The 55,921-nt window shown below is 71.4% G+C and carries 50 protein-coding genes, 10 tRNA genes and 1 other RNA gene (2 of these 61 running past the window's edge); 31 read left to right on the top strand and 30 right to left on the bottom strand.

The window, feature by feature from the left end; genetic code table 11:
* From AC3IYJ_RS19135 to AC3IYJ_RS19125, 3 genes are all read right to left on the bottom strand, one after another.
* On the bottom strand, positions 1–184 hold the beginning of the coding sequence (locus tag AC3IYJ_RS19135; protein ID WP_489402493.1) for a RimK family alpha-L-glutamate ligase. 725 nt of this gene lie to the left of the window's left edge; 184 of the gene's 909 nt are visible here — the first part of the coding sequence; its start codon is at positions 182–184; its stop codon lies off the left edge, out of view.
* Positions 181–369, bottom strand: a complete 189-nt coding sequence (locus AC3IYJ_RS19130) for a lysine biosynthesis protein LysW (RefSeq protein ID WP_330297291.1) — start codon at positions 367–369, stop codon at positions 181–183. Before AC3IYJ_RS19130 ends, AC3IYJ_RS19135 begins: the two co-directional genes overlap by 4 nt.
* A gap of 219 nt (positions 370–588) precedes the next feature.
* Positions 589–747 (bottom strand): hypothetical protein, encoded by a 159-nt coding sequence (locus AC3IYJ_RS19125; RefSeq protein WP_489402492.1) that lies wholly within the window; start codon positions 745–747, stop codon positions 589–591.
* A 156-nt stretch (positions 748–903) separates the two neighbouring features.
* Between AC3IYJ_RS19125 and AC3IYJ_RS19120 the strand changes: the two genes are divergently transcribed.
* The gene (locus AC3IYJ_RS19120; RefSeq protein WP_489402491.1) at positions 904–1,926 is read left to right on the top strand and encodes a helix-turn-helix transcriptional regulator; all 1,023 of its coding nucleotides are present in this window, start codon (positions 904–906) and stop codon (positions 1,924–1,926) included.
* Between the two features lie 92 nt (positions 1,927–2,018).
* Here the strand turns inward: AC3IYJ_RS19120 and AC3IYJ_RS19115 are convergent, their stop codons facing one another.
* The 5 genes from AC3IYJ_RS19115 to AC3IYJ_RS19095 form a co-directional block, all read right to left on the bottom strand.
* A complete protein-coding gene (locus AC3IYJ_RS19115; RefSeq protein ID WP_489402490.1) occupies positions 2,019–2,552 on the bottom strand; it encodes a hypothetical protein in 534 nt (177 codons plus the stop codon).
* 23 nt (positions 2,553–2,575) lie between these two features.
* Positions 2,576–4,108 (bottom strand): alkaline phosphatase, encoded by a 1,533-nt coding sequence (locus AC3IYJ_RS19110; RefSeq protein WP_489402489.1) that lies wholly within the window; start codon positions 4,106–4,108, stop codon positions 2,576–2,578.
* 119 nt (positions 4,109–4,227) lie between these two features.
* A complete protein-coding gene (locus tag AC3IYJ_RS19105) occupies positions 4,228–4,884 on the bottom strand; it encodes a disulfide bond formation protein B (RefSeq protein ID WP_489402488.1) in 657 nt (218 codons plus the stop codon).
* 31 nt (positions 4,885–4,915) lie between these two features.
* On the bottom strand, positions 4,916–5,077 hold the full coding sequence (locus AC3IYJ_RS19100; RefSeq protein ID WP_489402487.1) for a hypothetical protein: 162 nt from the start codon (positions 5,075–5,077) through the stop codon (positions 4,916–4,918).
* Between the two features lie 141 nt (positions 5,078–5,218).
* Entirely contained in the window at positions 5,219–6,139 is a 921-nt protein-coding gene (locus AC3IYJ_RS19095) for a LysR family transcriptional regulator (protein ID WP_489402486.1), read from the bottom strand.
* 71 nt (positions 6,140–6,210) lie between these two features.
* On the opposite strand from AC3IYJ_RS19095, the gene AC3IYJ_RS19090 reads away from it, so the two are divergent.
* Complete coding sequence (locus AC3IYJ_RS19090) at positions 6,211–7,716, top strand: cytochrome ubiquinol oxidase subunit I (RefSeq protein WP_489402485.1); 1,506 nt, start codon at positions 6,211–6,213, stop codon at positions 7,714–7,716.
* A 54-nt stretch (positions 7,717–7,770) separates the two neighbouring features.
* Positions 7,771–8,784: a cytochrome d ubiquinol oxidase subunit II gene (gene cydB, locus AC3IYJ_RS19085; protein ID WP_489402484.1), complete on the top strand. Its 1,014-nt coding sequence runs from the start codon at positions 7,771–7,773 to the stop codon at positions 8,782–8,784.
* On the opposite strand, the gene AC3IYJ_RS19080 is transcribed toward cydB, so the two are convergent.
* Positions 8,747–9,862 carry a TDT family transporter gene (locus AC3IYJ_RS19080; RefSeq protein ID WP_489402483.1) on the bottom strand — a complete coding sequence of 372 codons (1,116 nt, stop codon included), beginning with the start codon at positions 9,860–9,862 and terminating at the stop codon, positions 8,747–8,749. The genes cydB and AC3IYJ_RS19080 overlap by 38 nt on opposite strands.
* Before the next feature lie 107 nt (positions 9,863–9,969).
* Positions 9,970–10,057: transfer RNA gene (locus AC3IYJ_RS19075), tRNA-Ser, on the bottom strand.
* A gap of 128 nt (positions 10,058–10,185) precedes the next feature.
* On the opposite strand from AC3IYJ_RS19075, the gene ffs reads away from it, so the two are divergent.
* From ffs to AC3IYJ_RS19045, 6 genes are all read left to right on the top strand, one after another.
* Positions 10,186–10,284: signal recognition particle sRNA small type (gene ffs, locus AC3IYJ_RS19070), an RNA gene on the top strand.
* 157 nt (positions 10,285–10,441) lie between these two features.
* On the top strand, positions 10,442–12,625 hold the full coding sequence (locus tag AC3IYJ_RS19065) for a DNA polymerase III subunit gamma and tau (protein ID WP_489402482.1): 2,184 nt from the start codon (positions 10,442–10,444) through the stop codon (positions 12,623–12,625).
* A 58-nt stretch (positions 12,626–12,683) separates the two neighbouring features.
* On the top strand, positions 12,684–13,937 hold the full coding sequence (gene purD / locus AC3IYJ_RS19060; protein WP_489402481.1) for a phosphoribosylamine--glycine ligase: 1,254 nt from the start codon (positions 12,684–12,686) through the stop codon (positions 13,935–13,937).
* A 309-nt stretch (positions 13,938–14,246) separates the two neighbouring features.
* Positions 14,247–15,848 (top strand): M48 family metalloprotease, encoded by a 1,602-nt coding sequence (locus tag AC3IYJ_RS19055; RefSeq protein ID WP_489402480.1) that lies wholly within the window; start codon positions 14,247–14,249, stop codon positions 15,846–15,848.
* 185 nt (positions 15,849–16,033) lie between these two features.
* Positions 16,034–17,512, top strand: a complete 1,479-nt coding sequence (locus AC3IYJ_RS19050) for a N,N-dimethylformamidase beta subunit family domain-containing protein (RefSeq protein ID WP_489402479.1) — start codon at positions 16,034–16,036, stop codon at positions 17,510–17,512.
* A 77-nt stretch (positions 17,513–17,589) separates the two neighbouring features.
* Positions 17,590–18,492 carry a phosphoribosylaminoimidazolesuccinocarboxamide synthase gene (locus AC3IYJ_RS19045; RefSeq protein WP_489402478.1) on the top strand — a complete coding sequence of 301 codons (903 nt, stop codon included), beginning with the start codon at positions 17,590–17,592 and terminating at the stop codon, positions 18,490–18,492.
* Positions 18,493–18,599: 107 nt separating this feature from the next.
* Here the strand turns inward: AC3IYJ_RS19045 and AC3IYJ_RS19040 are convergent.
* The 6 genes from AC3IYJ_RS19040 to AC3IYJ_RS19015 all read right to left on the bottom strand — a co-directional run bounded on the left by AC3IYJ_RS19040 (position 18,600) and on the right by AC3IYJ_RS19015 (position 21,310).
* Positions 18,600–18,672, bottom strand: a tRNA-Gly gene (locus AC3IYJ_RS19040).
* A 24-nt stretch (positions 18,673–18,696) separates the two neighbouring features.
* Positions 18,697–19,308: a response regulator gene (locus AC3IYJ_RS19035; RefSeq protein WP_371616685.1), complete on the bottom strand. Its 612-nt coding sequence runs from the start codon at positions 19,306–19,308 to the stop codon at positions 18,697–18,699.
* Positions 19,305–20,549 (bottom strand): sensor histidine kinase, encoded by a 1,245-nt coding sequence (locus AC3IYJ_RS19030; RefSeq protein WP_489402477.1) that lies wholly within the window; start codon positions 20,547–20,549, stop codon positions 19,305–19,307. Before AC3IYJ_RS19030 ends, AC3IYJ_RS19035 begins: the two co-directional genes overlap by 4 nt.
* Positions 20,550–20,682: 133 nt before the next feature.
* A tRNA-Gly gene (locus tag AC3IYJ_RS19025) sits at positions 20,683–20,755 on the bottom strand.
* A gap of 78 nt (positions 20,756–20,833) precedes the next feature.
* A tRNA-Gly gene (locus AC3IYJ_RS19020) sits at positions 20,834–20,905 on the bottom strand.
* A gap of 87 nt (positions 20,906–20,992) precedes the next feature.
* Positions 20,993–21,310, bottom strand: a complete 318-nt coding sequence (locus AC3IYJ_RS19015) for a histone-like nucleoid-structuring protein Lsr2 (RefSeq protein ID WP_489402858.1) — start codon at positions 21,308–21,310, stop codon at positions 20,993–20,995.
* Between the two features lie 355 nt (positions 21,311–21,665).
* Between AC3IYJ_RS19015 and purS the strand changes: the two genes are divergently transcribed.
* The 5 genes from purS to AC3IYJ_RS18990 all read left to right on the top strand — a co-directional run bounded on the left by purS (position 21,666) and on the right by AC3IYJ_RS18990 (position 26,334).
* Positions 21,666–21,917, top strand: a complete 252-nt coding sequence (gene purS / locus AC3IYJ_RS19010) for a phosphoribosylformylglycinamidine synthase subunit PurS (protein ID WP_008740952.1) — start codon at positions 21,666–21,668, stop codon at positions 21,915–21,917.
* A gap of 2 nt (positions 21,918–21,919) precedes the next feature.
* Positions 21,920–22,600 carry a phosphoribosylformylglycinamidine synthase subunit PurQ gene (purQ, locus tag AC3IYJ_RS19005; protein WP_489402476.1) on the top strand — a complete coding sequence of 227 codons (681 nt, stop codon included), beginning with the start codon at positions 21,920–21,922 and terminating at the stop codon, positions 22,598–22,600.
* Positions 22,597–24,846: a phosphoribosylformylglycinamidine synthase subunit PurL gene (gene purL, locus AC3IYJ_RS19000; RefSeq protein WP_489402475.1), complete on the top strand. Its 2,250-nt coding sequence runs from the start codon at positions 22,597–22,599 to the stop codon at positions 24,844–24,846. Before purQ ends, purL begins: the two co-directional genes overlap by 4 nt.
* Before the next feature lie 151 nt (positions 24,847–24,997).
* Positions 24,998–25,789 (top strand): maleylpyruvate isomerase family mycothiol-dependent enzyme, encoded by a 792-nt coding sequence (locus AC3IYJ_RS18995; RefSeq protein WP_489402474.1) that lies wholly within the window; start codon positions 24,998–25,000, stop codon positions 25,787–25,789.
* A gap of 38 nt (positions 25,790–25,827) precedes the next feature.
* Entirely contained in the window at positions 25,828–26,334 is a 507-nt protein-coding gene (locus AC3IYJ_RS18990) for an META domain-containing protein (protein WP_489402473.1), read from the top strand.
* Positions 26,335–26,400: 66 nt separating this feature from the next.
* Here AC3IYJ_RS18990 and AC3IYJ_RS18985 read toward each other — a convergent pair whose 3' ends face one another.
* A complete protein-coding gene (locus tag AC3IYJ_RS18985; protein WP_489402472.1) occupies positions 26,401–27,825 on the bottom strand; it encodes a sulfatase-like hydrolase/transferase in 1,425 nt (474 codons plus the stop codon).
* A gap of 114 nt (positions 27,826–27,939) precedes the next feature.
* Positions 27,940–28,035, bottom strand: coding sequence for a putative leader peptide (locus AC3IYJ_RS18980; protein ID WP_449482882.1), 96 nt, complete (start codon positions 28,033–28,035; stop codon positions 27,940–27,942).
* Between the two features lie 146 nt (positions 28,036–28,181).
* On the opposite strand from AC3IYJ_RS18980, the gene purF reads away from it, so the two are divergent.
* Positions 28,182–29,699: an amidophosphoribosyltransferase gene (gene purF, locus AC3IYJ_RS18975; RefSeq protein WP_489402471.1), complete on the top strand. Its 1,518-nt coding sequence runs from the start codon at positions 28,182–28,184 to the stop codon at positions 29,697–29,699.
* 144 nt (positions 29,700–29,843) lie between these two features.
* Positions 29,844–30,914, top strand: a complete 1,071-nt coding sequence (gene purM, locus AC3IYJ_RS18970) for a phosphoribosylformylglycinamidine cyclo-ligase (protein WP_489402470.1) — start codon at positions 29,844–29,846, stop codon at positions 30,912–30,914.
* 109 nt (positions 30,915–31,023) lie between these two features.
* Here the strand turns inward: purM and AC3IYJ_RS18965 are convergent, their stop codons facing one another.
* Both AC3IYJ_RS18965 and AC3IYJ_RS18960 read right to left on the bottom strand, forming a co-directional pair.
* Positions 31,024–31,296 carry a DUF3073 domain-containing protein gene (locus tag AC3IYJ_RS18965; RefSeq protein WP_112449218.1) on the bottom strand — a complete coding sequence of 91 codons (273 nt, stop codon included), beginning with the start codon at positions 31,294–31,296 and terminating at the stop codon, positions 31,024–31,026.
* 334 nt (positions 31,297–31,630) lie between these two features.
* Complete coding sequence (locus AC3IYJ_RS18960; RefSeq protein ID WP_489402469.1) at positions 31,631–32,764, bottom strand: Leu/Phe/Val dehydrogenase; 1,134 nt, start codon at positions 32,762–32,764, stop codon at positions 31,631–31,633.
* 174 nt (positions 32,765–32,938) lie between these two features.
* On the opposite strand from AC3IYJ_RS18960, the gene AC3IYJ_RS18955 reads away from it, so the two are divergent.
* A complete protein-coding gene (locus AC3IYJ_RS18955) occupies positions 32,939–33,793 on the top strand; it encodes a DUF8083 family protein (RefSeq protein ID WP_489402468.1) in 855 nt (284 codons plus the stop codon).
* A 608-nt stretch (positions 33,794–34,401) separates the two neighbouring features.
* Positions 34,402–34,608 carry a developmental transcriptional regulator BldC gene (gene bldC, locus AC3IYJ_RS18950; protein WP_003949541.1) on the top strand — a complete coding sequence of 69 codons (207 nt, stop codon included), beginning with the start codon at positions 34,402–34,404 and terminating at the stop codon, positions 34,606–34,608.
* A 613-nt stretch (positions 34,609–35,221) separates the two neighbouring features.
* On the opposite strand, the gene AC3IYJ_RS18945 is transcribed toward bldC, so the two are convergent.
* Together AC3IYJ_RS18945 and hrpA are read right to left on the bottom strand one after the other, a co-directional pair.
* Positions 35,222–35,295: transfer RNA gene (locus tag AC3IYJ_RS18945), tRNA-Asp, on the bottom strand.
* A 69-nt stretch (positions 35,296–35,364) separates the two neighbouring features.
* Positions 35,365–39,300 carry an ATP-dependent RNA helicase HrpA gene (hrpA, locus tag AC3IYJ_RS18940; RefSeq protein WP_489402467.1) on the bottom strand — a complete coding sequence of 1,312 codons (3,936 nt, stop codon included), beginning with the start codon at positions 39,298–39,300 and terminating at the stop codon, positions 35,365–35,367.
* 148 nt (positions 39,301–39,448) lie between these two features.
* On the opposite strand from hrpA, the gene AC3IYJ_RS18935 reads away from it, so the two are divergent.
* From AC3IYJ_RS18935 to AC3IYJ_RS18925, 3 genes are all read left to right on the top strand, one after another.
* Entirely contained in the window at positions 39,449–39,883 is a 435-nt protein-coding gene (locus AC3IYJ_RS18935; RefSeq protein WP_489402466.1) for a hypothetical protein, read from the top strand.
* A gap of 64 nt (positions 39,884–39,947) precedes the next feature.
* Positions 39,948–40,673, top strand: coding sequence for a DsbA family protein (locus AC3IYJ_RS18930; protein ID WP_489402465.1), 726 nt, complete (start codon positions 39,948–39,950; stop codon positions 40,671–40,673).
* Positions 40,670–41,512, top strand: a complete 843-nt coding sequence (locus AC3IYJ_RS18925) for a cytochrome c biogenesis CcdA family protein (protein ID WP_489402464.1) — start codon at positions 40,670–40,672, stop codon at positions 41,510–41,512. Before AC3IYJ_RS18930 ends, AC3IYJ_RS18925 begins: the two co-directional genes overlap by 4 nt.
* Before the next feature lie 43 nt (positions 41,513–41,555).
* Here AC3IYJ_RS18925 and AC3IYJ_RS18920 read toward each other — a convergent pair.
* From AC3IYJ_RS18920 to AC3IYJ_RS18905, 4 genes are all read right to left on the bottom strand, one after another.
* Positions 41,556–41,632 (bottom strand) — tRNA-Phe (locus AC3IYJ_RS18920).
* Between the two features lie 22 nt (positions 41,633–41,654).
* A tRNA-Asp gene (locus AC3IYJ_RS18915) sits at positions 41,655–41,728 on the bottom strand.
* 39 nt (positions 41,729–41,767) lie between these two features.
* Positions 41,768–41,840: transfer RNA gene (locus AC3IYJ_RS18910), tRNA-Glu, on the bottom strand.
* Between the two features lie 120 nt (positions 41,841–41,960).
* On the bottom strand, positions 41,961–42,311 hold the full coding sequence (locus tag AC3IYJ_RS18905) for a metallopeptidase family protein (RefSeq protein ID WP_489402463.1): 351 nt from the start codon (positions 42,309–42,311) through the stop codon (positions 41,961–41,963).
* A 106-nt stretch (positions 42,312–42,417) separates the two neighbouring features.
* Here AC3IYJ_RS18905 and AC3IYJ_RS18900 point away from each other — a divergent pair, with 106 nt between their 5' ends.
* The 10 genes from AC3IYJ_RS18900 to AC3IYJ_RS18855 all read left to right on the top strand — a co-directional run bounded on the left by AC3IYJ_RS18900 (position 42,418) and on the right by AC3IYJ_RS18855 (position 51,333).
* Complete coding sequence (locus AC3IYJ_RS18900) at positions 42,418–42,936, top strand: FluC/FEX family fluoride channel (RefSeq protein ID WP_489402462.1); 519 nt, start codon at positions 42,418–42,420, stop codon at positions 42,934–42,936.
* Between the two features lie 32 nt (positions 42,937–42,968).
* Positions 42,969–43,325: a fluoride efflux transporter FluC gene (locus AC3IYJ_RS18895; RefSeq protein WP_489402857.1), complete on the top strand. Its 357-nt coding sequence runs from the start codon at positions 42,969–42,971 to the stop codon at positions 43,323–43,325.
* A gap of 109 nt (positions 43,326–43,434) precedes the next feature.
* Positions 43,435–44,025 carry a hypothetical protein gene (locus AC3IYJ_RS18890; protein WP_489402461.1) on the top strand — a complete coding sequence of 197 codons (591 nt, stop codon included), beginning with the start codon at positions 43,435–43,437 and terminating at the stop codon, positions 44,023–44,025.
* 293 nt (positions 44,026–44,318) lie between these two features.
* Positions 44,319–46,703 (top strand): DEAD/DEAH box helicase, encoded by a 2,385-nt coding sequence (locus tag AC3IYJ_RS18885; protein WP_489402460.1) that lies wholly within the window; start codon positions 44,319–44,321, stop codon positions 46,701–46,703.
* Between the two features lie 178 nt (positions 46,704–46,881).
* Positions 46,882–46,954 (top strand) — tRNA-Lys (locus tag AC3IYJ_RS18880).
* Positions 46,955–47,268: 314 nt separating this feature from the next.
* Positions 47,269–47,841, top strand: coding sequence for a dihydrofolate reductase family protein (locus tag AC3IYJ_RS18875; protein WP_489402459.1), 573 nt, complete (start codon positions 47,269–47,271; stop codon positions 47,839–47,841).
* A gap of 67 nt (positions 47,842–47,908) precedes the next feature.
* Positions 47,909–48,451 carry a DapH/DapD/GlmU-related protein gene (locus AC3IYJ_RS18870; protein WP_489402458.1) on the top strand — a complete coding sequence of 181 codons (543 nt, stop codon included), beginning with the start codon at positions 47,909–47,911 and terminating at the stop codon, positions 48,449–48,451.
* Between the two features lie 107 nt (positions 48,452–48,558).
* A tRNA-Met gene (locus AC3IYJ_RS18865) sits at positions 48,559–48,632 on the top strand.
* Positions 48,633–48,843: 211 nt separating this feature from the next.
* Positions 48,844–50,025, top strand: a complete 1,182-nt coding sequence (locus tag AC3IYJ_RS18860) for a PP2C family protein-serine/threonine phosphatase (protein WP_489402457.1) — start codon at positions 48,844–48,846, stop codon at positions 50,023–50,025.
* Between the two features lie 282 nt (positions 50,026–50,307).
* Positions 50,308–51,333, top strand: a complete 1,026-nt coding sequence (locus tag AC3IYJ_RS18855) for a M23 family metallopeptidase (protein ID WP_489402456.1) — start codon at positions 50,308–50,310, stop codon at positions 51,331–51,333.
* On the opposite strand, the gene AC3IYJ_RS18850 is transcribed toward AC3IYJ_RS18855, so the two are convergent.
* The 4 genes from AC3IYJ_RS18850 to AC3IYJ_RS18835 form a co-directional block, all read right to left on the bottom strand.
* Entirely contained in the window at positions 51,284–52,645 is a 1,362-nt protein-coding gene (locus AC3IYJ_RS18850; RefSeq protein ID WP_489402455.1) for a PrsW family intramembrane metalloprotease, read from the bottom strand. The two genes, AC3IYJ_RS18855 and AC3IYJ_RS18850, sit on opposite strands and share 50 nt — an antisense overlap.
* Positions 52,646–52,733: 88 nt before the next feature.
* Positions 52,734–53,564 carry a tRNA (guanosine(46)-N7)-methyltransferase TrmB gene (gene trmB / locus AC3IYJ_RS18845; protein ID WP_489402856.1) on the bottom strand — a complete coding sequence of 277 codons (831 nt, stop codon included), beginning with the start codon at positions 53,562–53,564 and terminating at the stop codon, positions 52,734–52,736.
* Between the two features lie 107 nt (positions 53,565–53,671).
* A complete protein-coding gene (gene lhgO, locus AC3IYJ_RS18840) occupies positions 53,672–54,871 on the bottom strand; it encodes an L-2-hydroxyglutarate oxidase (RefSeq protein WP_489402454.1) in 1,200 nt (399 codons plus the stop codon).
* A 78-nt stretch (positions 54,872–54,949) separates the two neighbouring features.
* Positions 54,950–55,921, bottom strand: partial view of an NsdA family TPR-like regulatory protein gene (locus AC3IYJ_RS18835; protein ID WP_489402453.1) — the 3' portion only. It continues 639 nt past the right edge of the window; only the last 972 of its 1,611 coding nucleotides appear in the window; its start codon lies beyond the right edge, outside the window; it ends in the stop codon at positions 54,950–54,952.

The raw sequence follows: 55,921 nt of genomic DNA, 5'->3' as shown, positions 1-55,921 counted from the left end.
GGTGGGAGAGGTTCCTGATCAGAGCCAGGGCGGGCGGGCCCGAGTGGCCCGCCACCACCTCGGCCAGATCCTCCATCAGCAGCGGTTGTGCCTTCAGTCCCTCGGCGCGCAGCGCGGTGAGAAGGAGCTTCTCGTCCGGGCGCAGCATGGTGACCGAGAGCAGGACCTGATCGGGGGAGGTCACTCGCCCCAGTCCTCTTCCACCTCGGGGGCGAGGTCCAGGCGGACCGTCGCATCGGTCTTCTCGACTACCTCGTGCTCCTGGCCGCAGGCCGTGCACTCGGTGATCTCACCCTTCTCCCAGTCGGCCTGCACCTCGAATTCGGTGTCGCACACGAGGCATTTCGGAGCCGCGATCGCGGTGGTCATTCTTTTCGGTCTCCTTCGGTAAATCGGCATGCCGGAACTCGGGATGACGAGTGCGGCAGGATGGCGGCCCGTCGGCGGGGACACCACCATTTCGAGCCGTTCCCCTTCCCCGGATCACGGGGGAAGGGAAGCTAAAGGGGCTGTGACGTGCCGTCGAGCGGGTGGGGCGACCTGGTCGCCGCGGCCTCACGCGCCGCTCATCACCGGCGGGGTACGGGCTCAGGCCCAGCCCGGGTCGGCCGGTACGGGCGCCGGCGCCGCGCCGATGTGCGTCGCGTCCTGGGCGGTCACACCCTGGGATCCGACGACTCCGGCGGCTGCCGCGGAGAGCGCCAGTACGGCTGCTCCGGCGGCCAGCGCGCCGGTGATGACGCGCATGGATGGGACGTCCTTCATTTCCTTTTCCCCCTGCACAGTTACTTGGTGGTTCTCGTCCTGTTGGCCACAAGAAAGAGAATGCCGGTGTGCGCAGGCCGACGGAAGGGACGTCGGGGGTCATGATCGTGCATTGCGTGAAGCAGAAGGGGACCCGGCATGTGCCGTCTGACGGAGGGCGATGAGCCCTCCCCTGATGAGGGGGACCCCGAGAGGTCCCGCTCGTCGGGGGAGATCTGCGACCGGGGCGTCGAGTACTACCGGGCCGCGGTGCAGCAGGGCCGCGCGGCCAGGGCCGGCGCTCCCGGCTGCCTGCTCGAACTGGGCCTGCTGGCACCCGCGATGGACGACCCGGACTTCCTGATACCGGTACCGCCCGCCGTGGCCACGGCCACGCTGGCGCACCCCGTGGAACTGCGCATCCTCGAACAGCAGCGGGAGTTGGCCGCCAAACGCGCCCTGCTCTCCCGCATGGAGGGCGTCTACCGGGGCGTGCGCTCGGACGGCAGCGAGGCGGTCCAGCGCCTCACCAGGGCCCCGGTGATCGCCGCCGCCGTGGAGAACGCCGTCCAGGCGGCCGAGACCGAGCTGCTCACCGCCCACCCGGGCGGCGGACGCCCCGAGGAAGTACTCGCCCAGTCCCTCAAGAACACCCTGGAGGCCTGCCGTCGCGGAGTCCGCCAGCGCACCCTCTACCAGCACACCGTCCGCACCCACGGCCCCACGCTCGACTACATCAAGGCCGTCACCGATGTCGGCGTCGAGGTGCGCACCGTCAACGAGGTCTTCGACCGCCTGATCATCTGCGACCGCTCCGTGGCCTTCATCCCCGACAAGGAGCAGGAGCACCGCGACCACGCGCTCAAGGTCACCGACCCCGGCATCGTGTACTTCCTCGTCTCGGTCTTCGAGCACGCCTGGGACCGCGCCGAACCCATCGTCTACGAACCCGACCAGCAGCGGCCCAAGGTCCTCACCGACGAGACCCGGCTCCACGTCCTGCGCCTGATGGTCGACGGGTACACCGACGCCGCCATCGCGAGCCGGCTCGGCATGAGTACCCGTACGGTCGCCACCCACCTGAAGCGGATGTCCGACCTCCTCGGCAGCAACAGCCGCGCCCAGCTCGCGTACCTGACGGCCCAGAGCGGGCTCCTGGACGGGCCGCGGCCCCCGGGGTGAGGGTGGTGGCAACGCGGAGGGTGGCGGCAACGCGAAGGGTCCCACCGCGAGCGGTGGGACCCTTCTTCGACGCACAGCCGTGAGAGGTGCGGCTACTCGCTGACCAGGACCGGGATGGAGAGCACGACGCTCGCCGCGGTGCCGGTCAGGGCGCCCGGGGTCACCGTGAAGGCGATGCCGTCCGGACCCGCCGCGCGCGGACCGTCGTGGTGCTCGGCACCCTTCGCGTCCTCGCCCTCCTCCTGGTACTCGAACTTCCCGGTCCCCACGAGGCGGCCCGCCCCGTCGTAGTACGCGGCGGCGACCTCCAGGGCCAGGGTGTCGCTGACGTCCGAGGTGATGGCCAGGTGCCCGGTGACGGTCTGCTTGCCGGTGAGCTCGAGGCCCGTCAGCTTCACGCGGTCGTTGAACGGGCCCTGTTCCAGGCGGACCTCGCCCGGCGCGGCCGGCTGCGCGAGCGAAGCGGCCGGCGAGGGCGCGCTGCGCGGCGCCGGCATGGCCACCGGGGACACGGAGACGGCGGGTGCGCCGGCGCCGGTGTCCGTGCTGCCGGAGCAGCCCGTCGCGAGGGCGAGTACTGCGGCGGCGGCCAGCGCGGCGGCCGCGCTGCGGGCGAGGTGAATCATCGGTTGCTCCTGGTGGGGCCGGATCAGTGGGCGGAGCGGCCGAACAGCGAGCGGTACATCTTTCCGTACAGCTCGGTGTTGTTCTGGCTCGCGGCGAAGGCGTTGCCACCCGGACCGTAGGCGTAGATCGGGACGTCGGCGCCGGTGTGGTTGCCGGACAGGTAGGTCAGCCAGAGGCTGGCGTCCGCGCTGCCGTCCTTGATGCCCGGGGCGTCGTCGGGGGTGCGGAAGGTGGCCGGGGCGAAGTTCTTCGCGTCGCCGGAGCCCGCACCGTTGAGGATGCCGCTGGAGCGGACCGGGTCCTTCGCGCCGGAGGTCGGGCGCGAGGGGGTGCTGTTGTTCGCCGGGTTGCCCGAGTCGGTGTTCGCGGGCGGCGCGACGGCCTCGGAGTTGGTGTAGGTGCCGTGCTCGATGATGTTGAAGCCGGCGCACTCGTGGTCGGCCGTGACGATCACCAGGGTGTGGCCGTCCTTCTTCGCGAAGTCCGTGGCCGCCTTGACCGCGTCGTCGAACGCCTTGACCTCACCGAGCGTCTGCGCGGCGTCGTTGGCGTGCGAGCGCTTGTCGATCTGGGCGCCCTCGATCTGGAGGAAGAAGCCCTTGTTCTTCTTGCGGTCCTGCTGCTTGCGGTCGGTCAGCAGCGAGATCGACTTCTTGGTCATGTCCGCCAGCGTCGGCTCCTGCTTCTGCACGGCGTCCGCGGGCAGACCGGCCTTGGCCTGCTCGACGGTCAGGTTGCCGCGGTTGAAGAGGCCGATGACCTTCTTGCCGTTGGCCTTGTCCAGGTCCGCCTTGGTGGCGACCTTCTGGCTGGCGGCGGTCTGGGCGGGCAGGGCGGCGTCGCCGAAGCTGCCGAGCACCTGGTAGCCCTGGGCCTGGAGGGCCTTCTGGTCGTCCGGCTCGAAGCGGGCCAGGCCGCCGCCGAACAGCACGTCGGCGGTGCCGTTGCGGGCGATCTGCTCGGCGATCGGGGTGATCAGCGTCTTGTCCGCGGGGGCGGCCTCGTACGTACCGTCCTCCTTCTTGGGGAGGCAGGCGGCGTCGGAGTAGACCGGGCCCTGGCAGCCGCGCAGCAGCGCGTGGCTGACCTGCGCCGCCGGGGTGGCGTCGGTGATCTCGGCGGTGGAGACGTTGCCCGTGGCGAAACCGGCCGCGTGGGCCTGCTCCATCAGCGTGGCGACCTTCTTCTCGTACGAGTCGACACCGATGGCCGCGTTGTACGTCTTGACGCCCGAGGCCCACGCGGTGGCGGAGCTGGCGGAGTCGGTGACCAGCGAGGGCTTCGCGCTGCCCTTCTCGACGGCGTACGTGGCGACGGCGCCGTAGTTCGGCAGCTTCTCCATGTTCAGCTTGCCGGCAGCACCGTAGAACCGCTCGCGGGCGGCCGTGACGTGGGTGCGGCCCATGCCGTCACCGAGCAGGTAGATGACGTTGCGGATCTCGCCACGCCCCTGGTCGCCGTACTGGGGCGCAGAGTTGGCGGTGACGGCGGTACCGGCGGCCACGGCACAGGTGATGGCCAGGACGGTCAGTGTCTTCACAGATCTGCGGCGCATGTGTGGGAGATCCCCCTCGGGTGGTGCGACTCGGGCATACCGAACGTAGGAGCGAGGCATGAACACGACCCCCCTAACCAGTGGAGCGGAGTCGAACACCCAACGTCTCAGATGCCGAACTAGGTGAAGAACTGGTATTCGGTGGGGTCGCCGGGCATCTGCCAGGCGAATCCCTGGAGGAAGAAGCAGGCGATCAGGTTGCTGGCGGCGAAGGCGAAGAGCACGGCCAGGGTGACGGCACCCGCACGGCGCAGGGCGGGCGAGGCGAGGCCGGCGTCCAGGGGTTCGGACCAGGGGGTCAGGAACAGGGCGGCCGCGGCGGCCAGCGCGGCGGCGAGGAAGGTGATCAGGGCCCAGGTGTAGAGGTGCAGGCCGAAGAGGGCGCCGGCGTAGCCGGGGTCCGGGGGCACGATGTGCATCAGGACCTGGGCGGCGGAGACGGTGCTGCCGATCAGGGCGGCCCCGATGGCCCAGCCCCAGCCCGAGGCCCATTCCCCGGTGGTCACCGCCCCCTTGCGGGACCGGGCGATGATCCAGGCCGGGCCCAACGCGCTGAGCAGGAAGAACATCCGCTGGAGCAGGCACATGGGGCAGGGGTACTCCCACAGCCCGAACTGGAAGAAGTAGGCGCCGGCCAGGGTGCCGCAGAGGCCGATGACGTAGGCGTGGGCGAACCACAGCCCCAGTCGGTTCGAGAGCCGGGCCGAGCCGGCGGTGGTGGGTCGGGCGGGGATCTGAGTGCTGGCGGTGCTGGCGGTGCTGGCGGTGGTGCTCATGGTGAGGTCTCCTCCTCCGGAACGGGGTGGTTCAGAGGGCGATGTGGAAGGTGTGGGTGATGACGTGGGGGAGGAAGGCGACCGTGGTGACGATCAGGGTTCCCGTCCACAGCAGCATCCGGGACGGGCCCGGCCGCTCGCGGAGCACCGTCATGACGCACAAGAAGATGAGGAGGAAGAGGAGGGTGTACATGGTGTCCCAGCTTCATCGGGGGGATCTTTTCTCGACTCCACCCTGCGCCCAGGAGTTCCGCGCCGGTAGCGGCAACGGATCGATGCATCCATAGAACGGTTCTATGGCGCTGGTCCGAGAGGCCGGCCCGGCGGCCCGGCCCTACGACCCCCCGGCCGCCGGGCGGCGGGCGATGGCGTACAGGTCCCGGGCCGGTCCGGCGGGCCGCTGCCCCGCGGGCCACACCGCGCGCAGGGAACGCGTCATGTCGAGGCCGGTCACCGTGGTGGTCCGCAGGCTGCCCGAGGCGAGCTCGGCGGAGACGGCCAGCGAGCTGAGGACGGCCGGACCGACACCGGCGGCCGCGGCGTTCTTGATGGCCGTGGTGGAGGAGAGCTCCATCAGCGCTTCGGGCTGCCAGCCGGGGACGCGGGCGGCGACGGCCCGTTCGAAGGAGGTACGGGTCCCGGAGCCGGGCTCGCGCTGGATCAGCGGGGTCGCGGCCAGCTCCGCCAGGCTGATGTCGGTGCGCCGCGCCCAGGGGTGGCGGGGTCCGAAGACCACGACGAGGCGGTCCCTGGCCACGAGGCGGCTCTCCAGCCCCTTGGGCGCCCGGGGGCTCTCGATGAAGCCGATCCCGGCCCGCCCCTCCAGCACGGCCCGGGCCACCGCGGCCGAGTTCCCCGGCTCCAGGGTGAGGGTGGTTCCCGGGGTGGAAGTGCGCAGGGCCACGAGCCACTTCGGGAAGAGGTACTCCGCGACGGTCTGGCTGGCGGCCACGTGCAGACGGGAGTCGCGCTGCTCGCGCAGGGTGTCGATGCCCGCGCCGAGCTGCCGGGCAGCCTCGACCACCGGGCCGGCCCACTCGGCGATCAGCGCGCCTGCCGGAGTCGGCCTGGAACCCAGCGTGGAACGCTCCAGGACCGGCAGGCCCACCAGCTTCTCCAGGTACCGGATGCGGGAGCTGGCCGACGGCTGGCTGATGCCGTGCGCCTCGGCGGCCCGGCCCAGGCTGCCCAGCTCGATGACGCTGAGCAGCAGGTCCAGGGCCGGCAGATCGGGGACGCGAGGGGGAAGCGGCATAGAGCCAGTCTATGGACCCATCGATCCGTTGCCGCTACCGCGCGGGCGCGGCCCGGCCGGAGTGTGGACGCATGAACTTGGCACTCGCGCCGGAGACCATGGCCCGCTGGCAGTTCGGCATCACCACCGTCTACCACTTCCTCTTCGTCCCCCTGACGATCTCCCTCGCCGCGATCACCGCCGGCCTGGAGACGGCCTGGGTCCGCACCGGCAAGGAGAAGTACCTCCACGCGACGAAGTTCTGGGGAAAGCTCTTCCTGATCAACATCGCGCTGGGCGTGGTCACCGGCATCGTCCAGGAGTTCCAGTTCGGCATGAACTGGTCGGACTACTCGCGCTTCGTGGGCGACGTCTTCGGGGCGCCGCTGGCCTTCGAGGCGCTGATCGCGTTCTTCCTGGAGTCCACCTTCATCGGACTGTGGATCTTCGGGTGGGACAAGCTGCCGAAGAAGGTCCACTGCGCCTGCATATGGCTGGTGTCCCTCGGGACGGTGCTGTCCTCGTACTTCATCCTGGCAGCCAACTCCTGGATGCAGCACCCGGTCGGGTACGCCGTCGACCAGGCCGGAGGCAAGGCGCGGCTCACCGACATCTGGGCCGTGCTGACCCAGCACACCACCCTCGTCCAGGCCGGGCACACCCTCTCCGCCTCCTTCCTGACCGGCGGGGCGTTCGTCGTCGGCATCGCCTCCTTCCACCTGTGGCGAGGCCGCCGCGAACCGGGCCGGCGGACGGCCGTGATGCGTGCCTCGCTGCGCGTCGGCCTCTGCGTCGCCGCGGTCGCCGGGCTCGCCACCGCCGTCAGCGGCGACAGCCTCGGACAGGTCATGTTCGAGCAGCAGCCGATGAAGATGGCCGCCGCGGAGGCGCTCTGGGACACCAGCGCGCCCGCGCCGTTCTCGGTCTTCGCGGTCGGTGACGTGAGCGAGGGCCGCAACGACGTCGCCATCGAGGTCCCCGGGCTCCTGTCCTTCCTGGCGCACCACGACTTCACGGGATCGGTGCCCGGCATCAACGACACGGCCCGCCAGGAGGCCGCGCTCCACGGAGGGGCGCCCGAGGACTACGTACCGAGCATCTTCATGACCTTCTGGGCCTTTCGCCTCATGATCGGCTTCGGGATGGCCTCCTTCGCCGGCGCCGTCGCCGGGCTGTGGCTGACCCGGACGAGGCTGTGGCTCGACCCCCGCCTGCGGACCGGCGAGGAGGAGACCCCGCGACTGATGGCGACCGCCCGGTGCGAGCTCGGCCCCTTCCTCACCCGCTGGTTCTGGCGGGCCGGCGTCCTCACCCTCGGCTTCCCGCTGATCGCGAACTCCTTCGGCTGGATCTTCACCGAGATGGGCCGCCAGCCCTGGGCGGTCTACGGCCTCCTCAAGACCGCCGACGCGGTCTCGCCCGGCGTCTCCACGGCCTCGGCCGCGGTCTCCCTCGGCGTCTTCACCGTGCTCTACGCGGCCCTCGCGGTCGTCGAGGTCCGGCTGATGATCCGCTGGGCCGCGGCCGGACCGCAGCTCGAGGACGGCGCGCCGGACTCCCCGGAGCCCGCCGACCGCCCCGTGGCCTTCGCCTACTGACCTCCGCCTGCTGACCTGCGCGCGCACCCGACTACGTACGAGGGACGACTCCCCATGCAACTCCACGACGTCTGGTTCGTGCTGATCGCCTTCCTGTGGACGGGCTACTTCTTCCTCGAAGGCTTCGACTTCGGCATCGGCGTCCTGACTCGGCTCCTCGCCCGCGACGCCGAGGAGCGCGGGGTGCTGCTCGCGACCATCGGCCCGGTCTGGGACGGCAACGAGGTCTGGATGCTCACCGCCGTCGGCGCGACCTTCGCCGCCTTCCCCGACTGGTACGCCACCCTGTGCAGCGGCTTCTACCCGCTGGTGCTCGCCCTCCTGGTCTGCCTGATCGTGCGCGGCGTGGCCCTCGAATACCGGGCCAAGCGGGCCGACGAGCGCTGGCGCCGCACCTGCGACCGGTGCGTCTTCTGGACCTCGCTGGGATGCGCGTACCTGTGGGGCCTCGTCTTCGCGAACATGGTGCGGGGGGTGCCGATCGGCACGGACGGCAACTACACGGGCACGGCCCTGGACCTCCTGCACCCGTACGCCCTGCTGGGCGCCTGCGTGACGCTGTGCCTGTTCACCCTCCACGGCGCGCTCTTCGCCGCGCTCAAGACCACCGGGGCCCTCCGGCGCCGCGCCCGCGCGCTGGCCTGCCGGCTGACCACCCCCACCGTCGTGGCCATGCTGCTCTTCGTCTTCTGGACCCAGATCCACCGCCCGGCGATCCCCGCCTTCGTCGTGCTGACGGTGGCCGTCGCGGCCCTGTTCCTCGTGGCGGAGACGACCGAGAAGGCCCGGGAGGGCTGGGCGTTCGCGCTCTCGGGGCTGGCCGTGGCGGCCCTGGTCGCCGGGCTCTTCCTCGACCTGTTCCCCGACGTCATGCCCTCCTCGACCGACCCCGCCCGGAGCCTGACCGTCCGGGGCGCGGCCTCCTCCCCGTACACGCTCACGATCCTGACCTGGGTCGCGGCCTTCGGGGCTCCCGTCGTCATCGCCTACCAGGCGTGGACGTACTGGGTGTTCCGCCGCCGGATCGGCGTCACCCGGCCGCCGGAGCGGGCCGGAACGCACCCGTGAACAGCCCGCGCAGGGTCAGGCTGCCGGCGACCAGCCAGGCGGCCAGCAGGAACGCGTACAGGGCGAGCGCGAGCCAGCGGTAGAGGTCCAGGCCCGTGTGCCGGGCCAGGCCCTCCGCTCCGGTGACGCAGGTGCCCACGGGGAAGGTCAGGGCCCACCAGGTCATCGAGAAGCGCATACCCCGCGTCAGGGCGTGGACGAGCACCGCGCCCGCGAAGGCGAACCAGAGCAGCGCGAACCCCATCACCGGGACCCCGTAGATCACCGCGAGCGTCCGGAAGCCGTCGGTGTACGGGGCCTGGACCACCCCGGGCGCCGCGTCGGCGAACTTGTTCACCGCGGTCGTGGACTGGCCCAGCGGGCCGAGTACGAGGAACAGCGTCGGCGTCAGCGCGAGCGGCAGCCGGGGGCCGCTGACCAGCCGTGAGAAGACCACGGGAAGCAGCACGAACGTCGCCAGCAGGCTCAGCCCGAACATTCCGTAGCAGCCGAGCAGCAGCGCCGACTGCCACTGGCCGGCGGGCAGGTGGGGGATCAGCAGGGGACCGAGGGCCGCCGAGACCATGGGCGCGACGATCGGAAGCAGCCAGACGGGTGACGCGCTGCCGGGTTTGATCTGGTGCCGCTCCACCATCAGGTACGGGATCGCGACGGCGGCGAGCAGTCCGACGGCCGTTCCCGCGAGGAACAGCACCGTGTCCACGACGACGGCCGGCCCGGCACCGATCAAGTCCCGGCCCACCAGCATCGCGCCCCCGCCGACCGCGAGCAGCGCCATCGAGAGGCAGCCGTAGAACGGAGCCACGGTCGGGTCGAGCAGATGGGCCCTGGCCTGGTCGTGGTGGAACGCCCAGTGCACGGCGCGGGCGCAGAGCAGTACCACCAGCATGACCGCGGACAGGACCCACACCACCAGACAGCCGGTGCGCAGTCCGGACACCTCCACCGGCAGGGCCACCCCGGCATTGGCGACGATGGCCGTCCCCATCACGGCGGCGTACCAGTTGGGGCCCAGGTGGCGGACGAGGGGCTCCCGGGTGGACGAGGTGCCGTCGGGGGCGGAGACGGGGGCTGCCATGCCCACACGGTGTCCCGCTCCTGCGACCGCCGCCACCGGAGACGGGGAACGCAAAGAGCCCCACCGCAAGCGGTGGGGCTCTTCAACGTATTGCCCGGTGAGAGCAATGGCGGAGGATACGAGATTCGAACTCGTGAGGGGTTGCCCCCAACACGCTTTCCAAGCGTGCGCCCTAGGCCACTAGGCGAATCCTCCGCGGCAAACAATACAAGACGTTGAGGGGTGCTCGCGAACGTGATCGTTCCGGAGGGCTCCGGGAGGATCCCGGCGGAGGTGTGGGAGGAGCCGGCTCGATTCCTGGGCCGTCCATCCGCTAGGGTGGGGTCAGCCCCTCACGTGGCGCTATCTCACCCAACTCCCCCAGGGCCGGAAGGCAGCAAGGGTAAGTGGGCTCTGGTGGGTGCGTGGGGGGCGCTTTGCGTTCCCGGGCCGGTGCGGGACCAGGTGCGGGACCAGCTGCGGGGCCGCGTGCGCGAGCCCGCGCGGAGCCGCCGGCGGAGTCCCGGTGGAGCCCGTGGTGACAGGCCGGGCGGGGTCGGCGGGCCGTTGTTGTCGGTGGGCCCGGATAACCTCGTAGACGTGTCGTCCCTTGCGCTGTACCGCCGCTACCGCCCCGAGTCGTTCGCCGAGGTCATCGGGCAGGAGCATGTCACTGACCCGCTGATGCAGGCCCTGCGCAACAACCGGGTCAATCACGCGTACCTGTTCAGCGGTCCGCGAGGCTGTGGCAAGACCACCAGCGCGCGCATCCTGGCGCGGTGCCTCAACTGTGAGCAGGGCCCCACGCCGACCCCCTGCGGGGAGTGCCAGTCCTGCAAGGACCTCGCGCGCAACGGCCCGGGTTCCATCGACGTCATCGAGATCGACGCGGCTTCGCACGGTGGTGTGGACGATGCCCGTGACCTGCGAGAGAAGGCCTTCTTCGGGCCCGCCTCCAGCCGGTACAAGATCTACATCATCGACGAGGCGCACATGGTCACCTCGGCGGGCTTCAACGCCCTGCTGAAGGTGGTCGAGGAGCCGCCGGAACACCTCAAGTTCATCTTCGCCACGACCGAGCCCGAGAAGGTCATCGGGACCATCCGGTCCCGGACGCACCACTACCCCTTCCGGCTCGTGCCCCCCGGCACCCTGCGCGACTACCTCGGCGAGGTCTGCGGCCGCGAGGGCGCCCACATCGAGGACGGGGTGCTGCCGCTCGTCGTGCGGGCCGGCGCCGGCTCCGTCCGTGACTCCATGTCCGTCATGGACCAGCTGCTGGCCGGCGCCGCCGAGCAGGGTGTGACGTACGCCATGGCCACCTCGCTCCTCGGATACACGGACGCCTCCCTGCTGGACTCCGTCGTGGACGCCTTCGCCGCCGGCGACGGGGCCGCCGCCTTCGAGATCGTCGACCGGGTGGTGGAGGGCGGCAACGACCCGCGCCGGTTCGTCGCCGACCTGCTGGAGCGGCTGCGCGACCTGGTGATCCTGGCCGCCGTGCCCGACGCCGGGGAGAAGGGGCTCATCGACGCCCCGGCCGATGTCGTCGAGCGGATGCAGGCCCAGGCCTCCGTGTTCGGGGCCGCCGAGCTGTCCCGCGCCGCCGATCTGGTCAACACCGGGCTCACGGAAATGCGCGGCGCCACCTCGCCGCGGCTCCAGCTGGAGCTGATCTGCGCCCGGGTGCTGCTGCCCGCCGCCTTCGACGACGAGCGGTCCTTCCAAGCCCGCCTCGACCGGCTGGAGCGGAGCGGAGTGGCCCCGGCCGCCGCCTCCTTCGCCCCCGCGCCCGCCATGGGCTACGTACCCGGGCCCGAGGCGCACGCCATGGCCCCGGCCGTCCCCGCACCCGTACGGGCCCCCGCGGCCCCCGCACCCGTCCAGGCGGCCCCCGCCCAGGCGCCGGTCCAGGCCCCGGCCCCGGTGGCTCCCCCGGAGCCCGCGCCGCCCGCCGCCGCGCCCGGTGCATGGCCCGGGGCCGCGCAGCCCGGCGGCGGAGCGCCCGGCGCCTGGCCGGCCGCCGCTGCCCCGGCCGCTGCCCCGGCCGCCGCCGCGCCCGCTCAGCCCGTCGCCGGTGCCTGGCCCAGCGCCTCGGCTCCCGGAGCCGCGGCCCCCGCACCCGTGCCCGCCCCGGTCGCCGCCCAGGCCGCCGCGCCCGTACCGGCCGCCGCCCAGGTGTCGCCCGGCATGGCCGCCGGCGCCGGGCAGATCCACGCGATGTGGCCGGCCGTCCTGGACGCCGTCAAGAACCGCCGTCGCTTCACCTGGATCCTGCTCAGCCAGAACGCCCAGGTCGCGGGCTTCGACGGCACCACGCTCCAGCTCGGCTTCCCCAACGCCGGGGCCCGCGACAACTTCGCGAGCAGCGGCAGCGAGGACGTGCTCAAGGCGGTCCTCTCCGAGCAGTTCCAGGTCAACTGGAAGATCGAGGCCGTGCTCGGCGGGGGCAACCAGCCCATCGCGCCCGTCTCCGCGTCCTCCTACGGGGCTCCGCCCGCGCCCGCCTACAACCCGCCGGCCCCGGCCCAGCAGGCCCAGGCGCCGCAGCAGTACCAGCAGGCACCCCAGCAGCCGTCGCAGCAGTCCCAGCCGCAGCAGCCGTACCAGCAGCAGCCCCCGCAGCAGCAGGCTCCCGTCCACCAGGCGCCCCCGCCGGTCGCCCCGGAGGACGACGTGCCGGAGGACGACGATCCGGACCTCGTCGACTCCGCGCTGACCGGGCACGAGCTGATCGTGCGCGAGCTCGGGGCCACCGTTGTAGAGGAATATACGAACGAGTAGCCGTCTCATTGGGTGGCCGCACGAAAGGGAATCCGGAGCGCGGGCTACCCTTCATGCCGTGAAGGTCCTCGTCATCGGCGGCGGCGCCCGCGAACATGCCCTGTGCCGCTCTCTGTCCCTCGATCCCGACGTCAACGCGCTGTACTGCGCTCCAGGAAACGCCGGCATCGCCGAGGTGGCCGAGCTCCGCCCCGTCGACGCCCTCGACGGCGAAGCCGTCGCCCGCCTCGCCACCGAGCTCGGCGCCGACCTTGTAGTCGTCGGCCCGGAGGCCCCGCTCGTCGCCGGGGTCGCCGACGCCGTCCGCGCGGTCGGCATCCCCGTCTTCGGCCCGTCCGGCGAAGCCGCCCGGCTGGAAGGCTCCAAGGCCTTCGCCAAGGACGTGATGGCCGCGGCCGGCGTCCCGACGGCACGCAGCTACGTATGCACCACCCCGGAAGAGGTGGACGCGGCCCTCGACGCCTTCGGCGCCCCCTACGTGGTCAAGGACGACGGGCTCGCCGCCGGCAAGGGCGTCGTGGTCACCGACGACCTCGCCGCCGCCCGAGCCCACGCGCTCGGCTGCGACCGCGTGGTCATCGAGGAGTTCCTCGACGGCCCCGAGGTCTCCCTCTTCGCCATCACCGACGGCGTCACCGTGCTGCCGCTCCAGCCCGCGCAGGACTTCAAGCGCGCGCTCGACGGGGACGCGGGCCCCAACACCGGCGGCATGGGCGCGTACTCCCCGCTCCCCTGGGCCGACCCGAAGCTCGTCGACGAGGTCATGGCCTCCGTCCTCCAGCCCACCGTGGACGAGCTGCGCCACCGGGGCACGCCGTTCTCCGGGCTGCTCTACGCGGGCCTCGCGATCACCTCGCGCGGTGTGCGGGTCATCGAGTTCAACGCCCGCTTCGGCGACCCCGAGACCCAGGTGGTCCTGGCCCGGCTGCAGACCCCGCTCGCGAGCGTGCTGCTGAATTCGGCCAACGGCACCCTGCACGCCGAGCCCCCGCTCAGCTGGCGCGAGGACGCGGCCGTCACGGTCGTCATCGCCTCCCACAACTACCCGGAGACCCCGCGCACCGGGGACCCCATCGAGGGCCTGGCCGAGGTGGCCGAGCTCGACGCCTCCCACGCCTACGTGCTGCACGCCGGGACCCGGCGCGAGGGCGACGCGGTCGTCAGCGCGGGCGGTCGCGTCCTGTCGGTGACGGCGACGGGTGCCGATCTGGCGCAGGCGCGTACGAGGGCGTATAAGGCCGTCGAGCGGATCAAGCTCGACGGCTCCCAGTACCGCACGGACATCGCGGCCAAGGCCGCCGAAGGCCGCTGAAGGCCGCTGACCAGCGGGATTCAATGGGCGTGGGCCCGGTGCGCACTCGGTGCGGCCGGGCCCGCGCGCGTGTTCGCGTGCGGGTGCATCCAGTGGCGTTCGAACGCACCCAGCTTTACCCAAAGCCATTCCATCGGGTGATCGTCCGCCGGTCTGCCTGACGGCCGCCCCCGCCCCAACTATGGTGCGGCGCAAGCATTCCGGCTCTCGTTCCGGCACTTGGCCCACCGGCATTGCGATGTCAGTGGCGGGTGTCACAGTGGGGGAGTGAGCAAAGCCGCCGCAGGGCAGAGGGGGTGAGGTCCGGCCGTGTCCGGGACAGGTCCGATCGCTGAAGTGGGCACGCCGTCCGCGCGTTCCCGAGCCCTGGCAGTGCTGCGCGTGCGCAGCAGGGCCCTGGCCGTCGGGATGCTGCCCGCCGCCCTCGCGGTGGTGCTGGTGGCCGCCCGGACGACGGGTCGGCTCCTCGGCGACCCCTGGCCGACGGTGACCCTCGTCGTGTGCGCGGTCGCCGCGCTCGTGCTCCTCGTCGGCGGGACCTTCGCCGCGGTCGTCCTGCGGGCCAGCCCCGCCGTGACCCCGACGGTGCCGCTGTCGGAGGCCTCCGCCCCCGATCTCTACCGGCTCGTGCGGGACCTGGCGGAGCGGATGGACGTCCCGGTGCCCTCCGCGATAGCCCTCACGCCCGATTGCGACAGCTGGCTGGAGGACCGTACCCACCCGGCCCACCGCCGCGCCCGTACGCGCATACCGGGCGCCGCCGCCGGCTCCCCCGGACCCTGTCCCCCGGAATCCGAGCCGGGCGCGGCCCCCGTGCTGGTGATCGGCTCGCCGTTCCTGTGGTGGATGCGCGTCGCGGAGCTACGGGCCGTGCTCGCGCCCGTCGTCGCCGGTACGGGCCCCTCCGCGCACCCGGACATAGCCGACGCGCGCGGTTTCGTACGGGGCCTCGACGCCGCCGTGGACGTGGGCAACCGGCGCTTCCTCGGCTGGATCGCCGCCCCCGCCCGGCTGCTGCTGCGGCTGTGCCGGGTCGACGCCGCCGAGATGGAGCGCGGGGTCGCCGCCGCCGCCTCCGAGCGTGCACAGGGTGTGGACTACGGGCTGCGGATCGTCGCCCAGGAGCAGGTCGGCCTCGCCTACGCGGGCTGGGACCGGCTGCTGACCAGGGTCGCGCTGCCCGCATGGCGGATGGGCCGCTGGCCCGCGCACCTGGACGCCGGGGTCGTCTCCGCGCTGACCGAGCTGTCCCGGCGCGACCGGCTGGCGGACGGATTCACCTCCAGGCTGGGCGAGCGCCCGGCGTGCGACCTGCTGGAGCAGCCGGGGGCGGTGGACGAGGCCGCCTCGCTGCTGGCCGCGCGGCTCTTCCACGGAGGCCCGGCCGAGGCCGGACCGGACTGGTCGCCGGTGGACTGGGCGGCGTATCCGGAGGAGGTCGTCGACCGCAAGTGGCGTACGGAGGCGGTACGGCTGCTGGCCGCGCTGGACGCGCTGTCCGCGCCCGCCGCTTCCACGGTGGAGCGAGTGCTGTCCTTCCTCGCGGACACCGCCGACGGCGAGGCACTGGCCGGGCGGCTCAGCGGGGACCTGGCGCGCGAGGCCGTCCCGGTCGCCGCCGCGCACGGCACCGACGCCGTGCCGCTGTTCCCCCTGGAGGCCCCGCGCAGCGGCCGGGACCTGCTGACGGACCACGTGGTGGCGCTGGTGTGCTGCGCCGCGGTGGACTCCGCGGGCGCCGCGCCCGGACTGGACTGGCTGGACGGGCCGGTGCTGCTGGTCGGGGGCGTGCGGCGGGCCGATCTCGCGCCGCGAGTGCTGTCGCTGGTGGAGGACGGTGACTCCGAGCCCCTGCGGGTCTGGCTCGCGGAGGTGGGCGTCCGCTCCGAGAAGCCGGTCCGGCTCGTCTGACGCCCCGCCGGGCGTCCGGCGATCCGCGGACGCCCTGGTGGCCCCAGGGGTACGGACGCTTCGCGGGCCTGATGTGCCGCCGACCAACGGCTGAACTTTTCGCGACGAACGGTGACGGACTGAGTGCGTTATGTGATGTGCTGGGACCGGTCCAGGCGTTCGGGGGAGCGAGGGAGGGGAGCGGTATGGGTGCGGAGCAGATCCGGCGATGGGAGTCAGGTGCGCTCGCGCACGCGGTGACCGATCCCTTCGGGCAGGGACCGCTGCCGTGGTTCCGCGGGAGCGAGCTGTACTACGACGACAACGGGCAGGTCGTGCCCTGGTACGTGGACCCGGCCGTGGCCGTCGGACAGATCCCCCGGGCCCGGAGCAACGGCGGTCCCCGCACTGCCGACGACGTGCACCGGCAGATCAAAGGTTTCGCCTCCACCGGAGCCGTCGCCCCCGGCGAGGCGATCGATTTCCACATCACCGTGGACCCGCCCCAGCAGTTCTCCGTAGACGTCTACCGCATCGGGCACTACGGCGGCGACGGCGCCTCTAAGATCACCACCAGCCCCCGGCTCTCCGGCATCGTCCAGCCCGCGCCCCTCACCGCCGACCGCACCGTCTCCTGCCACCACTGGTGGCTCTCCTGGCGGCTCCAGGTCCCCGCCTACTGGAGCGTCGGGGCGTACGTGGCCGTGCTGACCACCGCCGACGGCTACCGGTCCCACATCCCGTTCACCGTGCGCGACGACCACCCGGCCGATCTGCTGCTCCTGCTCCCCGACATCACCTGGCAGGCCTACAACCTCTACCCCGAGGACGGCCGGACCGGGGCGAGCCTCTACCACGCCTGGGACGAGGAGGGCCGGCTGCTCGGCGAGAGCGACGCCGCCATCACCGTCTCCTTCGACCGCCCCTACGCCGGCGCCGGCCTGCCCCTCCACGTCGGCCACGCATACGACTTCATCCGCTGGGCCGAGCGCTACGGCTACGACCTCGCCTACGCCGACGCCCGCGATCTGCACGCCGGCCGCGTCGACCCCACCCGCTACCGCGGCCTGGTCTTCCCGGGCCACGACGAGTACTGGTCCGCCCCCATGCGCCGCACCGTCGAGCGCGCCCGCGACCACGGCACCTCGCTCGTCTTCCTCTCCGCCAACACCATGTACTGGCAGGTGGAGCTCTCCCCCTCGCCGTCCGGCATCGACGACCGGCTCCTGACCTGCCGAAAACGCCGCGGCCCCGGCCGCCCCAGCCTCTGGCGCGAAGTCGACCGCCCCGAGCAGCAATTGCTCGGCATCCAGTACGCGGGCCGGGTCCCCGAGCCCGCGCCCCTCGTCGTGCGCAACGCCACGCACTGGCTCTGGGACTCCACCGGCGCCGCCGAGAACGACGAGCTGCCCGGCCTGGTCGCGGGCGAGGCCGACCGCTACTTCCCGCGCACGCAGCTCCCCGAGCACCAGGGCCGGATCCTGCTCGCGCACTCCCCGTACGAGGACGGCGAAGGCCATCTCCGCCACCAGGAGACCTCGCTCTACCGGGCTCCCAGCGGCGCGCTCGTCTTCGCGTCCGGCACCTTCGCCTGGTCGCCGGCGCTCGACCGCCCCGGGCACGTGGACGAGCGGGTGCAGCGGGCCACCGCCAACCTCCTCGACCGGATCTGCAAGCGCGACTGACCGGACCCGTTGTCCCCGCGCGCCGACCGGTGCGGGAGAATGGGCCGCGCGCTCGTACAGAACCACAGGGAGACTCCGTGCCCGGATTCGTCGAAAAGCCCGAGCCGGTGCAGGTGCCCGGCCTCGTCCACCTCCACACCGGCAAGGTCCGCGACCTCTACCGCGATGAGGACGACAACCTCGTCATGGTCGCCAGCGACCGCATCTCCGCCGCCGACTGGGTGCTGCCCACCGAGATCCCGGACAAGGGCCGGATCCTGACCCAGCTCTCCCTGTGGTGGTTCGACCAGCTCGCGGACCTCGTCCCGAACCACGTCCTCAGCACCGAGCTGCCCGCCGGGGCCCCGGCCGACTGGGCCGGCCGCGCCCTGGTCTGCCGCAACCTCGACATGGTTCCCGTCGAGTGCGTGGCCCGCGGCTACCTCACCGGCTCGGGCCTCGCCGAGTACCGGAAGACCCGTACGGTCTGCGGACTCGCCCTGCCCGAGGGGCTCGTCGACGGCTCCGAGCTGCCCGGCCCGATCTTCACCCCGGCCGCCAAGGCCGAGGTCGGCGAGCACGACGAGAACGTCTCCTACGAGGAGGTCGCGCGCACCCAGGGCACCGAGACGGCGGCCCTGCTGCGCCAGACCACCCTCGCCGTCTACAGCCGGGCCCGGGACATCGCCCGCGAGCGCGGGATCATCCTGGCGGACACCAAGTTCGAGTTCGGCTTCGACAAGGACGGCGCCCTGGTCGCCGCCGACGAGGTGCTGACCCCGGACTCCTCGCGCTTCTGGCCGGCCGACCTGTGGGAGCCGGGCCGCAGCCAGCCCTCCTTCGACAAGCAGTACGTCCGCGACTGGCTGGCCTCCCCGGCCTCCGGCTGGGACTCCAAGGGCGAACTCCCGCCGCCCGCCCTCCCGCAGGAGGTCGTGGAGCAGACCCGCGCCAAGTACGTCGAGGCCTACGAGCGGCTCACCGGCCAAACCTGGGCCTGAGCCCAGTAACGGCGAAGGGGCCCCGGGAACGGGGCCCCCGGGGGCCCGGCGCGACCCTGGAACGAGAGAAGCCCCCGGTCCGAGGACCGGGGGCTTCTTCACTGCTGAGCGGACAACGCGACTCGAACGCGCGACATCCACCTTGGCAAGGTGGTGCTCTACCAACTGAGCTATGTCCGCAGGTGCGCCGTAGCGCGAGAACTACTATACCCAACCCCGGGACCGTGCGAGACGCACTGCCGTGTGCCGGTTCTCGGCGCCCAGCTTCGAGGCCGCCGAGGACAGGTAGTTCCGTACCGTCCCCGGGGACAGCGAGGCCCGCTCCGCGATCTCCGCGATCGGCGCCCCGTCCCCGGCCAGTTCCAGGACCTCCGCCTCGCGGGCCGTCAGCGGGGAGTCCCCCGCGCTGATCGCGTCGGCCGCCAACTCCGGGTCCACGTAACGGCCGCCCGCGTGCACGGTGCGGATCAGCTCGGCCAGCCGCTGGGCCGAGACCGTCTTCGGCGCGAAGGCCCGTACCCCCGCGGCCAGGGCCCGCTTCAGGTGGCCGGGGCGGCCGTGACTGGTCACGATCATGGTCTTGCAGTCGGGGAGTTCGGCCCGCAGCGATGTGGCCACGCTCACACCGTCGGCCCCCGGCATCTGCAGGTCCAGGACCGCCACGTCCGGGCGGTGGGCCCGCGCCATCGCAAGGGCCTCCGGCCCCGAGGCCGCCTCCGCGACGACCAGCAGATCGTCCTCCAGTCCCAGCAGCGCGGCCAGCGCGCCCCGGATCAGGTGCTCGTCGTCGGCCAGCAGTACGCGTACGGGGCTCATGGGCGTGTCTCCAGTTCCAGGACGGGTTCGGCCGCCGGGCCGGGAATCTTGGCGCACACCCTGAACCGGCCGCCCTCCACCGGGCCGGCCTCCAGCGTGCCGTCCAGCACCGCGAGCCGCTCGCGCAGGCCCGCGAGCCCCGAGCCCGGCGGCCCGGCCGGGACCTTGGGGGCCCCGTCGTTCTCCACCACCAGCGTCAGCGCGCCCGAGGGCGCCGTCGTCAGCCGGATCACACAGCTGCGGGCGTCGCCGTGCCGCAGCACGTTGGTCGTCGCCTCGCGCACCACCCAGCCGAGGGCCGACTGGGCCTCGGCGGGAAGATCGCGGCCCGCCTCGAACTCCACCCGGCAGTCCATCCCGGCCGCGCGCAGCACCCCGCGCGCGCCCTCCAGCTCCACCGTGAGGTCCGCCTCCCGGTAGCCGCGGACCACGTCGCGGACCTCCTTCTGGGACTCCCGGGCGATCCGCTGCACCTCGATCATCTGATCCACCGCCTCCGGGCGTTCGCGTCGGGCCAGCTGCACCGCCAGCTCGCTCTTGAGGGCGATCACCGCGAGGTTGCGGCCCATCACGTCGTGCAGGTCGCGCCCGAAGCGCAGCCGCTCCTCGGCGACCGCGAGCTGCGCCTGGAGCTCGCGGGCGCGGTCGAGCTCGTACACCGTGTCGAGCAGCCATCCGGAGAACCCGCAGGCCGCGGAGAGGAAGGCGCTGCTCAGCAGCACCCCGACCGCGTAGCCGGTGGCTTCCCCGGCGGGGATGCCGAAGGCGAGCGCCGCCAGCCCGACGAGGACGGCGGTGACCGGGGCCACGTAGCGCATCTGGCGGACCTCGCGCAGGCACAGGACGAGCGTGCCGGAGGCGAAGCAGGTCATGCCGACGAGCAGGGTCGCGGCCATCTGCGGGTCCACGGGCCGCGCGGTGGCCCGTACGGCGAGGACGCCGAGGCATGCGGCCGCGGTGACGGCGACGGTGAAGGCCGCGAGCCGTACGGGGCGCTCGCGCCGGCCCACGATCCAGTCCAGGGCCCGGGAGGAGAGGACCCCGACGACCACGGAGTGCACGCACACGGTCAGGAAGAGCGTGACCCCGCGCACCGGGGAGGTGTCCTTGGCCATCGACCCCAGGGCCGCCAGCCCGATCGAGAAGATCTCGATCAGCACGAAGAAGTGGAACGACCAGCGCGTGTAGAGCTCGACCTTCCCCGCGCTGGTGCGGTTCTTCCACCATCCGGTGAGTTTCATGGCCCCAGTCTCGCGGCGGTACGGAGCCCCCGGCCATGACACATGTCATCGGGATTCGGGTATCCGCCGCTATCCGGCCGCTATCGGGCATACGAAGAAGGCCCCGATCAATGATCGGGGCCTTCTCACGCTGAGCGGACGACGCGACTCGAACGCGCGACATCCACCTTGGCAAGGTGGTGCTCTACCAACTGAGCTACGTCCGCATGCTTCTCACGACAAACTGCCGTGCGATGCGTGCATCACTCTACCTGATCCACAACCGTGGTCGGTAAAGCCTGCAGAGCGGGTGACAGGGATCGCACACTGCGCCTTCCCCCTGGAAGGGGGATGTTCTGCTACTGAACTACACCCGCACGACTTCGGGGTTTGACCTTGCGGCCCCGCCCCTTGGCGTGATCCACACACTAGCGGACCGGTAGGGGTGGATGGCAAATCGGCTCTCAGTGAGCGGCGTTGTACTCCTCGTAGACCTTCTTGGGGATCCGGCCGCGGGGCGGGACGTCGAGCTGGTTGGACCGGGCCCAGGCCCGGACGACCGCCGGGTCGGGGGCGATGGCCGTGTGCTTGAACGCCTTCCCGGAACGGGACTGGCGGCGGCCGGCCGCCACGAACGGGGCGAGGCTCTTCCGCAGGTTCTTTGCGTTGGCCAGATTGAGGTCGATCTCGTACGACTTACCGTCCAGCCCGAAGGCGACCGTTTCCGATGCTTCTCCGCCATCGATGTCGTCGGAGATCGTGACTACTACGCGCTGCGCCACGGATATCGGTCCCTTCATGCGACCCGCTCCCCCGCTGACGGGCCGGGATGGAGCGGTGGTGTCGCCTGTGTGGATGTTTCGGAGCAATGCAACTTTCCGTCCCCGTCACGCAGCAGAAAATGCCTGTGCATCGGAGGATTCCTTTGTACCCCGATTCTCATTGCATTGCGAAGCCCAGTTAATTCTCTCCGCGTGTCCCGCCGCAATCCCGGGCGCGTGGTTTTCCGGTGGATTTTGCGAAGCGTTGGTGAAGCCGAAACGGCCCGACGATCACGCTCGGAGGATATCTACCCGCGTAGAAATTTTGGCCGGGTACGCTGAGGGAACCGCCTTCGCACCAACCACCTCATCGGGAGTGCCAGTGGCACGCGTCGTAGTCGACGTCATGCTCAAGCCGGAGATCCTCGACCCCCAGGGCCAGGCGGTGCAGCGTGCACTGCCGCGCCTGGGCTTCGAAGGGATCGCCGACGTCCGCCAGGGGAAGCGCTTCGAACTGGAGGTGGAGGGACCGGTCGACCAGGCCGCCCTCGACCGAATCCACAAGATGGCCGAAACCTTCCTCGCCAACACCGTCATCGAAGACTTCACCGTGAAGGTCGAGGCCTGACGGTGACCACTCGCATCGGAGTCGTCACGTTCCCCGGAACGCTCGACGACCGTGACTCGCTGCGCGCCATCCGCCTCGCGGGGGCCGAGCCGGTCTCGCTCTGGCACCGCGACAAGGACCTGCACCAGGTCGACGCGGTCGTCCTCGCGGGCGGCTTCTCCTACGGGGACTACCTGCGCGCCGGGGCCATCTCCCGGTTCTCGCCGGTCATGGAGACCATCATCGAGCAGGCCAAGGGCGGCATGCCCGTCCTCGGCATCTGCAACGGCTTCCAGATCCTCACCGAGGCCCACCTGCTGCCGGGGGCGATGCTCCGGAACAACCACCTGCACTTCATCTGCCGCGACCAGAAGCTCCGGGTGGAGAACGTGGAGACCGCGTGGACCGGCGACTACACCGCCGGCCAGGAGATCTCCGTACCGCTCAAGAACATGGACGGCCGCTACGTGGCCGAAGAGCGCGTGCTGGACGAACTGGAGGCCGAAGGCCGAGTGGCCTTCCGCTACGTGGACGTCAACCCCAACGGCTCGCTGCGCGACATCGCCGGCATCACCAACGCCGCGGGCAACGTCGTCGGCCTCATGCCGCACCCCGAGCACGCGGTCGAGCCGCTGATCGGGACGGGCCGCACCGACGGCCTCCCGTTCTTCACCTCGGTCCTGAAGAAGCTGGTCAACGCATGAGCCTCGACACGGTCAAGAACGCCACGGAGACCCCGGACTCGGCGCAGCCCTGGAAGGAACTCGGCCTCAAGGAGGACGAGTACGCCCGCATCAGGGAGATCCTCGGCCGCCGGCCCACCGGCGCCGAGCTCGCCATGTACTCGGTCATGTGGTCCGAGCACTGCTCGTACAAGAGCAGCAAGGTCCACCTGAAGCAGTTCGGCGAGAAGGTCCCGCAGAACGACGCGATGCTCGTCGGCATCGGCGAGAACGCCGGCGTCGTCGACGTGGGCCAGGGCTACGCGGTCACCTTCAAGGTCGAGTCGCACAACCACCCCTCGTACATCGAGCCCTACCAGGGCGCGGCCACCGGCATCGGCGGCATCGTCCGCGACATCCTCGCCATGGGCGCCCGCCCGATCGCCGTCGTCGACCCGCTGCGCTTCGGCGCGGCCGACCACCCCGACACCAAGCGCGTCCTGCCGGGCGTCGTCGCGGGCATCGGCGGCTACGGCAACTGCCTGGGCCTGCCGAACATCGGCGGCGAGGTCGTCTTCGACGCCTGCTACCAGGGCAACCCGCTCGTCAACGCCGGCTGCATCGGCGTGATGAAGCACGAGGACATCCACCTCGCCAAGGCCTCCGGCCCCGGCAACAAGGTCATCCTCTACGGCGCCCGCACCGGCGGCGACGGCATCGGCGGCGTCTCGGTCCTCGCGTCCGAGACCTTCGACGACACCAAGCCCACCAAGCGCCCCGCCGTCCAGGTCGGCGACCCCTTCCAGGAGAAGCTCCTCATCGAGTGCACCCTGGAGATCTTCAAGGAGAAGCTGGTCGCGGGCATCCAGGACCTCGGCGGCGCCGGGCTCTCCTGCGCCACCTCCGAGCTGGCCTCCGCCGGTTCCGGCGGCATGCGCGTGGACCTGGACACCGTCCCGCTGCGCGACGCGACGCTCTCGCCCGAGGAAATCCTCATGAGCGAGTCGCAGGAGCGCATGTGCGCGATCGTCGAGCCGCAGTACGTCGAGCGGTTCATGGAGATCTGCGAGAAGTGGGACGTGATCGCCACCGTCATCGGTGAGGTCACCGAAGGCGAGCAGCTGGAGATCTACTGGCACGGCGAGCTGATCGTGGACGTGCCTCCGGGCACCGTCGCCCACGAGGGCCCGACCTACCACCGCCCCTACGCCCGCCCCTCCTGGCAGGACGCCCTGCAGGCCGACGACGCGGGCAAGCTGCCCCGCCCGGCGACCTCCGAGGAGCTGCGCGCGCAGGTCCTGGCCCTGGTCTCCTCGCCCAACCAGGCGTCGAAGTCCTGGATCACCGACCAGTACGACCGCTTCGTGCAGGGCAACACGGTGCTCTCGCAGCCCGAGGACGCCGGCATGGTCCGCATCGACGAGGAGACCAACCTCGGCGTCGCCATGGCCACCGACGGCAACGGCCGCTTCGCCAAGCTCGACCCGTACACGGGCGCGCAGCTCGCGCTGGCCGAGGCGTACCGCAACGTCGCCGCGACCGGCGCCAAGCCGCTCGCCATCTCCGACTGCCTGAACTTCGGCTCGCCGGAGGACCCGGACGTCATGTGGCAGTTCGCCGAGGCCACCCGCGGTCTCGCCGACGGCTGCCTGGAGCTGGGCACCCCGGTCACGGGCGGCAACGTCTCGCTCTACAACCAGACCGGTGACATCGCGATCCACCCGACCCCGGTCGTGGCGGTCCTCGGTGTGATCGACGACGTCAACCGCCGTACGCCGATGGCGTTCGCGGAGGCCGGCCAGCTGCTGTACCTGCTCGGCGACACCGCCGAGGAGTTCGGCGGCTCCGCCTGGTCCGAGGTCGTCCACCAGCACCTGGGCGGCATGCCGCCCAAGGTGGACCTGGGCCGCGAGAAGCTGCTCGGCGAGATCCTGATCTCGGCCTCGCGCGACGGCATGATCGACGCCGCGCACGACCTGTCCGACGGCGGCGTGATCCAGGCGCTCACCGAGTCCTGCCTGCGCGGCGGCAACGGTGCGCGGATCGTGGTGCCCGAGGCGCTCGACGCCTTCACCTTCCTGTTCTCCGAGTCCGCGGGCCGGGCCATCGTGGCCGTCCCGCGCAGCGAGGAGCTCCGCTTCACCGACATGTGCGGTGCGCGTGGCCTCCCGGCGACCCGGATCGGTGTGGTGGACGGCGAGGAGATCGAGATCCAGGGCGAGTTCACGCTCCCGCTGGCCGAGCTCCGCACCGCCCACGAGGCGACGATCCCGGCGCTGCTCGCCTGATCCGGCGCTTTTCGAGCCCCCGTCCGGAACCTTTCCGGGCGGGGGCTCGCCCGTGCCCGCGGACCGCGGGCCGCGAGACCGTACTGCCCCCGACCCCGCAGGGCTGAGACGGTACGGCCCCCGGGGGCGCCCGGCGGCGTAGGGTCGGCCCATGCCGCCCGCCAAGAAGAAGCCGCGCACCTACGACCACGCGAGGACCAGCGCAGCCGTCGTCGCCCAGTTCGGCCATGTCCGGGACGCCGTACGGGAGTTGGACCCGGAGCAGCTCGCCCGGCCGAGCGGGCTCGGCGACTGGACCGTCGCCGAACTCGCCGCGCACATCGCGTGGATCGCCGACTCGCTGGCGGCCGGCCTGGACAAGCCGCCCGCCGCCGTCGCCGAACTGCCCGCCGTCGAATGGCCCTTCGCGACCGCCTCGCTCGCCGGGAAGATCGCCGAAGCGGCCAAGGAGACCCTGGAGGGCGCCCCGCTGCCCGAGCTCTTCGACCGGACCGCCGACCGCCTGGCCCGAGCCCTTGAAGCGCACCCCGGCAGCCGGGTCCTGGACCTGTGGATCGGGGCCATGACCCTGGCCGACTTCGTGGTCACCCGGACCATCGAGCTCGTGGTCCACACCGACGACCTGCGCCGCGCCACCGGACTGGACATCACGATCGACCGCCAGGCCCTGGCCGCCTGCACCCGGCTGCTCGCCGACGCCCTCGCGATCAAGGCGCCCGGCGGCTCCGTGGAGGTGCGCGTCCCGCCCTTCGCGGTGGTCCAGTGCGTCGAGGGCCCCCGGCACACCCGCGGCACCCCGCCGAACGTCGTGGAGACCGACCCGCTGACCTGGATCCGGCTCGCCACTGGCCGTGCCACCTGGGCCGGGGAACTGGACGGGGCCCGCGTCAGCGCCAGCGGCGAACGCGCCGACCTTTCCGCCCTGCTCCCCCTGATGGCCTGAGCGCGGAACCGCCGCGGAGCGGGCCGCGTCCCACCGGCATGCGCCCGCTCCGGCTCCTCCTCGCACCCCTGACCGCCCTGCTCCTGGCGGCCGCCGTCTCCTGCGGGGACGCCGGCCCGCGCACCGCCCCCGGGCAGGCGGTCACGCAGACCGCGGAGCCCCGTACCCCCGACGCTCCGCTGGTCGCCACCCGGTGGACCGTGGACTCCCTCGTCGGTCAGGAGGCGAGCTCGCCCCTTCCCGCCGGCGTCGAGGGCAGGGCCTGGTTCACCCTCACCGCGGACGGCTCCGCGACCGGAGGCCTCGGCTGCAACCGGTTCAACGCCAAGGCCACCGTCCAGGGGCCGCTGCTCACCTTCGGGCCGCTGGCCACCACCCGGATGGCCTGCGAGGGCCCGGCCGGCGAGGTGGAGCGGGAGCTGGCCGGGCTGTTCTCCGGCGGCCCGCTCGCCGTGGAGATCAAGGGCGACGCCCTCACCCTGACCGCGACCACCGAAGGTGAGATCAAGGGCATCACGGCCCGGGCGGCCTCGGCCGTGGAGTGACCCCGCCCCGGGCGGGGCGGCTTTCCACAGGCTGTGGACCGCCCCGGCCGCGGCGCCGTACGGGGATCAGCCCGGGTACGGGAGCAGGCCCGCGTCCGTCTTCTCCCAGGCCGCCCGCAGCTCGGCCAGCCGGGCCGGCTCCAGGGCCGCCTTGTCGGCCTGTTCGCGGATGTCCCCGGCCAGGTTGAACAGCTGGTCGCGGCCCGCCTTGCCGCGGTAGTACTTCCAGTCCCCGCGGCGCAGCGCCCGCTCCCCGCGGACCCGCCAGAAGATGTTCCGCTCGGCGACCTTCTCCCCGCGCAGCAGGTACCCGGCCAGGCTCACCCCGTCCAGCGGGTACGCCGGGTTCGCGCGGGCCCCGGCCAGCTCCAGCAGGGTCGCCGTCCAGTCCGGGGTGAAGACCGGGACGTGGCTGACCTGGCCGCCGCCCAGCCGGGCCGGCCAGCGCACGATGTTCGGGACCCGGATCCCGCCCTCCTGGAGGGAGGCCTTGTTGCCCGACAGCGGCCAGTTGTGGGAGAAGCGCTCGCCGCCGTTGTCGCTGGAGAAGAAGACCAGGGTGTCCTCCTCCTGGCCGGAGCGCTTCAGCGCCTTGAGCACCTCGCCGACCGAGCGGTCGAGGTCCTCAACCATCTGCTTGTACTTCTCGATCGAGCCGCCGTCCTGGTGCCACAGGGCCCGTCCGTCGCCCGCCTTGATCCGCCGCTCCACCTCGGCGCTCTCCGCCGTGTCGCCCTCGGCGATCCACGGCCAGTGCGGGGTGGTGAAGTTGAGGTTGAGCAGCCACGGCTTGCCGTGGTGGTCGCGGGAGACGTACTCGCTCGCCCGCTCGGTCAGGATGCGGGTGTAATAGCGCAGGTCCTTGTACTCGGCGTCGCCCTCGTAGAGGTCGTACTCGCCGCCCAGACCGAGCTTGGAGTAGTACTCCAGGGCTCCGCCGAAGTTGCCGAAGAATTCGTCCCAGCCGGACTTGGTCGGGCTGTAGTCGGGCAGGTAGCCGCAGTGCCACTTGCCGATCAGCGCGGTCGAGTAGCCCGAGCCGCGCAGCAGCGAGGCCAGCGTGGGATGGGTGGGCTCCAGACCGGCCGTCTTGTCGGCTATCGGCTCGGCGAGCCCGCCCTTGGTACGGCCCGGGTAGCGCCCGGTGTACAGGCTGAAACGGGTCGGGGAGCAGGTCGCGGAGCCGGAGTATGCGTCGGTGAAGCGCACGCCCTGGCGGGCGAGCCGGTCCAGGTTCGGGGTCTTGATGTTGGGGGACCCGTACGAGGACAGGTCGGCCCAGCCGAGGTCGTCCCCGAGGATGAACAGGATGTTCGGGCGGCGCGAGCGGCGACCCCGATCGGCCCGGAACTCCCGCTCCTCGGGACCCGTGTTCCGGTCCTCGGAGGCCTGGGCGGGGGCGGCTCCCAGCCCCACCGCGGCGGCCGCCGCGGTCACTCCGACGGCGCCTCCGAAGGCGCGACGGGACAGCTTGCTGTTGTACGAAGACACGGGTGCTCCAAGGCGCGGCCCACCCACCCTCCCCGGGCGGCGCGGGACGGCGCACGGCACGGCGGGGCGGGGTTGGGTGGAGCGGAAAGGGGAAAGAAGGAGGAAGAGTTGTGGCTACGCGAAACAGCGACAGATGGCGCTCGCGACACGGACCAGGTCCACGTGCCGGCGCTCGACGAGGGTGACAGAACGGTCACCGAGAGGCTGCATGGCCGAGAGCCTGTCCGAATGCCCTTGTAGATGTCAACAAGGTGATCCGAATACCGAGACGGGGCGCCCGGTCACCCTCCGTGCTGTGACATTTCCCGGCCGTCCCCAATTCGGACCAGTGGTCGATCTCGCCTACACTCGGAGGCGTGCCTCGTGGTGATGGACGACTCAACCACGACCTGCTCCCCGGCGAAAAAGGCCCCCAGGACGCTTGCGGCGTCTTCGGTGTCTGGGCTCCGGGTGAAGAGGTCGCCAAGCTCACCTACTTCGGACTGTATGCACTGCAGCACCGCGGACAAGAGTCCGCGGGCATCGCTGTGAGCAACGGTTCCCAGATCCTGGTCTTCAAGGACATGGGCCTCGTTTCCCAAGTCTTCGACGAAACCTCTCTCGGCTCGCTCCAGGGTCATATCGCGGTCGGTCACGCCCGCTACTCGACCACCGGAGCCTCCGTCTGGGAGAACGCTCAGCCGACCTTCCGTGCGACCGCCCACGGCTCCATTGCCCTGGGTCACAACGGCAACTTGGTGAACACCGCCGAGCTCGCCGAAATGGTCGCCGACCTCCCCCGTCAGGACGGCCGCGCCACCCAGGTGGCGGCCACCAACGACACCGACCTGGTCACCGCCCTCCTGGCCGGCCAGACGGACGACGACGGCAAGCCCCTGACCATCGAGGAGTCGGCCACCAAGGTCCTCCCGAAGGTGAAGGGCGCCTTCTCGCTCGTCTTCATGGACGAGGGAACGCTCTACACCGCCCGTGACCCGCAGGGCATCCGCCCGCTGGTCCTCGGCCGCCTCGACCGCGGCTGGGTGGTCGCGAGCGAGACCGCCGCCCTCGACATCTGCGGAGCCAGCTTCGTCCGCGAGGTCGAGCCGGGCGAGCTCATCGCGATCGACGAGAACGGTCTGCGGACCTCTCGCTTCGCGGAAGCAAAGCCCAAGGGCTGTGTCTTCGAGTACGTCTACCTGGCGCGCCCGGACACCGACATCGCCGGCCGGAACGTCTACCTCTCGCGCGTCGAGATGGGCAGGCGCCTCGCCAAGGAAGCCCCGGTCGAGGCCGACCTGGTGATATCGACACCGGAATCGGGCACGCCCGCCGCCGTCGGTTACGCCGAGGCCAGCGGGATTCCGTACGGCGTCGGCCTGGTCAAGAACGCCTACGTGGGCCGGACCTTCATCCAGCCCTCGCAGACGATCCGCCAGCTCGGCATCCGTCTCAAGCTCAACCCCCTCAAGGAAGTCATCCGGGGCAAGCGCCTGGTGGTCGTCGACGACTCGATCGTCCGCGGCAACACCCAGCGCGCCCTGGTCAAGATGCTCCGCGAGGCCGGCGCGGCGGAGATCCACATCCGGATCTCCTCGCCGCCGGTGAAGTGGCCGTGCTTCTTCGGCATCGACTTCGCCACCCGGGCCGAGCTGATCGCCAACGGCATGTCGGTCGACGAGATCGCCAAGTCGCTCGGCGCGGATTCGCTCTCGTACATCTCGCTCGACGCGATGGTCGAGGCGACCACCATCCAGAAGCCCAACCTCTGCCGTGCCTGCTTCGACGGCGAGTACCCCATGGAGCTGCCCGACCCGCAGCTGCTGGGCAAGCAGCTTCTGGAGACGGAGCTGGCCGGCGGTACGGACGCCGCCGACGCGCTCCGGCGCCCGTAGGGCTCGCAGCCCCGTAGAGCACCCGGTCCCCTGGGGCCGGTGTGCCCTGCCCACCCTGCTCAACCTGCGCGGGGCCCTGCCTTTTGAAGCTTCTCCCGGGGCCCCGCACCACACGCAGCAACGACACGAAAGCTCTCTCCTGTCATGACAGAGAAGACCACCGGTGCCAGCTACGCAGCCGCGGGCGTGGACATCGACGCGGGAGACCGCGCCGTCGAGCTGATGAAGGAGTGGGTGAAGAAGACGCAGCGCCCCGAGGTCCTCGGCGGCCTCGGCGGCTTCGCCGGCCTCTTCGACGCCTCCGCCCTCAAGCGCTACGAGCGCCCCCTGCTGGCCTCCGCCACCGACGGGGTCGGCACCAAGGTGGACATCGCCCGCCGCATGGGCGTGTACGACACCATCGGGCACGACCTGGTCGCGATGGTCATGGACGACATCGTCGTCTGCGGCGCCGAGCCGCTCTTCATGACCGACTACATCTGCGTCGGCAAGGTCCACCCCGAGCGGGTCGCGGCCATCGTCAAGGGCATCGCCGAGGGCTGCGTCCTGGCCGGCTGCGCCCTGGTCGGCGGCGAGACCGCCGAGCACCCCGGTCTGCTGGGCCCGGAGGACTTCGACGTGGCGGGCGCCGGCACCGGAGTCGTCGAGTACGACGCCCTGCTCGGCGCGGACCGTATCCGTACGGGCGACGCCGTGATCGCGATGGCGTCCTCCGGTCTTCACTCGAACGGGTACTCGCTGGTCCGCCACGTCCTCTTCGACCGCGCCGGGATGTCCCTGGAGCAGCACGTGGAGGAGCTCGGCCGGACCCTCGGCGAGGAGCTCCTGGAGCCCACCAAGATCTACTCGCTGGACTGCATGGCGCTCACCCGCACCGCCGAGGTGCACGCCTACTCCCACATCACGGGCGGCGGCCTCGCGGCCAACCTGGCCCGGGTGATCCCGGACCACCTGCACGCCACGGTCGACCGCTCGACCTGGGCCCCGGGTGCGATCTTCGACCTGGTCGGCAAGGCCGGGCAGGTGGAGCGCCTGGAGCTGGAGAAGACCCTGAACATGGGCGTCGGCATGATGGCCGTGGTCCCGCAGGAGTCGGTGGACGTGGCCCTGACCGCTCTGGCCGACCGGGGCGTCGACGCCTGGGTCGCGGGCGAGATCCTGGACCGCGGCGACCACGCCGAGGGCGCCACCATGACCGGTGACTACGCGAGCTGACGCGAGCGGACAGCACGGAAACCCGGTCCGGGGCAATGCCCTGGACCGGGTTTCGGTGTTTCAGACCTGGTGTGCAGACACCTCTAGAGCGTCACGCACCGCGAAAGCGTCAAGCACCGCGACGATGCGCCGACGGACCGGACTCTTCGTCCTCGTCCTCTTCGTCATCGTCGTTGTAGAGCGCCGCGTACTTGGCGTACGGGTCGTCCTCATCTTGATCGTCATCGTCATCGACTTCGACCGGCACGCTGACAGGCAGCGGCGGATCAGTCGGCGATGCGCCCAGCTCATTGGCCAGACGCGACAAGTCAGTCCCGCCGCTGCTGTACTTCAGCTGGCGGGCGACCTTCGTCTGCTTGGCCTTTGCCCGGCCGCGCCCCATGGCTCGACCCCCTCGGTGACGGGGCTCGACGGCCCCAGAGTCTGACACGCGTTCATGGTTCGGAGCGGGCTCTCCGTGGAGAGACCGTCCGTAGGGGTTTAACGGTACCTGCTTCCGCGGCCATACGGTACGTCGCCCGCATGACGCGCCCCGGTGCAGTACCAACAAGGCGCCCCGTCCTCGCTGGTCAGCTGCGATTTTAGCCCTTTCCTGACGGGCGACCCGCCGAAGCGCAGTGAGTTCCGTCTCGCTGCGCCCCGGCGGACGCCCCGGAAGCCCCCATAAGCGCCCGATAAGGACGCCTGTGGGGACCCCCGTGGGCACCTCGTGAGGATCAGACCGTCAGCGCGGCGGTCCGGCCGGCGGTGCGCGTGGCGAGGGCCTCGGCCATCCGCTGCTCGGCGATCCGGTCGGCGGCGGCGGCCGGCGGGATCCCGTCGGACTTCGCACGTGCGAAGATCGCCAGCGTGGTGTCGAAGATCTTGGACGCCTTCGCCTTGCAGCGGTCGAAGTCGAAGCCGTGGAGCTCGTCGGCGACCTGGATGACCCCGCCCGCGTTGACCACGTAGTCCGGCGCGTAGAGGATCCCGCGGTCCGCGAGGTCCTTCTCCACGCCCGGGTGCGCGAGCTGGTTGTTCGCCGCGCCGCACACCACCTTCGCGGTCAGGACCGGCACCGAGGAGTCGTTCAGGGCCCCGCCCAGCGCGCAGGGGGCGTAGATGTCCAGGCCCTCGACGCGGATCAGGGCCTCCGTGTCGGCGACGGCGGTGACCCGGCCCGCGTACTTGCCGTCGGCGTGCTTTTCGAGGATCCGCGACACGGATTCCTCCCGCACGTCCGTGATCACGACCTCGGCGCCGTCCTCCAGCAGGTGCTCGACCAGGTGGTGACCCACCTTGCCGACGCCCGCCACGCCGACCTTGCGGCCGCGCAGGGTCGGGTCGCCCCACAGGTGCTGGGCGCTGGCGCGCATGCCCTGGAAGACGCCGAAGGCGGTGAGGACCGAGGAGTCGCCGGCGCCGCCGTTCTCGGGCGAGCGGCCGGTGGCCCAGCGGGTCTCGCGGGCCACGACGTCCATGTCGGCCACGTAGGTGCCGACATCGCAGGCGGTCACGTAGCGGCCGCCGAGGGACTCCACGAACCGGCCGTAGGCCAGCAGCAGTTCCTCGGACTTCAAGATGTCCGGGTCGCCGATGATGACGGCCTTGCCGCCGCCGAGGTCGAGCCCGGCGAGCGCGTTCTTGTACGACATGCCGCGCGCGAGGTTCAGCGCGTCACGGACGGCTTCCTCGTCCGAGGCGTACGCGTGGAAGCGGGTGCCGCCGAGGGCCGGGCCCAGGGCGGTGGAGTGGATCGCGATGACGGCCTTGAGGCCGGAGGCTCGGTCCTGGCACAGCACGACTTGCTCGTGGCCGCCCTGTTCGCTGCGGAACAGGGTGTGCAGGACGCCGTCGGTCATTTCGGTCACGGTGGTGACTCCCATGGAAGAGATTCGGCGGGAAAAGACGCCCGCCCTGCGGGTGGGGGAGGGCGCGCTGGGAGCAGCGTAAGACCTGCGGGGCCCGGTGATCCTCCCTGTCCGGGGATCGGAACACTCACGGGGTACGGAGTACCGGTGTGCGCGGCGGGGGAGGACGAGAGCGTGAGCGAATCCCCCGATCCCCGGCTGCCCTCGGCACGGTCGACGCCGACCGTTCCGTACGCCTCGTACCTGCGCGTCTACGAGCCCCTGGCCGCTTTCCCGGAGCCCGAGCGCACCCACTGGGCCGACTACGCCCGGCGCGGGGCCACCGCGACCGCCCAGGACGAACTGCGCCGGTCGCTGGTGAACTTGGTACGGGTCCCCGTGGTCGGGGTCCCGGCGCACGAGAGCGCGGACGCCTTCACCGCCGAGGTGGACGGGGTGCTGCTGGTCTGCCCGTGGCGGACCAGGCTGCGGGGATGGCTGGCGCTGGAGGAGCTGTCGGCCGAGTTCCCGCCCTCGGTCCTCGACGCCGTGCTGCCCGCGGTGACCCGGCGCCGGACCACCGAGGAGTACGAGGCCTGGCGCGGGCGGAACCCCGACGCCCGCCCGTGGATCCGTACCGGGGTGTGGCAGGTGCCGCTGCGCTGGTTCGTGCTGGTGTCCGACGAGGAGCGGGAGTACGTGCCCGGCGAGCGGCTGCGCTACCGGACCCCGATGGTGCAGGCGCGGCGCCGGCTCGCGCGGGCGCTGCGGACCCTGCGCGAGGCGGAGGGGTACGGGATGCTCGCCGAGGGGCTGGTGGAGGTCGGGAGCTGGCTGGAGGAGTTCCACCCGCGCTCGATGGTGGAGCTGGACTACGGCGGGCTGCCGTACGCGCTGTCGGCGGACCGGCTGGCGGTCGACCACTCGGCCCGGGACCTGGCGGCGGGCATCGCGGCGCTTCGGGCCGGGGACCGGGACGGGGCGGCGGAGACGTACGGGGTCCTGGCGGAGCGGTGGCGGGCGGTCCGGGAGCGACTCTTCGCCAATTAGCGCCCGACTCGGCGCCCGGTCCGGCGCCGGTGCGACCGGATGACGGGAGGACGTCCCGGACCGCCTGGCGGGTCGGGACGGCCGTGTCCATCCGCCGATCGGCCGAGCACGGAAGAGAACGGGCTGCTCAGGACCGTGATGCCCTCTTTTGGGTCTTTGTTCCGGGACCTACGTCCCGATACGGGCCATTGGCCCAAGCGTGACGGACCGCACTTTCTACACCCTTGCGCCCTTCCCCTACCCTCGTGCCAAAATAGGACAAGGAGTCCGGGGAGGGTTCCTTCCGTCCAACTAAGGGCGGAATGCTCGGCATTGCACTCTACGGGGGGTCTGACGACTCCTGATCGCTCTGTGACTGATCGTCACAGTGGGGTGACTGTCCGCTATGGGACGGTCCATCGGCTTCCGCCGCTGATGAACACCTCGGAGGGCAATTCCATCGGTTTGGCCGTCGAGGCTGGACGGATGGTGTAGTTGTAGTGCCGAGGACAAGCCGTTCGTCCTATAACCGACTCGGCCCGCGTATGTCCATTTCGGGCAACGTGGGCCAAGGTGCAGAATTTAGAGGAAAGAACCGAGATGGTTCGGTTCTCCCGAGGAGGCCGCTCATGACCGCTCGCACCCCTGATGCCGAGCCGCTGCTGACCCCGGCTGAGGTTGCCACGATGTTCCGCGTGGACCCGAAGACGGTCACTCGCTGGGCCAAGGCTGGCAAGCTCACGTCCATCCGCACCCTGGGTGGACACCGCCGTTACCGCGAGGCTGAGGTCCGCGCACTGCTTGCGGGAATTCCGCAGCAGCGCAGCGAGGCCTGAGGTTCCGCAGCACAACTTATGCCGGGTCTATATCGGGTCCCCCAATCCGATGAGCCCCACATAGCTTCAAACGACCGGACCTGCCCCAACAGGTTCTCCTGTCGTTCGATCGCGCTGGACTCCGCCGGGTCCAGCGCGATCTTTTTTATGCCCTGGTCAGGGTCCTGTCGGACGTGCGTACGAGGCCAGCCCGGGTGGGTGCAATTACACATATTAAATCGAGCAGGCGTATGGGTCCGATAAAAGCGTGCGTCTCAAAAACTCATGTGGTGACTCCCGTCACAGGTGATCACTCTTGTACATCCGGCAATGCACCCCGTAAGGGGATGTCCGGCGCGGAGCGCATCATGCGGACGGGGGATATTTCCGCAGGGCCGGGGGCCGTTGACCGGCCGCGCGCGGCTCCCGCCCTCCGATGATCCGGAAAGGGCTCCGCGAAGCGCTCTGGCGGGCTCTCAGGGGCTCTTGGGGCGCCGTGAGGGGTTCCGGTGGCCACGGCGGTCGTTCGGGTGGCCCTGAGGGCCGGGGCCGCTCCGGTCGGTTCCGTATCCACGTGCCCCGGGAAACGCATCAGGGCCCGCATCCCTGGGGGATGCGGGCCCTGATGTCACTGCGAACCTGACGGGACTTGAACCCGCGACCTCCACCTTGACAGGGTGGCGAGCTAACCAACTGCTCCACAGGTCCTCGATTTGCAGCCGCTGGGCGGCTACGAATCAGACTGTACCGCAGCTCAGGGGGTGGAGTCGAACCCGATCAGCGGGCAGGTCCCGGGGCGGCCGCGTCGACCGCCTTCACGATGCGTTTGTCGGAGATCGGATAGGCCGTTCCGAGGGCGTGCGCGAAGTAGCTGACCCGCAGTTCCTCGATCATCCAGCGGATGTCCGTGACCGCCTCCGGAACCGGGCGGCCCTTGGGCAACTGCTCCAGCAGCCACAGGTACTCGTCCCGCATCTCGTGGACCTTCTCCATGCGCGTGGTGTCGCGCTGGACCCCGGTGGGCATCTGCTGGAGCCGCCGGTCGGCGGCCACCAGGTAGCGCATCAGGTCCGGCAGCCGGCGCAGTCCGGTCAGGGTCACGAAGCCGGCCGGCATCAGGGCCGCCAGCTGCGTCCTGACGTCCTGGACGTTGGCCATGAGCGCCAGGCTGCTCGTGGTCTTCAGCCGGCGCTCGCACGCCTGCCAGGCCGCCAGCACCTGCTGCACCTGCGTGATCGTCCGCACCGTGGTGTCCACCAGGTCCGCGCGGACTGCCTCGTAGAGCTTGCGGAAGCCCGCCTCGTCCCAGGCCGGGCCGCCGTGCGCCGCGATCAGCCTGTCGGTGGCCGCGGTCGCGCAGTCGTCGAACAGCCCCTGGACGGAGCCGTGCGGATTGCGCGACAGGGCAAGCTTCTGCTGGTTGGAGAGGTGGTCCGAGGCGAACTTCGCCGGGTTCACCGGGATGTTGAGCAGGATGAGCCGACGGGTGCCGAGCCACATCGCCTGCTGCTGCTCGGCCTCGGTGTCGAAGAGGCGTACGGAGACGGATGCGCCCTCGTCCACCAGCGCCGGGTAGGCCTTCACCGGCTGACCGGCCCGCCGGGTCTCGAAGACCTTGGTCAGCGTGCCGATGGTCCAGTCCGTCAGCCCGGTCTTCTCCAACGACTCCCCGCCCGCCCGCTCGGCGGTGGCCGCGGCCGCCTGGGAGAGGGCCTGGCGGGCCTTGGGCTTGAGCTGGAGCCGCAGGTACTCCAGGTCCTTGGCCTCGGCGAGGTTCTTGCGTCGCTCGTCGACGATCCGGAAGGTGATCTTCAGATGGTCCGGGATCCGGGTGAGGTCGAAGTCCTCGGCGGTGACCGGGACCCCGACCATCCGGTGCAGCTCACGGGCCAGCGTGACGTGCAGCGGTTCCTGGAGGGGGTGAGACGTCGCCAGGAAGCGGGTCGCGAAGTTGGGCGCGGGCACGTAGTGCCGGCGGATCGGCTTCGGGAGGGAGCGGATCAGCTCGGTGACGACCTCTTCCCGCAGACCCGGGATCTGCCAGTCGAAGCCCTCGTCCGTGACCTGGTTGAGCACCTGGAGCGGGATGTGGACGGTCACGCCGTCCGCGTCCGCGCCCGGCTCGAACTGGTAGGTCACCCGGAACTTCAGCCGGCCCTGGTGCCAGGAGTCGGGATAGTCGGCCTTGGTGACCCCGGCCGCCTTCTCCGTCAGCAGCATCTCGCGCTCGAAGTCGAGCAGTTCCGGCTCGTCGCGCTTCTTGTGCTTCCACCACGAGTCGAAGTGCGCGCCCGAGACCACGTGCTCGGGGATCCGCTGGTCGTAGAAGTCGAAGAGGGTCTCGTCGTCGACCACGATGTCGCGGCGCCGGGCCCGGTTCTCCAGCTCCTCGACCTCGGTGAGGAGCTTGCGGTTGTCGGCGTAGAACTTGTGGTGGGTCCGCCAGTCCCCCTCGACGAGGGCGTTGCGGATGAACAGTTCGCGCGAGACCTCGGCGTCGATCCGGCCGTAGTTGATCTTCCGTTGCGCGACGATCGGGACCCCGTACAGGGTGACCTTCTCGTACGCCATGACAGCCGCCTGGTCCTTCTCCCAGTGCGGCTCGCTGTACGTGCGCTTGATCAGGTGCTGGGCGAGCGGCTCCACCCACTCCGGCTCCACCTTGGCGTTCACCCGGGCCCACAGCCTGGAGGTTTCCACCAGCTCCGCCGACATCAGGAACTTCGGCTGCTTCTTGAAGAGCGAGGATCCGGGGAAGATCGCGAACTTGGCGGACCGGGCCCCCAGGTACTCGTTCTTGTCGGTGTCCTTGAGCCCGATGTGCGACAGCAGGCCGGCCAGCAGCGAGATGTGCACGCTCGTCTCCGGGGCGTCGGCCTCGTTGACGTGGATGCCCATGGACTTGGCGACCGTGCGCAGCTGCGAATAGATGTCCTGCCACTCGCGGATCCGCAGGAAGTTCAGGTACTCCTGCTTGCACATCCGGCGGAAGGAGGAGGAGCCGCGCTCCTTCTGCTGCTCGCGCACGTAGCGCCACATGTTCAGGAACGAGAGGAAGTCGCTGGTCTCGTCCTTGAAGCGGGCGTGGTTCTGGTCGGCCTGGGTCTGCTTGTCCGAGGGCCGCTCGCGCGGGTCCTGGATGGACAGGGCCGCCGCGATGACCATGACCTCGCGGACGCAGTTGTTCTTGTCCGCCTCCACCACCATGCGGGCGAGCCGCGGGTCCACCGGGAGCTGGGAGAGCTGGCGGCCCATGGGCGTGAGCCGCTTCTTGTGGTCCTTCTCGTTCGGATCGAGGGCTCCGAGCTCCTGGAGGAGCTGCACGCCGTCGCGGATGTTGCGGTGGTCCGGCGGGTCGATGAAGGGGAACTTCTCGATCTCGCCGAGGCCGGCCGCGGTCATCTGGAGGATGACGGAGGCCAGGTTCGTGCGCAGGATCTCGGCGTCCGTGAACTCCGGACGACTGTTGAAGTCGTCCTCGGAGTAGAGACGGATGCAGATGCCGTCCGAGGTACGGCCGCAGCGGCCCTTGCGCTGGTTGGCGCTGGCCTGGGAGATCCGCTCGATGGGCAGCCGCTGGACCTTGGTGCGGTGGCTGTAGCGGGAGATGCGGGCGTTGCCCGGGTCGATCACGTACTTGATGCCCGGGACCGTCAGCGAGGTCTCGGCGACGTTCGTCGCGAGGACGATCCGGCGGCCCGTGTGCTGCTGGAAGACGCGGTGCTGCTCGGCGTGCGAGAGGCGGGCGTACAGGGGGAGGACTTCGGTGAGGCGGAGCTTGCGCTTCTCCAGCGCGTCCGCCGTGTCGCGGATCTCGCGCTCGCCGGAGAGGAAGACCAGGATGTCGCCCGGCCCCTCGGACTGGAGCTCGTCCACGGCCTCGCAGATCGCGGTGATCTGGTCGCGGTCGCTGTCCTCGGAGTCGTCCTCCAGCAGCGGGCGGTAGCGCAGCTCGACCGGATACGTCCGGCCGCTGACCTCGACGATCGGGGCCTCGCCGAAGTGCCGGGAGAAGCGCTCGGGGTCGATCGTCGCCGAGGTGATGATCACCTTGAGGTCGGGGCGCTTGGGCAGCAGCGTGGCCAGGTAGCCGAGCAGGAAGTCGATGTTCAGCGACCGCTCGTGGGCCTCGTCGATGATGATCGTGTCGTACGCGCGCAGCTCGCGGTCCGTCTGGATCTCGGCGAGCAGGATGCCGTCCGTCATCAGCTTCACGAAGGTGGCGTCCTGGTCCACCTGGTCGGTGAACCGGACCTTCCAGCCGACGGTCTGCCCGATCTCGGACTTCAGCTCCTCCGCGATGCGCTCCGCGACAGTGCGGGCCGCGATCCGGCGGGGCTGGGTGTGGCCGATCATGCCCCGGACGCCGCGCCCCAGCTCCATGCAGATCTTGGGGATCTGCGTGGTCTTGCCGGAGCCGGTCTCGCCCGCGACGATCACGACCTGGTGGTCGCGTATCGCCTCGGCGATCTCGTCCTTCTTCTGGCTGACGGGAAGGTTCTCGGGATACGTGACCTCCGGCATCCGCGAGGCGCGCCCGGCCAGTCGCGCGGCGGCCTTTTCGGCCTCCGCGGCGATCTCGTCGAGTACGGCCTGCTTGGCCTCGGGCTTACGGATACGGCGGGCGCCTTCGAGGCGGCGGCCGAGGCGGTGCGCGTCACGGAGGGAGATCTCACCGAGAAGCGTCTGCAGGGCGGCGAAGGAAGTAGACATACCTGATCGAGGATCTCACCCGCAGGTGCCGGGTGGCGAACGCGTTTGTGCACCCTCCCCGTACGATTTCGGGACGAGACCCCCTGAACCGACCCGCCGTCCGAGTGAGAGGCCCGACATGTTCCGCGCCCGTGCCCGAGGAGCCCGTGTGCCGTGGCTCCTGCTCGGCGCCGTGCTCGCGGTGCTGCTGGCCTGCATGCCTCCGGCGGGTGCGGGTTCGGGTGGGGTTCGGGCCGGTGCGGTCCAGGCGGGCGGGGGTCGCCTCGTCGCGGCCCCGGTCCAGGCCGCCCCGGCTCGGGCCGCCGTGGCGGATGAGGCCCTGGCGCCGGTCCCCGTCCCGGCCATGGTGTTCGCGGGCCCGGAGGCGACCGGCCAAGGGCCCGCCTGCGCCCCCGGGCCGCCGGAGCGGGGGCCGCTGCCAGCCGCGCCGCCGCGTGGAGCCGGGGACCAGGGGCACGTGCCGCCCGCGCGGGTCGGGGCGGAGCGGGCCTGGGACGGGCAGGCGATACCCGTACGGGTCTTCGTGCGCGGGCCCGACCTGCCGGCGCCCTCCGCCCTGGAGCTCTCCGTGATGCGGGTCTAGGAGGACCGGTCGCAACCCGCCCGGTCCGCCGTACCCACTCTTCACACAGCTCTGGAGCATCCGCATGCCCTCGTCCCCCCGCAAGCCCCTGCTGATCTCCGCCGGGGTCGCCGTCGCCGCGATCACCCTCGGCATCGTGTCCTGGCAGGCCACCGCGTCCGGGGAGTCCCCCGCCAAGTCCTCCTCGGCCTCCGCGCCGCAGGCCTCCGACGCCCAGGCGGAGCTGAAGGCGCTCGCCCGCCGCGAGTCCGGCGACAAGCTCGCCGTGGGCCGCGCCGACGCGCCCGTCGTCCTGATCGAGTACTCCGACTTCAAGTGCGGCTACTGCGGGAAGTTCGCCCGCGACACCGAACCCGAGCTGATGAAGAAGTACGTGCAGGACGGCACCCTGCGCATCGAGTGGCGCAACTTCCCGATCTTCGGCGCCGACTCCGAGGCCGCCGCCAAGGCCGCCTGGGCGGCCGGGCAGCAGGACCGCTTCGCGCAGTTCCACGCGGCCGCGTACGCCGAGGGCTCCAAGGAGAAGGGCTTCGGCGAGGCCCGCCTGGAGGAGCTGGCGCAGCAGGCCGGGGTCCCCGACCTGGAGCGCTTCAAGAAGGACATGGCCGGGGAGCAGGCCGCCGCCGCCCTGCGCAAGGACCAGGAGGAGGGCTACCGCATCGGCGTCACCTCCACCCCGTCCTTCCTGATCAACGGGCAGCCCGTGGCCGGCGCCCAGCCCGTCGACGCCTTCACCGCCGCCATCGCCAGGGCCAAGACCCAGGCGCAGGCCGGAGAGGGCGCGAAGTGACCGACATCGGATACCTGGCCGCCCTGCTGGGCGGCCTCCTCGCGCTGCTCAGCCCGTGCAGCGCGCTGCTCCTGCCCGCCTTCTTCGCCTACTCCATCGATTCCACCTCCCGGCTGCTGGCCCGGACCGGGATCTTCTACGCGGGCCTCGCGAGCACCCTCGTACCGCTGGGCGCGGCCGGTTCGTACGCCGGGCGGTTCTTCCACGGCAACCGGGACGCCCTGGTGCTCTTCGGCGGCTGGCTGATCATCGCGCTCGGGCTCGCCCAGATCCTCGGCCTCGGCTTCGCCCCGAAGCGGATCTCGGAGCTGTCCGGGAGGATCCGGCCGACGACCGCCCTGTCGGTGTACGCGCTCGGCGCGGTCTACGGCCTGGCCGGATTCTGCGCCGGCCCGATCCTCGGCAGCGTCCTGACGGTGGCGGCGGTCAGCGGCAGCCCGGTCTACGGGGGCCTCCTGCTGGCGGTGTACGCGCTCGGCATGGCGGTGCCGCTGTTCCTGCTGGCGCTGCTCTGGGAGCGCTTCGACCTCGGCCGCCGCCGCTGGCTGCGCGGCCGGTCGCTCTCGGTCGGCCGCTTCGAACTGCACACGACCTCGCTCGCGTCGGGCCTGTTCTTCATCCTGCTCGGCGCGATGTTCCTGATCTACGACGGGGCGAGTGCGCTGCCGGGGCTGCTGGACGTGGACGACTCGTTCGCGGTGGAGCAGCGGGTGCAGGCCGTCGCGGACGCGGTGCCGGACTGGGCACTGCTCGGGCTCGTCGCCCTGGCGGCGGCGGGCTTCGGGCTGGCGCAGTGGCGCCGCAGGGCGCGCGCGGAGGCCACCGCAGCGGAGGAGTGACGCAAGAAGGCCCCGTCCGATGGACGGGGCCTTCTTGACTCTCTGGTGGCTGGGGCCGGGGTCGAACCGGCGACCTATCGCTTTTCAGGCGATCGCTCGTACCAACTGAGCTACCCAGCCACGAAACCGTTTCCGGTCTCAGCGAACCTGACGGGACTTGAACCCGCGACCTCCACCTTGACAGGGTGGCGAGCTAACCAACTGCTCCACAGGTCCTTGCAATGTGCGAGAACAAGTCTCGCACACGGTAATGCGTACCCCCAACGGGATTCGAACCCGTGCTACCGCCTTGAAAGGGCGGCGTCCTGGGCCACTAGACGATGAGGGCTAAAGGCCCGCCGTGCACTCTCGAGTGCGTCGGGGACGTGAGAAGCATATGGGATCCCGGCGGCGATCGCCAAAACGGTTTCCGCGGGCGGGTCAGCGGCCGTCGAGGGGGACCCGCAGGTCAGCCCCAGCCGAGTTCGTGGAGCCGCTCGTCGTCGATGCCGAAGTGGTGGGCGATCTCGTGGACCACGGTCACCGCCACCTCGTGGACCACCTCCTGGGAGGTCTCGCACATCCGCAGGGTCGGGCCCATGTAGATCGAGATCCGGTCGGGCAGGACCCCGGCGTACCACTCGCCGCGCTCGGTGAGCGGGGTCCCCTCGTAGAGGCCCAGCAGCTCGGGGTCGTCGGCGGCGGGCTCGTCCTCCACGAAGACGGCCACGTTGTCCATGACCCGGGTCAGCTCCTCGGGGATCGAGTCCAGCGCCTCGGCCACCAGCTCTTCGAACGCGTCACGCGTCATCTCCAGCACGCACCCATTGTCCGGGACGGCCGCCCGTTCCGGAGGGCCCGGACGCGGCGGGCCGGGGCGCGGCGCGCGAGAATGGCCCGGTGACGAGACGCAGGGAGCCGTGCCGGTGACCCGGCCGACGGAGGGCGCCGAGGCCATCGACCCGGACGTCGACCTCCACGTGCCCGCGCAGCGCGCCGAACCCCAGGGGCGGGTGCTCGCGGCGGTGGCGGCGGGCGGCGTCGTGGGCGCCTCGGCGCGGTACGGGATCTCCCTGCTGTGGCCGGCCGCGCCCGGTGCGTTCCCGTGGGCGACCTTCTGGATCAACGTGAGCGGCTGCGCGCTGATCGGCGTGCTCATGGTGCTGATCAGCGAGGGCGGCCGGACCGCCCCGCATCCGCTGGTGCGCCCGTTCGCGGGGGTCGGGGTGCTCGGCGGGTTCACGACCTTCTCCACCTACGCGGTGGACTTCGCGCACCTGCTGGACGTCGGGAAGGCCGGCACCGCGCTGGCGTACGCCGGGCTCACCGTCGTCGCGGCGCTGGGCGCGGTGTGGGCGACGGCCACGGCCACCAGGCTCGCGGTCGGGGACGGACGCGCCCGTGGACGCGGGCCTTCGCAGCCGCGGTCGCGGGGGCGCGGGTGAGCTGGCCGGACTGGCCGGACTGGCTGACCGTCATGGCGGGCGCGGCCGTGGGGGCGCCGCTGCGCTACCTGACGGACCGTGCGGTGCAGGCGCGCCACGACTCCGTCTTCCCGTGGGGGACCTTCGTGGTCAACGCGACCGCCTCCCTGGTGCTGGGGGCGCTGGCCGGCGCGGTGCTGGACGGGGCCGCCTCCTCGCGGCTGAGCCTGCTGATCGGCACCGGGCTGTGCGGGGCGCTGAGCACCTACTCGACCTTCTCCTACGAGACGCTGCGGCTGGCCGAGCGGGGCTGGAAGTTCCTCGCCGCGGCCAATGTGGCGGCGTCGGTGCTGGTCGGGCTCGGCGGGGTCACGCTCGGCTACCAGGTGGCGGGGCAGCTGTTCGCCTGACGGGGCGCGGCCCCGCTCCGCACAGGGGCGTGTCCCTTGCGGGGCAAAGGGAGTTGGGCACATTGACCCGCTCACCGCGGACTCTTGTTCTGTGTTCCGGAGGTCCCCCGTGCGCCAGTTGTCCGCTTCCCTCCGCTTCCGCCGCCCCTCACTGGGCCCCCTCCGGCTGGCAGTCGCCGCGCTCGCGGTGGCGGCGATGGCCTCCACGGCCGGCTGCATGAGCGTCGGCGAGGACGCCGCGCAGCCGGGGCCCTCCTCCCCGGCGGCCATCCAGAACGGGAAGTCCGGCGGGTCCTCGTCCGGGAAGAGCGCCGGCGTGCACGGCGGCGGCCACGGCTCGAAGGACGGTACGGGGAACCAGGACGGCAGGGCCGGGGAGCCCGGCAAGGCCTCCGGCGCGCCCGGGGTCTCCCCCAGCCCCGGAGCCCCGGCCGGCCCGCCCGGGGCTCCCTCGCCTTCGGCGGGGCCGGGCGGCGGCGCGGGCGGCCAGGGCGGCCAGCAGCCCTCGGGCGGCGGCTCGGGCTCCGGCGGGGCGGGGGGTTCCGCCGGAGCGGGTGGCTCCGGTGGCGGGCAGCACGCTTCTCCGAGCGCCCAGCCCCCGTCTCCGGCTCCGTCGACCTCGACTCCGCCAGTGACGCAACCCACACCGAGTCCGGTGGTCTCGCCGCCGGAGCCGAGCGGGGCGCCAGGGCGTCAGTAGCGGGCCCTGGACCGGCGCGTTCCGCCGTCCGAGCTCCTGGGCCGCTTCGGTGTCCGCTGCTCTCCCCGTTGGTGTTTGTGCAGGTAAGAGGCATCTTCAGGGGACGGACTTGCCAGACCCCGGGGAGGGTGCGTATGGTTATAGATCGTTTGATCCCATTGCCCGGCGCCGACTCCGAAGAGCGCCGCGTGGCGCGTACTCTCCCCAACCGTGGCTGACCGCATTGAGGCGGTCGATTTGCGATTCACGGAGTTTGGGCGCGTGCCGAGACTCCGGAAGGTTTCGCATTTCGCATGTCCATTTCCAGTTCTGACCGTTCCGTCATGCCCGAGAACGACTCCAACGAGATCGTCGACGCCGAGACCCTTGCGGTCACCGAGGCCATCGAGGCCGTAGTCGCCGACGAGATCATCGAGGCTCTTGAGGCCGACGTGACGACCGGCGAGTCCTTCGAGGACTCCACCACCGACTTCGACGACGAGGCTGCGTCCGACGACGCCGCCGACGCCGAGCCCACCATGACCTTCGGCGACCTCGGTCTGCCCGACGGGATCGTGCGCAAGCTCGCCCAGAACGGCGTCACCGCCCCCTTCCCGATCCAGGCCGCGACCATCCCGGACGCCCTGGCCGGCAAGGACATCCTCGGCCGTGGCCGCACCGGCTCCGGCAAGACCCTCTCCTTCGGTCTGCCGACCCTGGCCTCGCTGGCCGGTGGCCACACCGAGAAGAAGAAGCCCCGCGCGATCATCCTGACGCCGACGCGTGAGCTCGCGATGCAGGTCGCCGACGCTCTCCAGCCCTACGGCGACGTGCTCGGCCTCAAGATGAAGGTCGTCTGCGGCGGTACCTCCATGAGCAACCAGATCTTCGCTCTGGAGCGCGGTGTCGACGTCCTCGTCGCCACCCCGGGCCGCCTGCGCGACATCATCAACCGCGGCGCCTGCTCCCTGGCGAACGTCCAGGTCGCAGTCCTCGACGAGGCCGACCAGATGGCGGACCTGGGCTTCCTGCCCGAGGTCACCGAGCTGCTCGACCAGATCCCCGGCGGCGGCCAGCGCATGCTCTTCTCCGCCACCATGGAGAACGAGATCGGCACCCTGGTCAAGCGCTACCTGACGAACCCCGTCACGCACGAGGTCGACAGCGCGCAGGGCAACGTCACGACCATGACGCACCACGTCCTCGTCGTGAAGCCGAAGGACAAGGCGCCGGTCACGGCCGCCATCGCCGCCCGCAAGGGCCGCACCATCATCTTCGTCCGCACCCAGCTGGGCGCCGACCGCATCGCCGAGCAGCTCATCGAGGCCGGCGTGAAGGCCGACGCGCTGCACGGCGGCATGACGCAGGGTGCCCGTACCCGCGTCCTCGCCGACTTCAAGGACGGCTACGTCAACGCGCTCGTCGCCACCGACGTCGCCGCCCGCGGCATCCACGTCGACGGCATCGACCTGGTCCTGAACGTGGACCCGGCCGGCGACCACAAGGACTACCTGCACCGCTCGGGCCGTACCGCCCGCGCCGGCAAGTCCGGTGTCGTGGTCTCCCTGGCGCTTCCGCACCAGCGCCGTCAGATCTTCCGCCTGATGGAGGACGCGGGCGTGGACGCCACGCGCCACATCGTCCAGGGCGTCGGCGCCTTCGACCCGGAGGTCGCCGAGATCACCGGTGCGCGTTCGCTGACGCAGGTCCAGGCCGACGCCGCGAACAACGCCGCGAAGCAGGCCGAGCGCGAGGTCGCCGACCTCACCAAGCAGCTGGAGCGCCTGTCGCGCCGCGCCGTGGAGCTGCGCGAGGAGTCCGACCGCCTGGTCGCCCGCTCCGCGCGCGAGCGCGGCGAGGACCCGGAGGCCGCTGTCGCCGAGGTGGCCGAGGCCGCCGAGGCCGAGGTCGCGGCTGCCGTCGCGGCCGCGCCGGTCGCCGAGGAGCGCCCCGCGTTCCAGAGCCGTGACGACCGTGGCAACTACGAGCGCCGTGACAACCGTGGCGGTGACCGTCGCGACGACCGCGGCGGCGACCGTGGCGGCTTCCGCCGCGACGACCGTGGCGACCGCGGTGGCGACCGTGGTGGCTTCCGCTCGGGTGGCGACCGTCCGACCGGTGGCGGCTTCCGCTCCGGTGGTGGCGACCGTCCGACCGGTGGTGGCTTCCGTCGTGACGACCGTCCGTCCGGTGGTTTCAACCGTGACGACCGTGGTGGCGACCGTGGCGGCTTCCGTCGCGACGACCGTCCGTCCGGTGGCTTCCGTTCCGGTGGCGACCGTCCGACCGGTGGCGGCTTCCGCTCCGGTGGTGGCGACCGTCCGACCGGTGGTGGCTTCCGTCGTGACGACCGTCCGTCCGGTGGTTTCAACCGTGACGACCGCGGTGGCGACCGTGGCGGCTTCCGTCGCGACGACCGTCCGTCCGGTGGCTTCCGCTCGGGTGGCGACCGTCCGACCGGTGGCGGCTTCCGCTCCGGTGGTGGCGACCGTCCGACCGGTGGTGGCTTCCGTCGCGATGACCGTCCGTCCGGTGGTTTCAACCGTGACGACCGCGGTGGCGACCGTGGCGGCTTCCGCTCCGGTGGCGACCGTCCGTACGGCCGTCGCGACGAGCACGGCCCCTCGGGTTCCGGCTCGACCGGCTCCTCCTTCGGCGGCCGTCGTGACGACAAGCCGCGCTGGAAGCGCAACGGCTGATCCTCGGCACTGAGCCGACTGTTGTGAGCGGGGCCCCTACGACACACCGTCGTGGGGGCCCCGTTCGCGTCCCACCGCGAGCCCCGACGGCCCTCGCCGACATGCTCCGGCCCGGACAAGGCGATATGCGATCGGCTGCCCGGCGCTCTGCGGCTATGCTCTGGGGTGAGCACGCCACGGGCCATTAGCTCAATTGGCAGAGCAGCGGACTTTTAATCCGTTGGTTGTCGGTTCGAGTCCGACATGGCCTACTGCTCGTGGGCGGGGGTTGATCCCTCTGACCTGCTACTGAGCGCCGCACCCGGTTTCGACCGGGTGGGGCGCTCAGTCGTTTCCCCTCGAGCCGCGGCACACGACGTCGTGCGGGAGCGGCGGCTGGGCGCGTCGCGTGGAGGAGGCCGGTGTGCAAGGTTCGGGTCGTCGAAGAACTTTGGGCGACGAGCGATGAGTTCTTCCATGATCCACAGTCTTAGATCATGATTGGCGCACCGCAGCCGCGAGTGCGGTCGAAGCGCGCGCCGGACGAACCTGCTGAGAACCAGACCCGAGACATTGAGGACCCGACATGCGTACCTTGATCAGCTCCGCCTTCATATCGCTCGACGGCGTCGTGGACTCCCCCGGCGGCGAGCCCGGTTACCGGAACTCGGGGTGGACCTTCAAGGGCGTCGACTTCCTTCCCGAGGCCTTCGAGATCAAGGTCCGGGAGCAGAAGGAGGCCGGCGCGATCCTGCTGGGCCGGACCAGCTACGAGGCGTTCAGCCAGGTGTGGCCCGACATGGAGGACTTCGCCGACTACAAGGCGATGCCGAAGTACGTCGTCTCCACCACCCTCGGCGAGGGCGACCTGGTGTCGAACTGGGGTGAGACGACGATCCTGCGCTCGCTCGACGAGGTCGCCGCGCTGAAGGAGACCGAGGGCGGGCCGATCATCGTCCACGGCAGTGCCTCACTGAACCGGGCGCTCTCCGACGCCGGTCTGATCGACCGTTACCACCTGCTCGTCTTCCCCCTGCTGCTCGGGGCGGGCAAGCGGCTCTTCAGCGCCACCGACAAGGACACCCAGAAGCTGAAGCTCGTCGAGCACGAGGCCTACGCCAACGGCCTGCAGAAGAACGTCTTCGACGTCGTCCGCTGACAGGGCTCCCGCGTTCACCCGCCGAGCCCGGTGGCGGACTCGATCGCCTCGGATGAAGGAGCGCGAAATGTCCGGCGACCGTCTCATGCGCATCCACAGCGCCGAGTTCCAGGCCATGGCCGAGAGGGTCCTTCGGGTCACCGGGCTCACCTCCCGCCTCAATGTCCTGCCTTTCGAGGACGAGGCGGGCAAGGCGGAACTGTTCGAACAGATCCTCGGCAGGCCGCTGCCGCCGAGGGTCACGATCTATCCGCCCTTCTTCACGGACCACGGCCTGAATCTCGACCTCGCCGAGCGAGTCTTCATCAACCAGAACTGCACGTTCCTGGACTACGCAGGCATTCGTCTCGGCGAGGGCGTGATGATCGGACCGAAGGCCACGTTCATCACCAGCGGCCACCCCGTTGATCCTGAGGAGCGGCGGCTGTACCTCACCGGCGCACCCATCGACGTGGCGGAGAACGTGTGGATCGGTGCCGGTGCCACGATCCTGCCCGGCGTCAGCATCGGCCGTGACGCCGTGGTCGCCGCCGGCGCGGTCGTGGCCGATGACGTTCCGCCGGCGAGCTTGGTGACCGGTGGCAAGGCAACCGTGCACCGAAAGTGGTGACGGTCCGGGTTTTACCCCTCTGACCTGCGGTGATGCCCTCCTGGAGGGGGTGCGGGCGTTAATTGGTGAAGGCCTCCGCCCGGATGGCGTAGAGTTGGGTTTACCGACGCGGGGTGGAGCAGCTCGGTAGCTCGCTGGGCTCATAACCCAGAGGTCGTAGGTTCAAATCCTGCCCCCGCTACTCAGTACGAAGGCCCGGTCCCCTTTGGGGGGCCGGGCCTTCGTCGTATGCCCGCTCCGCCTCCGCCTCCGCCACCCCCGCCCCTGCCGGGCTCCCGTCACCCGAACAGTCACGCCCGGGTCGCCGTACGGGCCTTCCTGCGGGGAGCCTTGGGGGGCGAGGCGGAGGCGGGCCCGCACCCGTGCGAGGGACCGGGCGGCAGGAGAGCAGCGTGGTGCGGCTGGGCCGGCAGGGAAGGGGCGGGCGCGTGTTCGGTGCGGCCGCCGACAGCACCGTGGTCCGCCGGATCGCCAGCGCGCTCCCGTTCACCCTGATCGTCCTCGGCTTCCTCTTCGACCTCCTGACCCCTCCCAGCTTCACCGGCTCCCCCTTCTTCTCGGCGGCCCCGCTGATCGCGGCCCCGCTCTTCACCCTGCGCTCCACCATGCTGATCGGGGCCCTGTCCACGGTCGCCGTGGTCCTGCTGCACATCTACAACGGCACCACCTGGCAGGTGGAGGCCCTGACCGAGCTGGCCACCGTGCTGACCGTCTCCGGGCTGGCCACGCTCATCAACATCGTGGTGCGGCGCAGCGGCGCGCAGCTCGCCTCCGCGCGCGGGATCGCCGAGGCCGCGCAGCGCGCCGTGCTGCCGACTCCCGCCGAACGGATCGCGGGGCTGCACGTCTCCGCCACCTACGAGGCCGCGCAGGCGGACGCCTTCATCGGCGGCGACCTGTACGCGGTGCAGGACACCCCCTACGGGGTGCGCCTCGCGGTGGGAGACGTACGGGGGAAGGGGCTGGGGGCGGTCGAGGCCGTGGCGGTGGTCCTGGGGGCCTTCCGGGAGGCCGCGGAGAGCGAGCCCTCGCTGGAGGCGCTGGCGCAGCGGCTGGAGCGTGCGCTGGCCCGCGAGGGCAACCGGCGCGACAGCCTCGACGCGGTGGAGGGGTTCACCACCTGCGTGCTCGGCGAGATCCCGCCCGGCACCGGCGTGCTGCGCCTCGTCAACCGGGGCCACCCCGAGCCGCTGCTGCTGTACGCGGACGGCGGCCTCGCGACGCTGGCCCCCGCCGAGCCGGCGCTGCCGCTGGGCATGGGGGACCTGGGCGGCTGGCCGGACCGGGTGCAGGAGTGGCCGTTCCCGGCGGGGGCGACGCTGCTCCTGTACACGGACGGGCTGACGGAGGCCCGGGACGGGGCCGGGACCTTCTACGATCCGGCGGCCCGGCTGCGCGGGCGGGTCTTCTCCGGGCCCGACGAACTCCTGACCGCACTCGGCAGCGACGTACGCCGTCATACGGGCGGCGAGGCCACGGACGACATGGCGCTGCTGGCCGTCGCGCGGCCGGGGGAGGGGCAGCAGGACCGGCGTCGTACGGTGCCGGTGGTACCGAAAGACAACCCAACGTAACCGAAGGGGCGCGCTCAGCAAGATTTTTGACGGACCGTCAATGTGAAGATGTGGCGGAAGGGACGGGGGAGTCGGCCAATTTTTGCCCGAGTTGATCCGGGAGTGCGGGTAAAAGTCCTGGCCACAGCTGTTCGGGGAGTGGCTGATTCTCGTTAACGATCAATCGCAACTGCTTGGAATCACTCCCCTTCTTCTATTACCGTTCGATAACGCAGCGCGGTCGTCCCAGCCGTCGCCAGAGACGGCGCCGTGCGCGTGCGTGTCCATGAGGAGTGTGCCCCGGTGGCCTCCAACTCGCCTGCCCCTGAAGGCATCGAACTCCAGGAGCAGCCCACCGCCGGAGCCTGGGGCGAGTGGAACCCGACCGAGGACTCGGCCCGGCCGCTCCGCGGCAAGCACCGCGTCCTCAAGCAGCGCGGGGGCCTCGCCCGCTCCTCCACCGTCCTCGGGGTCGGTGTCATCGCGGCGGTCGGCGCCGGCGGCATCGCCACCGCGCAGGACCGCCCCCAGGTGGCCATATCCCTGCCGTCCCTGCCCGAAGTGCTGGGCGGCGACGGCAACGTGCAGCACGCGGACGGCCAGTCGGGCGGGCACGCGGACACCGCGGCCGTGCAGACGACCGGGCTCATCCCGCGGCAGGCCGACCGGAGCAACGACGCCGGCGAACTCCTGCGCAGCCGCATCCTCCAGCAGGCCGGATCCCAGCAGGAGGCCGCCGCCGCCCAGGAGCGCGCCGAGACCGAGCGGATCGCGCAGGAGGCCGCGGCCAAGGACGCGCGCGAGGCCCAGGAGACCGCGCGCAAGGCGGCCGAGGCGGCTGCGGCCGAACAGGCCGCCAAGGAAACGCGCGAGGCCGAGGAGGCCAAGGCGGCCGCCGAGGCCAAGGCCGGACAGGAGGCCGCCGCGTCCTCCGGCAGCTACTCCCTGCCCACCTCGGCCTACACCCTCACCTCCCACTACGGGGACTCCGGCTCCATGTGGTCCTCCGGGCACCACACCGGCCTGGACTTCGCGGCCCCGACCGGCACCCCCGTCAAGGCGGTCGGCGGCGGCAAGATCACCTCGGCCGGCTGGTCCGGCGCGTACGGCTACCGGATCGTGCTGGAACTCCCCGACGGCACCGAGATCTGGTACTGCCACCTGTCCTCGATGTCCGTCACCGGCGGCACGGTCGCGGCGGGCGACACCATCGGCCGCGTCGGCGCGACCGGCAACGTCACCGGCCCCCACCTCCACCTCGAAGTGCGCGAAGGCGGCTCTACGGTGGACCCGCTGGCCTGGCTGACGGCGCGTGGCCTGAACGTCTGAGGCCGTACGGCCCCCGCGGAGCCGGTACGCCGGCCAGCGCGGGCCGGTCCAACCCCGGGACGGAGCCGGGCGCGGAGCCCGGGACGGGCGTGCCGAAGCGGTCCGCCGGGGCGTACGAATACGCCGGGCCGAAGCGGTCCGCCGGGCCGACGGTTTCGAAGGCGGGCGGCAATAGCTCCTCCAGGACCGCCGCCCGGGACAGCGCCGGGCCCGCCGTCGCGCGGCGCAGCCAGAGCCGGCCGAGCAACTCCCGCTCCCTGAGGGCGAAATCCGGCTCGCGGGCCGGGCCGCCGCTGCGCGCCCGGTTCCGTAGCAGGGCGAGGGCCACCGCGTCGGCCTCGTACAGGGCGACCGCCCGTGCCGCCGGGCGGCCCCCCACGCCGCGGGCCAGCTGGCGGGCCAGTGAACGCGCCGGCATCGAAGCCAGCGCGGGTACCTCGGCGGGGCTCAGCCAGCTGGCGGCCGCGTACACCGCGAGTTCCGCGGCGACCGTGCGCAGGCGGCGCCGGCGCATCCACACGGCCAGCCACACCAGGGACCCGAACACCGGGACCATCACGCATCCGTAGACCACGTAGAAGCCGGACTCACCCAGGTCCGAGGAGCTGTTCCACAGCGCGTGCAGTCCTATGGCCGGGGCGAGTCCCAGCAGCGGCAGCGCGATCCGGCGGGTCCGGCGGACGCTGAGCGCGGCCGCGCCGAAACCGAGGCCGGTGAGCACGGTGAACAGCGGGTGCGCGAATGGGGACATGACGATCCGGACGAAGAACGTCGCTGCCGTCACGGAGTTCAGCATTCCGGTGCCGTTGGTGGCGTCCTCGTCGAAGGCGTTGCCGAGATAGAGGATGTTCTCGGTGAAGGCGAACCCGACGGCCGTGAAGCCGGCCACCACGAAACCGTCCGCCGGACCGGTGAACTGACGTCTGCGGAACAGGAACACGAGCAGGAGGGCCGCCGCCTTGGCGGTCTCCTCGACCACCGGAGCGATGGCCACCGAGCCGAGCTGATCGGCATCGGAGGGGTCGGCGGTGGCCGCGGCTATCCACTGGGTGGCGAAGCTGTTGGCCAGTATGGCGATCAGCGCGGCGGCGCAGGCGCCCCAGCCGAAGCAGAACATCAGCTGCGCCCACGGATGCGGCGCGGCCCGGCCCAGCCACCGGAAGGCCGCCATGAGCGGCGGCACCGGCAGCAGGGCCAGGGCGAGGCCTACGAGGAACCCGGGAGTGCCCGTCTGCTCCCGTACGAGCTCCAGGATCGCGACGCCGGACGCGGCGAGCAGCACCACGAGTACGTACACACGCACACGCGGCATGGGGAGCACACGGAGCACACGGAACAATCGGGTCGCTCGGGACACGACATGACTCTACCGAGCGGAACCGACACACGGAGTGACGTTGTCAGTTCTCCGGGTTACCCGTGCGGCGGAACAACAAGTCGTGTACGACATGGCCCTTGTCGAGACCCTGCCCCTCGAAACGGGTGAGGGGACGGAAGTCGGGCCGGGGCGCATAGCCGCCGTCGGCCTGGGTGTTCTCGAACTCGGGCTGCGCGGTGAGCACTTCGAGCATCTGCTCGGCGTACGGCTCCCAGTCGGTCGCGCAGTGCAGGACCGCCCCGGGTGCCATGCGGGTGGCCGCCAGTGCGAGGAACTCGGGCTGGATCAGCCGCCGCTTGTGGTGGCGGGCCTTCGGCCAGGGGTCGGGGAAGTACACGCGGAGCCCGGCGAGGGAGTCCGGGGGCAGCATCTCGCGGAGCAGGATGATGGCGTCGCCGTTCGCGACGCGCACATTGGTCATCCCGCCGCGCTCGGCGAGGGCGAGCAGGTTCCCCTGCCCGGGGGTGTGCACGTCGGCGGCGAGGATCCCGGTGCCGGGATCGGCGGCGGCCATCTGCGCGGTGGCCTCGCCCATGCCGAAGCCGATCTCGAGGACGACGGGAAGCCCGTCGAACATCTTCTTGAGATCGAGGACCTCGTGCCCGTCGATGTCGAGTCCCCAGGTGCCCCAGAGCCGCTTCAGGGCTTCGCCCTGCCCGGTGGTCACCCGGCTGCGCCGGGGCTGGAAGCTCCGGATCCGCCGCTCGTGGTGCGAGCCGGCCGGATCGGGTGCGGGCCCGTCGGGGAACCGCGGCTCGGTCCGCCACTTCGGGGGCACGTACGGGGTCGCCTCCGGCGCGGTTTCCGCGGTTTCCGGGGCGGGGTGCGGGGGGTTTTGAGAGTCAGCCACAATGCGCCGATTCTACGCGGGCCACTCCCGTCCAGCCCCGCCGGGCAAATCCAGCCCCGCCGCACAATCCAGCCCCGCCGTCCCGCAGCCGCCCCGGGCCGGCCCGGTGACTACGCCGCGCGGAGCACGGCGAGCGCCCGCCCCGCGATCTCCCGCCCGATCGGCAGCGAAGCGGTGGCCGCAGGCGACGGCGCGTTCAGCACGTGCACCGTCCGGGGTGCCTCCCGGATCAGGAAGTCGTCCACCAGCGTCCCGTCCCGCAGTACGGCCTGGGCGCGCACTCCGGCCGTCGAAGCCACCAGGTCCGCGGCGGTCACCGCCGGCAGCAGTCTGCGTACCGCCTCCACGAAGGCGGGCTTCGACACCGACCGCCGGATCTCGCCCGCCCCGTACCGCCAGTGGCGTGCGGCCATCCGCCAGGATCCCGGCCAGGCCAGCTCGTCCGCGAGGTCCCGCGGCCGGACGACGCCCCAGCCGTACCCCTCGCGCGCCAGCGCCGGCACCGCGTTCGGCCCGACGTGGACCCCGCCGCCGATGCCCCGGGTCAGGTGGACGCCGAGGAAGGGGAACGCCGGGTCCGGCACCGGGTAGACCAGGCCGCGCACCAGCGAGGGCCGGGCCAGGTCGTAGTACTCGCCACGGAACGGGACGATCCGCATGCCCGGCTCGTCCCCGGCCAGCCGGGCGATCCGGTCGCACTGCAGGCCCGCGCAGTTCACCAGGACGCGGGAGCGCACCACCAGGCCGGTGGTCGTCCGCACCGCCACCCCCGAGTTGCGCCGCGAGATCAGGTCCACCGCGCCGCCGTAGACGATCTCCGCGCCGGAGGACTCCGCCAGCTGCCGGGTGACCCGCCCGTAGTCCACGATCCCGGTGATCCCCACGTGGATCGCGGCGAGCCCGCGGACCTCCGGCTCGTACTCCGCGATCTGTGTCGGCCCCAGCTCCCGCACCGGGATGCCGTTCTCCCGGCCCCGCTGTACGAGCGAGTGCAGGCGCGGGAGCTCGTCCCGCCCGGTGGCGACGATGAGCTTGCCCGTCACCTCGTGCGGGATGCCGTGCTCCGCGCAGAACTTGACCATCTCGGCCGCCCCGCGCACCGCGAAGCGCGCCTTGAGCGAGCCGGGCTTGTAGTAGATGCCGCTGTGGATCACACCGCTGTTGCGCCCCGTCTGGTGCCGGGCGGGGCCGTCCTCCTTCTCCAGGACGACCACACGGGTCCCCGGCGCGAGTCTGGCGAGGGCATGCGCCGTCGACAGGCCGACGATTCCGCCGCCGATCACCAGCACGTCGCAGTCCACTCTGCCCATGCTGCCCAAGCCGCCCACGCTGACACCTCCCACCCCTGCATAGTGCACCCCGCCACTGACAACGGGGCCACGCGGGGCCTATGCCGGGGTCACCAGCAGAGGCCTGGCCCGTTCGCGCAGTTCGGCGACGCGCGGTTCGTCCCCGTACGGTTCCAGCCGGTGCAGCAGGTCCCGTACGTACTCGTTCGTCCGCGCCGACGAGATCCGGCCCGCGACCTCCACCGCCCGGGTGCCGGCCGCGCAGGCCGCGTCGAGGTTCCCCGACTCCAGCTCGGCGACCGCGCTCACGACGAGCCGCAGCCCGTGCGAGCGTACGTACTCCTCGGTCGGCCGCGAAAGTGCCTGCTCTGTGAATCGCCTTACCTGGCGCGGGAGTTTGAGGTCGCGGTAGCACTCGGCCGCATCCGCCGCGAAGCGGTCGTAGGAGTAGAACCCCAGCCAGGTCGGATCCCCGTCGCCCTCCCGGGCCCGCTCCAGCCAGCCCTCGGCGGCCCGCAGCGCAGACCCGGCTGCCGCCGAATCGCCCGCCTTCGCGTGCGCCCGTGCCTCGACGAGGCGGAAGAAGCTCATGGTGCGGGCGGTGGCCAGGCCCCGGTTGCGCTCGACGGCGGCCTGCGCGAGGTCCACGCCCTCGTCGGGGAAGTCCCGGTACGTCGCCTGCAGAGACATCGACGCCAGCACGTACCCGCCGAGCGGTACGTCGGCTGCGGCGCGGGCCAGGCGCAGCGCCTGGATGTAGTACCTCTGCGCCGCCTCCTGCTGGCCGGTGTCGAAGGCCATCCAGCCCGCGAGCCGGGTCAGTTCGGCGGTCGCGCCGAAGAGCGCGCGGCCCACCTCGTCGGTGTAGGAGCCGAGCAGCAGCGGCGCCGCGTCCACCCGCAGGCATTCGGGGACCATCGACGAACGCCAGTCGCCGCCCCCGTACTTGGAGTCCCAGCGGCGGGCGTCCTCGGCGGCTTCGCGCAGCTTGGTCACGTCGCTGTGGCCCACGCGCTGCGGGCCGGCCTCGAGGGCGGGGAGCGCGGGCGTTTCGCCGGAAGGCTGGGCGGG

Source organism: Streptomyces sp. GL_140, from assembly GCF_057834465.1.
Note: the sequence above shows the minus strand (reverse complement) of the source record. Positions and strands in the feature narration are given on the sequence as shown.

Bases quoted from the DNA above. Each gene is read 5' to 3' on its own strand.
- cydB (WP_489402484.1), top strand. From the start codon at position 7,771: ATGCAACTCCACGACGTCTGGTTCGTGCTGATCGCCTTCCTGTGGACG.
- AC3IYJ_RS18895 (WP_489402857.1), top strand. From the start codon at position 42,969: ATGGCGGGCGCGGCCGTGGGGGCGCCGCTGCGCTACCTGACGGACCGT.
- AC3IYJ_RS19080 (WP_489402483.1), bottom strand. From the start codon at position 9,862: ATGGCAGCCCCCGTCTCCGCCCCCGACGGCACCTCGTCCACCCGGGAG.
- AC3IYJ_RS18870 (WP_489402458.1), top strand. From the start codon at position 47,909: ATGTCCGGCGACCGTCTCATGCGCATCCACAGCGCCGAGTTCCAGGCC.
- AC3IYJ_RS19030 (WP_489402477.1), bottom strand. From the start codon at position 20,549: ATGAAACTCACCGGATGGTGGAAGAACCGCACCAGCGCGGGGAAGGTC.
- AC3IYJ_RS18965 (WP_112449218.1), bottom strand. From the start codon at position 31,296: ATGGGGCGCGGCCGGGCAAAGGCCAAGCAGACGAAGGTCGCCCGCCAG.
- AC3IYJ_RS18995 (WP_489402474.1), top strand. From the start codon at position 24,998: ATGCCGCCCGCCAAGAAGAAGCCGCGCACCTACGACCACGCGAGGACC.
- AC3IYJ_RS18930 (WP_489402465.1), top strand. From the start codon at position 39,948: ATGCCCTCGTCCCCCCGCAAGCCCCTGCTGATCTCCGCCGGGGTCGCC.
- AC3IYJ_RS18885 (WP_489402460.1), top strand. From the start codon at position 44,319: ATGTCCATTTCCAGTTCTGACCGTTCCGTCATGCCCGAGAACGACTCC.
- AC3IYJ_RS19125 (WP_489402492.1), bottom strand. From the start codon at position 747: ATGCGCGTCATCACCGGCGCGCTGGCCGCCGGAGCAGCCGTACTGGCG.
- bldC (WP_003949541.1), top strand. From the start codon at position 34,402: ATGACCGCTCGCACCCCTGATGCCGAGCCGCTGCTGACCCCGGCTGAG.
- AC3IYJ_RS19095 (WP_489402486.1), bottom strand. From the start codon at position 6,139: ATGCCGCTTCCCCCTCGCGTCCCCGATCTGCCGGCCCTGGACCTGCTG.
- AC3IYJ_RS19110 (WP_489402489.1), bottom strand. From the start codon at position 4,108: ATGCGCCGCAGATCTGTGAAGACACTGACCGTCCTGGCCATCACCTGT.
- lhgO (WP_489402454.1), bottom strand. From the start codon at position 54,871: ATGGGCAGAGTGGACTGCGACGTGCTGGTGATCGGCGGCGGAATCGTC.
- purM (WP_489402470.1), top strand. From the start codon at position 29,844: ATGACAGAGAAGACCACCGGTGCCAGCTACGCAGCCGCGGGCGTGGAC.
- AC3IYJ_RS19120 (WP_489402491.1), top strand. From the start codon at position 904: ATGTGCCGTCTGACGGAGGGCGATGAGCCCTCCCCTGATGAGGGGGAC.
- AC3IYJ_RS19090 (WP_489402485.1), top strand. From the start codon at position 6,211: ATGAACTTGGCACTCGCGCCGGAGACCATGGCCCGCTGGCAGTTCGGC.
- AC3IYJ_RS19115 (WP_489402490.1), bottom strand. From the start codon at position 2,552: ATGATTCACCTCGCCCGCAGCGCGGCCGCCGCGCTGGCCGCCGCCGCA.
- purL (WP_489402475.1), top strand. From the start codon at position 22,597: ATGAGCCTCGACACGGTCAAGAACGCCACGGAGACCCCGGACTCGGCG.
- AC3IYJ_RS19035 (WP_371616685.1), bottom strand. From the start codon at position 19,308: ATGAGCCCCGTACGCGTACTGCTGGCCGACGACGAGCACCTGATCCGG.
- AC3IYJ_RS19105 (WP_489402488.1), bottom strand. From the start codon at position 4,884: ATGAGCACCACCGCCAGCACCGCCAGCACCGCCAGCACTCAGATCCCC.
- AC3IYJ_RS19050 (WP_489402479.1), top strand. From the start codon at position 16,034: ATGGGTGCGGAGCAGATCCGGCGATGGGAGTCAGGTGCGCTCGCGCAC.
- hrpA (WP_489402467.1), bottom strand. From the start codon at position 39,300: ATGTCTACTTCCTTCGCCGCCCTGCAGACGCTTCTCGGTGAGATCTCC.
- AC3IYJ_RS19130 (WP_330297291.1), bottom strand. From the start codon at position 369: ATGACCACCGCGATCGCGGCTCCGAAATGCCTCGTGTGCGACACCGAA.
- AC3IYJ_RS18850 (WP_489402455.1), bottom strand. From the start codon at position 52,645: ATGCCGCGTGTGCGTGTGTACGTACTCGTGGTGCTGCTCGCCGCGTCC.
- AC3IYJ_RS18875 (WP_489402459.1), top strand. From the start codon at position 47,269: ATGCGTACCTTGATCAGCTCCGCCTTCATATCGCTCGACGGCGTCGTG.
- AC3IYJ_RS18980 (WP_449482882.1), bottom strand. From the start codon at position 28,035: ATGCAGCCTCTCGGTGACCGTTCTGTCACCCTCGTCGAGCGCCGGCAC.
- AC3IYJ_RS19100 (WP_489402487.1), bottom strand. From the start codon at position 5,077: ATGTACACCCTCCTCTTCCTCCTCATCTTCTTGTGCGTCATGACGGTG.
- AC3IYJ_RS18990 (WP_489402473.1), top strand. From the start codon at position 25,828: ATGCGCCCGCTCCGGCTCCTCCTCGCACCCCTGACCGCCCTGCTCCTG.